Annotated in this window: 36 protein-coding genes and 1 riboswitch; of the genes, 15 read left to right on the top strand and 21 right to left on the bottom strand. The window is 68.4% G+C overall.

The window, feature by feature from the left end; all coding sequences use genetic code 11:
* Positions 1-436 precede the first annotated feature (436 nt).
* Positions 437-1,246 carry a YfaZ family protein gene (locus BMZ45_RS20365; protein WP_254776713.1) on the bottom strand — a complete coding sequence of 270 codons (810 nt, stop codon included), beginning with the start codon at positions 1,244-1,246 and terminating at the stop codon, positions 437-439.
* A gap of 287 nt (positions 1,247-1,533) precedes the next feature.
* On the bottom strand, positions 1,534-1,740 hold the full coding sequence (locus BMZ45_RS20360) for a DUF2061 domain-containing protein (RefSeq protein WP_091638350.1): 207 nt from the start codon (positions 1,738-1,740) through the stop codon (positions 1,534-1,536).
* Positions 1,741-2,073: 333 nt separating this feature from the next.
* Here BMZ45_RS20360 and BMZ45_RS20355 point away from each other — a divergent pair, with 333 nt between their 5' ends.
* The 9 genes from BMZ45_RS20355 to BMZ45_RS20315 all read left to right on the top strand — a co-directional run bounded on the left by BMZ45_RS20355 (position 2,074) and on the right by BMZ45_RS20315 (position 9,391).
* A complete protein-coding gene (locus tag BMZ45_RS20355; protein ID WP_254776712.1) occupies positions 2,074-2,442 on the top strand; it encodes a hypothetical protein in 369 nt (122 codons plus the stop codon).
* A 10-nt stretch (positions 2,443-2,452) separates the two neighbouring features.
* The gene (gene atpB / locus BMZ45_RS20350; RefSeq protein ID WP_091638338.1) at positions 2,453-3,277 is read left to right on the top strand and encodes a F0F1 ATP synthase subunit A; all 825 of its coding nucleotides are present in this window, start codon (positions 2,453-2,455) and stop codon (positions 3,275-3,277) included.
* Between the two features lie 79 nt (positions 3,278-3,356).
* Complete coding sequence (gene atpE, locus BMZ45_RS20345; protein WP_091638337.1) at positions 3,357-3,623, top strand: F0F1 ATP synthase subunit C; 267 nt, start codon at positions 3,357-3,359, stop codon at positions 3,621-3,623.
* 88 nt (positions 3,624-3,711) lie between these two features.
* Positions 3,712-4,182: a F0F1 ATP synthase subunit B gene (locus tag BMZ45_RS20340; protein WP_056180526.1), complete on the top strand. Its 471-nt coding sequence runs from the start codon at positions 3,712-3,714 to the stop codon at positions 4,180-4,182.
* A 43-nt stretch (positions 4,183-4,225) separates the two neighbouring features.
* Positions 4,226-4,753, top strand: coding sequence for a F0F1 ATP synthase subunit delta (locus BMZ45_RS20335; protein WP_056180522.1), 528 nt, complete (start codon positions 4,226-4,228; stop codon positions 4,751-4,753).
* Positions 4,754-4,816: 63 nt separating this feature from the next.
* Complete coding sequence (gene atpA, locus BMZ45_RS20330; protein ID WP_091638336.1) at positions 4,817-6,367, top strand: F0F1 ATP synthase subunit alpha; 1,551 nt, start codon at positions 4,817-4,819, stop codon at positions 6,365-6,367.
* Between the two features lie 103 nt (positions 6,368-6,470).
* Complete coding sequence (atpG, locus tag BMZ45_RS20325) at positions 6,471-7,334, top strand: F0F1 ATP synthase subunit gamma (RefSeq protein ID WP_091638335.1); 864 nt, start codon at positions 6,471-6,473, stop codon at positions 7,332-7,334.
* Positions 7,335-7,395: 61 nt separating this feature from the next.
* On the top strand, positions 7,396-8,799 hold the full coding sequence (gene atpD / locus BMZ45_RS20320; RefSeq protein ID WP_091638334.1) for a F0F1 ATP synthase subunit beta: 1,404 nt from the start codon (positions 7,396-7,398) through the stop codon (positions 8,797-8,799).
* Between the two features lie 166 nt (positions 8,800-8,965).
* Positions 8,966-9,391, top strand: a complete 426-nt coding sequence (locus tag BMZ45_RS20315) for a F0F1 ATP synthase subunit epsilon (protein WP_091638333.1) — start codon at positions 8,966-8,968, stop codon at positions 9,389-9,391.
* Between the two features lie 202 nt (positions 9,392-9,593).
* On the opposite strand, the gene BMZ45_RS20310 is transcribed toward BMZ45_RS20315, so the two are convergent.
* Positions 9,594-9,977 (bottom strand): GtrA family protein, encoded by a 384-nt coding sequence (locus BMZ45_RS20310; protein WP_056180506.1) that lies wholly within the window; start codon positions 9,975-9,977, stop codon positions 9,594-9,596.
* Positions 9,978-10,121: 144 nt separating this feature from the next.
* On the opposite strand from BMZ45_RS20310, the gene glmU reads away from it, so the two are divergent.
* Positions 10,122-11,495 (top strand): bifunctional UDP-N-acetylglucosamine diphosphorylase/glucosamine-1-phosphate N-acetyltransferase GlmU, encoded by a 1,374-nt coding sequence (gene glmU / locus BMZ45_RS20305; protein ID WP_091638332.1) that lies wholly within the window; start codon positions 10,122-10,124, stop codon positions 11,493-11,495.
* Positions 11,496-11,713: 218 nt separating this feature from the next.
* On the opposite strand, the gene BMZ45_RS20300 is transcribed toward glmU, so the two are convergent.
* From BMZ45_RS20300 to BMZ45_RS20265, 8 genes are all read right to left on the bottom strand, one after another.
* Positions 11,714-13,033, bottom strand: a complete 1,320-nt coding sequence (locus tag BMZ45_RS20300) for a sensor histidine kinase (RefSeq protein WP_343124214.1) — start codon at positions 13,031-13,033, stop codon at positions 11,714-11,716.
* A 10-nt stretch (positions 13,034-13,043) separates the two neighbouring features.
* Positions 13,044-14,399 carry a sigma-54-dependent transcriptional regulator gene (locus BMZ45_RS20295; RefSeq protein WP_091638331.1) on the bottom strand — a complete coding sequence of 452 codons (1,356 nt, stop codon included), beginning with the start codon at positions 14,397-14,399 and terminating at the stop codon, positions 13,044-13,046.
* A gap of 124 nt (positions 14,400-14,523) precedes the next feature.
* Entirely contained in the window at positions 14,524-16,353 is a 1,830-nt protein-coding gene (locus tag BMZ45_RS20290; RefSeq protein WP_091638330.1) for a DUF885 domain-containing protein, read from the bottom strand.
* A gap of 149 nt (positions 16,354-16,502) precedes the next feature.
* Positions 16,503-17,735: an ABC transporter permease gene (locus BMZ45_RS20285; protein WP_091638329.1), complete on the bottom strand. Its 1,233-nt coding sequence runs from the start codon at positions 17,733-17,735 to the stop codon at positions 16,503-16,505.
* Between the two features lie 8 nt (positions 17,736-17,743).
* Positions 17,744-19,057 carry an ABC transporter permease gene (locus BMZ45_RS20280; protein ID WP_091638347.1) on the bottom strand — a complete coding sequence of 438 codons (1,314 nt, stop codon included), beginning with the start codon at positions 19,055-19,057 and terminating at the stop codon, positions 17,744-17,746.
* Positions 19,058-19,082: 25 nt separating this feature from the next.
* Complete coding sequence (locus BMZ45_RS20275; protein ID WP_056180491.1) at positions 19,083-19,808, bottom strand: ABC transporter ATP-binding protein; 726 nt, start codon at positions 19,806-19,808, stop codon at positions 19,083-19,085.
* Positions 19,809-19,842: 34 nt separating this feature from the next.
* Positions 19,843-20,061, bottom strand: a complete 219-nt coding sequence (locus tag BMZ45_RS20270; protein ID WP_139215602.1) for a hypothetical protein — start codon at positions 20,059-20,061, stop codon at positions 19,843-19,845.
* A 2-nt stretch (positions 20,062-20,063) separates the two neighbouring features.
* A complete protein-coding gene (locus BMZ45_RS20265) occupies positions 20,064-21,350 on the bottom strand; it encodes an efflux RND transporter periplasmic adaptor subunit (protein WP_091638327.1) in 1,287 nt (428 codons plus the stop codon).
* A gap of 210 nt (positions 21,351-21,560) precedes the next feature.
* Between BMZ45_RS20265 and glmS the strand changes: the two genes are divergently transcribed.
* The 3 genes from glmS to BMZ45_RS20250 all read left to right on the top strand — a co-directional run bounded on the left by glmS (position 21,561) and on the right by BMZ45_RS20250 (position 25,216).
* A complete protein-coding gene (gene glmS, locus BMZ45_RS20260; protein WP_091638326.1) occupies positions 21,561-23,393 on the top strand; it encodes a glutamine--fructose-6-phosphate transaminase (isomerizing) in 1,833 nt (610 codons plus the stop codon).
* A gap of 234 nt (positions 23,394-23,627) precedes the next feature.
* The gene (locus BMZ45_RS20255) at positions 23,628-23,933 is read left to right on the top strand and encodes a helix-turn-helix transcriptional regulator (RefSeq protein ID WP_091638325.1); all 306 of its coding nucleotides are present in this window, start codon (positions 23,628-23,630) and stop codon (positions 23,931-23,933) included.
* Positions 23,930-25,216 (top strand): type II toxin-antitoxin system HipA family toxin, encoded by a 1,287-nt coding sequence (locus BMZ45_RS20250; RefSeq protein ID WP_091638324.1) that lies wholly within the window; start codon positions 23,930-23,932, stop codon positions 25,214-25,216. Before BMZ45_RS20255 ends, BMZ45_RS20250 begins: the two co-directional genes overlap by 4 nt.
* Positions 25,217-25,304: 88 nt before the next feature.
* Here BMZ45_RS20250 and BMZ45_RS20245 read toward each other — a convergent pair whose 3' ends face one another.
* The gene (locus BMZ45_RS20245) at positions 25,305-26,888 is read right to left on the bottom strand and encodes a Na+/H+ antiporter (RefSeq protein WP_091638323.1); all 1,584 of its coding nucleotides are present in this window, start codon (positions 26,886-26,888) and stop codon (positions 25,305-25,307) included.
* Between the two features lie 291 nt (positions 26,889-27,179).
* Between BMZ45_RS20245 and BMZ45_RS20240 the strand changes: the two genes are divergently transcribed.
* The gene (locus BMZ45_RS20240) at positions 27,180-28,670 is read left to right on the top strand and encodes a serine hydrolase domain-containing protein (protein ID WP_091638322.1); all 1,491 of its coding nucleotides are present in this window, start codon (positions 27,180-27,182) and stop codon (positions 28,668-28,670) included.
* Positions 28,671-28,675: 5 nt separating this feature from the next.
* On the opposite strand, the gene BMZ45_RS20235 is transcribed toward BMZ45_RS20240, so the two are convergent.
* From BMZ45_RS20235 to BMZ45_RS20220, 4 genes are all read right to left on the bottom strand, one after another.
* The gene (locus BMZ45_RS20235) at positions 28,676-30,226 is read right to left on the bottom strand and encodes a phospholipase D family protein (protein ID WP_091638321.1); all 1,551 of its coding nucleotides are present in this window, start codon (positions 30,224-30,226) and stop codon (positions 28,676-28,678) included.
* Between the two features lie 181 nt (positions 30,227-30,407).
* A complete protein-coding gene (locus BMZ45_RS20230; protein ID WP_091638320.1) occupies positions 30,408-30,896 on the bottom strand; it encodes an anthrone oxygenase family protein in 489 nt (162 codons plus the stop codon).
* 55 nt (positions 30,897-30,951) lie between these two features.
* Positions 30,952-31,839 (bottom strand): TolB family protein, encoded by an 888-nt coding sequence (locus tag BMZ45_RS20225; protein ID WP_254776711.1) that lies wholly within the window; start codon positions 31,837-31,839, stop codon positions 30,952-30,954.
* A gap of 98 nt (positions 31,840-31,937) precedes the next feature.
* The gene (locus BMZ45_RS20220) at positions 31,938-33,089 is read right to left on the bottom strand and encodes a hypothetical protein (protein WP_254776710.1); all 1,152 of its coding nucleotides are present in this window, start codon (positions 33,087-33,089) and stop codon (positions 31,938-31,940) included.
* 100 nt (positions 33,090-33,189) lie between these two features.
* Between BMZ45_RS20220 and BMZ45_RS20215 the strand changes: the two genes are divergently transcribed.
* Positions 33,190-34,128: a LysR substrate-binding domain-containing protein gene (locus tag BMZ45_RS20215; protein WP_091638318.1), complete on the top strand. Its 939-nt coding sequence runs from the start codon at positions 33,190-33,192 to the stop codon at positions 34,126-34,128.
* A 9-nt stretch (positions 34,129-34,137) separates the two neighbouring features.
* Here the strand turns inward: BMZ45_RS20215 and BMZ45_RS20210 are convergent, their stop codons facing one another.
* The 5 genes from BMZ45_RS20210 to btuB form a co-directional block, all read right to left on the bottom strand.
* Positions 34,138-34,521, bottom strand: coding sequence for a hypothetical protein (locus BMZ45_RS20210; protein WP_091638317.1), 384 nt, complete (start codon positions 34,519-34,521; stop codon positions 34,138-34,140).
* Positions 34,522-34,552: 31 nt separating this feature from the next.
* Entirely contained in the window at positions 34,553-34,999 is a 447-nt protein-coding gene (locus BMZ45_RS20205; RefSeq protein WP_091638316.1) for a DUF3592 domain-containing protein, read from the bottom strand.
* Entirely contained in the window at positions 34,996-35,199 is a 204-nt protein-coding gene (locus tag BMZ45_RS20200; RefSeq protein WP_091638315.1) for a hypothetical protein, read from the bottom strand. Before BMZ45_RS20200 ends, BMZ45_RS20205 begins: the two co-directional genes overlap by 4 nt.
* Before the next feature lie 184 nt (positions 35,200-35,383).
* The gene (locus tag BMZ45_RS20195; protein WP_091638314.1) at positions 35,384-38,383 is read right to left on the bottom strand and encodes a serine/threonine protein kinase; all 3,000 of its coding nucleotides are present in this window, start codon (positions 38,381-38,383) and stop codon (positions 35,384-35,386) included.
* Between the two features lie 293 nt (positions 38,384-38,676).
* Positions 38,677-40,521, bottom strand: a complete 1,845-nt coding sequence (gene btuB / locus BMZ45_RS20190; RefSeq protein WP_091638345.1) for a TonB-dependent vitamin B12 receptor — start codon at positions 40,519-40,521, stop codon at positions 38,677-38,679.
* A 124-nt stretch (positions 40,522-40,645) separates the two neighbouring features.
* Positions 40,646-40,878, bottom strand: a riboswitch (cobalamin riboswitch).
* Positions 40,879-40,977 lie beyond the last annotated feature (99 nt).

The following is a 40,977-nucleotide window of genomic DNA, read 5'->3' as shown; positions in this document are numbered from 1 at the left end:
TTCCGCCTGCTGCGCATGCGGGTCACTTGCCGTTGCTTCTAGCTCCCTCCTTTGAAAAAGGAGGGTTGGGGAGGATTTGCTTTTGCTGTTGCTTCGTCGGCTAGGTCCGAAGGTCAACAGCTTCCGCCTGCTGCGCATGCGGGTCACTTTCTCTTGCTAGCCCAAGAGAAAGTAACCAAAGAGAAGGGCTAGCGTGACCAAACCTCCCCTGCGGGTTCGGAGCTGGCGCGGGGATTTTTCGAATGGACATCCTTGTCCATTCGAAAAACGGCGCGCGTCCTGCGCGCCGCCCTTCGGGTCTACGGTTGGTCGTGTGAGTGCGGGGCTTTTGGGCTTCAATGCCGGGGCAACGGCAACGGCAACGGCAGCCGCAGCCGCAGCCGGAGCCGGAGCCGGAGCCGGAGCCGGAGCCGGAGCCGTTAGGCGGATTCGCCGATTAGAACGCGAACGTTACGCCGGCCATGGGGCCTTTGAAGCGCTGGTCCAGGCCGAGCACGCCGTCGCTGCCGCGCTGGTCCACGTCCAGCTTGAACCAGTCGTAGCCGACGAATACGCCGACGTTGGGCGTGAAGCGGTATTCGACCAGGGCGTTGGCGCGGCTGAGGTCGCCTTCGTAGTCGTCGAAATTGCCCCAGCTCGCGTCCAGGTACTGGCCCTGGGCGACGAAGCGCCAGTGTTCGTTCGGGGCCACGGTCAGGCGCGCGCCGACCACCGGCGCGTAGCCGTCGTCGCTGGAGCGCGATTCGTAGGTGTTGACGCCGGACTCGGCGTACAGCTTGCCTTCGAGCTTGGCGTACTCGACGCCCAGCTGCAGGCCGAGGCTGACGGTGTCGGTTTCGACCACCGCGTAATCGTAGACCACGCTGGCCAGTTCGAACTTGGCCTTCGCCTTGGCGAAGCTGCCGGCGGGAATGGTCACGTTGTCGAACGACAGGTCCTGGCCCAGCGTCGCGCGGCGGTCCTTGTCGTAGCCGAAATAGTTGAACAGCAGGCGGTTGCGTTCGCTGAAGCGGAACTGGCCTTCCAGGCGCGGCACCACTTCGTCGCCGCCGAAATCGAAGTCCTCGCTGAATTCGAACGGTTGGCCGGCGAACACGGTGCTGCCGCGCAGTTCGCTTTGCGCATCGACTTGCATCGCGCCCAGGCGCAGGGTGAAACGGTCGTCTTCGATGGCCTGCGCTGGCAGCGCGAATACGACGCCGGTCGCGGCCAGCGCGAGCGTCAGGGGCAGGGTCTTGGGGTTCACTAGTCGCACTCCGGATCGGGGGAAGGGCCGCGCGGCACAACAAAAGTGCACGGCGGCCTCATCAATGCCGGACTGCGGGTGCAACGGCCGTGAAAGCGCGCGTTTGAATCGCGCGATTCAAAGTGGCGAGATTCGAAAACGCGACTGATGTCACAAAAGGCGAAGCCCCGGCGGATAAGGCCGGGGCTTCGGGGAGCCCACCGCTGCTTTTGCCATTGACGAGGAGAGAGTGGCGGGGGGCGTTCCATAAGACTGACCGGGGTCGGGCGGAAAGGTTCCGCGCTCTTTCAGGTCGCCAGGGCGGCGGCCGCGGCTTCGGCCCGGCGGCGCTCGATCCGCTTCCAGACCTTCTCGTGCAGGTGAAAAGCCACGGTATTGCAGGCCGGTTCGACCAGGGCCAGGGCGCCGCCGACCCAAACGCTGCCGGTCATCAGGTAGCCGACCAGGAAGGCGACGGTGAAATGCACGCAGGCGAAGCTTACGGTCTTGCCCATGATGGCGGTCACTAAATGAGAATTATTCTCAATTGTGCACGCACGGATCGCGAAGTCAAATCGATAGACGCGTTCGCTTCGATAGTTGTGGGCTATTGAGTTTTCACCGCCGCACGTCCGTGTCGCGGACTTGACCTCCCAGGTAATTCAACGACCTACGCCGCGCACCCATAGTGTTGCGCATGGACCGAAGACGCATCGAAGCCGTCCTCACCGCGGGCACCGCCCCGCACGCGGCCGTGACGCCCGGCGGTTGCCCGAAACGCTTACGCGTTCTATACTTTTGCGGCTCTACCGGGCGCTTTGCGCCTACCCCAGACCGACGAGACCCGCGTGCACGATCCATTGTCCACGGGCCGCCGGCTGGCGTCGCGCGCGATTGCCTGGCAAGCCGGCGCGACGGCGCTGACCGCGCTGGCCTTCTTCCCCCTCGGTGCGCGCTACGCGCTAGCGGCGGCGGTTGGCGGAGGCGCGGTCTTTGCGGGTGCGGTGGTGGCGGCCTGGATGGCGCTAGGGGGCGGCGTGCAGCCTGCCGGGGCGGCCATAGGGCGCCTGCTGGCGGGGGTCATGTTGAAGTGGGTGGTGGTGTTCTTGATGCTCGGGCTGGGTCTGGCCGTGCTCCGGTTGCCGCCGCTGCCAATGCTGGTCGGAGTGCTCGCGGCGACGCTGGCCTTCGTGCTGGCCAATCTTTTGAAACGATAGGTGTCTTTTCGTGAGTGAACAGACCGGTTCGGGCGGCCTGAACGAATACATCAAGCACCACCTGACCCATAACACCACGGAGGTGTTCGGGGGGCAGTTCCATTTCGACTCGTGGATCGTCGCTCTGGTGTTGGGCTTGGTGTTCGTGACCTGGTTCGGCCTCGCAGCGCGCAAGGCCACCGCCGGCGTTCCCAGCAAGGGCCAGGCCTTCGTCGAGATGATCGTCGAGTTCATCGACGGCCAGGTGAAGGACACCTTCCACGGCGACCGCCGTTCGGTGACGCCGCTGGCGTTGACTATCTTCATGTGGGTCGTGTTCATGAACACGATGGACCTGCTGCCGCTGGATCTGTTCGGCTGGCTGGTCCACAGCACCGCCGGCGCCGAAGCCGCGCACCACACTTATTTCCGCGCCGTTCCCACCGCCGACCTCAACACCACGTTCGCGCTGTCGGCCTCGGTGTTCTTCATCCTGATCGGCCACGCGATCTCCGCCAAGGGCGGCCTGGGCTTCGGCAAGGAGCTGGTGACCGCGCCGTTCCACGCGCACGGCTTCATGCAGATCGTGCTGGTCCCGGTCAATCTGGCGATGAACATCATCGAATGGCTGGTCAAGCCGGTTTCGCTGGCGATGCGACTGTTCGGCAACATGTACGGCGGCGAGCTGGTGTTCATGCTCATCGCCGGCCTGCTCGGCAGCGTCTACACCTTCGTGCCGGGCGTGCTCGCCAATGCGGCCTGGGCGATCTTCCACATCCTGATCATCCTGCTGCAGGCCTTCATCTTCATGATCCTCACGGTCGTCTATATCGCCGGCGCCCGCGAGAGCCATTGATTCAAGTCGCGTTACCCAGCTGCACCCCCAATTCGTTTTCCCTTCACCGTTTAGCACTACCTCTACCAGGAGAAGCACCATGGAGTTCATCGCCAACGTTCAGGGTCTGACCGCGATCGCGATCGGCATCATCATCGGTCTCGGCGCGCTGGGCGCTTGCCTCGGCATCGCGCTCATGGGCTCGAAGTTCCTCGAATCCGCTGCCCGTCAGCCGGAGCTGGTGCCGATGCTGCAGGGCCGTATGTTCCTGCTCGCCGGCCTGATCGACGCCGCGTTCATCATCGGTCTCGCCGTGGCGCTGTTCTTCGCGTTCGCCAACCCGCTGATCAGCGTCCTCCAGGCCTGATCCGGGCCGGTTCGCGCCGCAACGCGCGAATCGGGCACACGGGCCGGCCACTCGGCCGGCTCCAGTACGACTACGTCGAGGACCCGTCATGAATCCCAACATGACTTTCTTCGGCCAGATGCTCTCCTTCGCGATCCTCGTCTGGTTCACGATGAAGTTCATTTGGCCGCCGCTGAACGCGGCCATCGAAGAACGCCAAAAGAAGATCGCCGAAGGCCTGGCCGCGGCGGAGCGTAGCCAGAAGGATCTCATCCAGGCGCAAGAGCGCGCGGATGCGGAACTTCGCGAGGCTCGCACCAAGGCCAACGAGATCATCGATCAGGCGCATCAGCGCGCCAATCAGATCATCGACCAGGCCAAGACCGATGCCGTCGTCGAAGCCACGCGCCAAAAGGCGCTGGCCGATGCCGAAATCGTCGCCGCCGCCACGCGTGCCCGCGAGGACCTGCGCAAGCAGGTGTCGACGCTGGCCGTCAGCGGTGCCGAGAAGCTGCTCAAGCGCGAGATCGACGCCAACGCCCACAAGGCGCTGCTCGACGATCTGGCCGCGCAGCTCTGAACGGCGCGCGACGCGAACGCACTGATCGGATAGCCCAAAGCTGATGAGCCAGAACCTCACACTCGCCCGCCCGTACGCCCGCGCCGCGTTCGCGTTGTCGCGCGACGGCGGTCGCTCCGCCGCCTGGTCGCAGGGCCTCGCCCTGGCCGCGCGCATCGCCGCCGACCCGCAGGTGCACGAGCTGCTCGCGCACCCGCGCCTGTCGTCGGCCGACGCCGTCGGCCTGATCGCGATCGATGGCGCCGACGAAGCCTATCTGCGCTTCCTCGGCCTGCTCGCCGACAACCGCCGGCTGAGCTTGCTGCCGGAGATCGCGGGCATGTTCGAGGAACTGCGCGCGGAAGCCGAACGCATCGTCAAGGCGCGCGTCACCGCCGCCAGCGAACTGCCGGCCGCCGAGCTCGAATCGATCAAGGCCGCGCTGACCAAGCGCTTCGGCCGCGAAGTCGAGATCGAGACCGCGGTCGACGCGTCGCTGATCGGCGGCGCGGTGATCGACGCGGGCGATGTGGTCATCGATGGCTCGCTCAAGGGCAAGCTCGCGCGCCTGCAGACCGCTCTCGCGGGCTGACCGGCGACCAGAACGAACTTAAATGCAAATCCGGCGGTATCGCCGGGCACAAGGGAACCACCCATGGCAAGCACGCAGCTCAACCCGTCCGAAATCAGCGAACTGATCAAGACCCGCATCGAGAAGGTCAAGCTGGCCGCCGAGGCGCGCAACGAAGGCACGGTCACCTCCGTGTCCGACGGCATCGTGCGCATCCACGGCCTGGCCGACGTGATGCAGGGCGAAATGATCGAGCTGCCGAACAACACCTACGCGCTGGCGCTGAACCTGGAGCGCGACTCGGTGGGCGCCGTGGTCCTGGGCGACTACGAGCACCTGCGCGAAGGCGACGTGGCCAAGACCACCGCACGCATCCTGGAAGTGCCGGTCGGCAACGAACTGCTCGGCCGCGTGGTCAACGCCCTGGGCGAGCCGATCGACGGCAAGGGCCCGATCGACGCCAAGCTGACCGCGCCGGTGGAGCGCGTCGCGCCGGGCGTGATCTGGCGTAAGTCGGTCGACCAGCCGGTGCAGACCGGTTACAAGACCGTCGACGCGATGATCCCGATCGGCCGCGGCCAGCGCGAGCTGATCATCGGCGACCGCCAGACCGGCAAGACCGCGATGGCGATCGACGCGATCATCAACCAGAAGGGCACCGGCATTAAGTGCGTGTACGTCGCGATCGGCCAGAAGGCCAGCTCGGTCGCCAACGTCGTGCGCAAGCTGGAAGAGAACGGCGCGCTCGCCCACACCATCGTGGTCGCCGCTACCGCTTCCGAGTCGGCCGCGATGCAGTACATCAGCGCCTACTCCGGCTGCACCATGGGCGAGTACTTCCTCGACCGCGGCGAAGACGCCCTGATCGTGTACGACGATCTGTCCAAGCAGGCCGTGGCCTACCGCCAGATCTCGCTGCTGCTGAAGCGTCCGCCGGGCCGCGAAGCCTACCCGGGCGACGTGTTCTACCTGCACTCCCGCCTGCTCGAGCGCGCCGCGCGCGTGTCCGAGGAGTACGTCGAGAAGTTCACCAACGGCGCGGTGAAGGGCAAGACCGGTTCGCTGACCGCGCTGCCGATCATCGAAACCCAGGCCGGCGACGTCTCGGCGTTCGTGCCGACCAACGTGATCTCGATCACCGACGGCCAGATCTTCCTGGAAACCGACCTGTTCAACGCCGGTATCCGTCCGGCCGTGAACGCCGGTATCTCGGTGTCCCGCGTCGGCGGCGCCGCCCAGACCAAGATCGTCAAGAAGCTGTCGGGCGGCATCCGTATCGCCCTGGCCCAGTACCGCGAGCTGGCTGCGTTCGCGCAGTTCGCCTCGGACCTGGACGAAGCCACCCGCAAGCAGCTCGAGCGCGGTCAGCGCGTCACCGAGCTGATGAAGCAGAAGCAGTACGCGCCGATGTCGATCGCGCTGCAGTCGCTGTCGATCTACGCGGTGGACAAGGGCTACATGGACGAAGTGCCGGTCGCCAAGATCGGTGCGTTCGAGGAAGCCCTGCACGCCCACTTCACTAACACCGCGGGCGAGCTGATCAGCAAGATCAACGCCACCGGTGCGTGGGACGACGAGATCGAAGGCGCCTTCAAGAAGGGCATCGAAGAGTTCAAGCAGACCGGGACCTGGTAAGCAGGCGACCGGGCCCGAGGGCCGGGTCGCCCCAGGCGATTCCGGCCGCGAGGACCGGCACACCCTTTCCTGATTCCACGAAGCGAACAAAGCGAGCGAAGAGATGGCAGGCGGACGCGAAATCAAGACGAAGATCAAGAGCGTGCAGAACACCCGCAAGGTGACGCGCGCGCTCGAGATGGTCTCGGCCTCCAAGATCCGCAAGGCGCAGGAGCGCATGAAGACCTCGCGTCCGTACGCGCGGGTGATGAAGCAGGTGATCGGTCATCTGGCTCAGGCCAATTCCGATTACCAGCATCCGTACATGATCGAGCGCAAGGAAACCAAGCGCGTCGGTTACATCATCGTCTCCTCCGACCGCGGCCTGGCCGGCGGCCTCAACAACAACCTGTTCCGCAAGCTGCTGGGCGAAATGCGCAAGTGGCAGGAGCAGGGCGTCGAGGTCGACGTGGTCACCATCGGCCAGAAGGCCTCGGTGTTCTTCCGCCGGATCAAGGTCAACATGCTGGCGTCGGTCACCCACCTGGGCGACAAGCCGCATCTGGAGCAGCTGGTCGGCGTGATCAAGGTGATGCTGGACGCGTACAGCGCCGGCAACATCGACCGCGTGTTCCTGACCTACAACGACTTCGTCAACACCATGACGCAGCGCGCGGCGTTCGATCAGCTGCTGCCGCTGCCGGAGCCGGAAACGCAGGTCGCCCATCACGACTGGGACTACATCTACGAACCCGATGCGAAGACCGTGCTGGAGCACGTGCTGACGCGCTACATCGAGTCGCTGGTGTACCAGGCGGTGCTGGAGAACGTCGCGTCCGAGCACGCCGCCCGCATGGTGGCGATGAAGGCGGCCAGCGACAACGCCGGCAAGCTGATCGACACCCTGAAGCTGGTCTACAACAAGGCCCGTCAGGCTGCGATCACGCAGGAAATCTCCGAAATCGTCGGCGGCGCCGCGGCGGTCTAAACCATTCACGCGGACGCCTGTCGCGGCCGCCAAGCAGCATTAAGTTACTGAGGAAAGAACCATGAGCCAGGGCAAGATCGTTCAGATCATCGGTGCGGTCGTCGACGTCGAGTTCGCGCGCGCGGAAGTGCCGAAGGTGTACGACGCGTTGAAGGTCGCCAACACCGACATCACGCTGGAAGTGCAGCAGCAGCTCGGCGACGGCATCGTGCGTACCATCGCACTGGGTTCGACCGACGGCCTCAAGCGCAACCTGATCGCGACCAACACCGGTAGCGCGATCTCGGTGCCGGTGGGCGCTGGCACCCTGGGCCGCATCATGGACGTGCTGGGCAACCCGATCGACGAAGCCGGCCCGGTGCAGGCGACCGATCATTGGGAAATCCACCGTTCGGCTCCGTCCTACGAGGACCAGTCCTCGGCCAACGACCTGCTCGAAACCGGCATCAAGGTCATCGACCTGATGTGCCCGTTCGCGAAGGGCGGCAAGGTCGGCCTGTTCGGCGGCGCCGGCGTCGGCAAGACCGTCAACATGATGGAACTCATCAACAACATCGCCAAGGCGCACAGCGGTCTGTCCGTGTTCGCCGGCGTGGGCGAGCGTACCCGCGAGGGCAACGACTTCTACCACGAGATGAAGGACTCCAACGTCCTCGACAAGGTGGCGATGGTGTACGGCCAGATGAACGAGCCGCCGGGCAACCGTCTGCGCGTGGCCCTGACCGGCCTGACCATGGCCGAGTACTTCCGCGACGAGAAGGACGCGTCCGGCAAGGGCAAGGACGTGCTGCTGTTCGTCGACAACATCTACCGCTACACCCTGGCCGGTACCGAAGTGTCGGCGCTGCTGGGCCGTATGCCGTCGGCGGTGGGTTACCAGCCGACCCTGGCCGAGGAAATGGGCGTCCTGCAGGAGCGCATCACCTCGACCAAGACCGGTTCGATCACCTCGATCCAGGCCGTGTACGTGCCCGCGGACGACCTGACCGACCCGTCGCCGGCGACCACCTTCGCCCACCTCGACGCGACCGTCGTGTTGAGCCGTAACATCGCTTCGCTGGGCATCTACCCGGCCGTGGACCCGCTGGACTCGACCTCGCGTCAGCTCGACCCGAACGTGATCGGCGCCGAGCACTACGACACCGCGCGCCGCGTCCAGTCGACCCTGCAGAAGTACAAGGAACTGAAGGACATCATCGCGATCCTGGGCATGGACGAGCTGTCGGAAGAAGACAAGCAGGCCGTGTCGCGCGCGCGCAAGATCGAGCGTTTCTTCTCGCAGCCGTTCCACGTGGCCGAAGTCTTCACCGGCGCGCCGGGCAAGTACGTTTCGCTGAAGGACACGATCCGCGGCTTCAAGGGCATCGTCGACGGCGAATACGACCACCTGCCGGAGCAGGCGTTCTACATGGTCGGCGCGATCGAAGAAGCGGTCGAGAAGGCCAAGAAGATGGGCGTGGGCTAAAAACCACGGCGGCCTCTCCCGTCCGACGGGAGAGGGGTAGGGCGAGGACGGTTTTGCGGTTGTCGATAGTGCGGTAACCAGGTTCGCGCTCGAAGCTCCGTGTGCCCTCACCCCTGCCCTCTCCCGCGTCGCGGGAGAGGGGGTTAACGAATAGAGGCGTTTCTTTATGGCATCCACCTTCCGTTGCGACATCGTCAGCGCCGAGGAAGAAATCTTCCACGGCGAAGCGACGCTGCTGGTCGCCACCGGCGAAATCGGCGAGCTCGGCATCGCGCCGCGCCACGCGCCGCTGATCACGCGCCTCAAGCCCGGCAAGGTCGTGGTGACCCTGCCCAACGGCGAGCACCTGGACTTCGCCGTGTCCGGCGGCATCCTGGAAGTGCAGCCGCAGGTCGTGACCGTGCTGGCCGACACCGCGATCCGCGCTCAGGACATCGACGAAGCCGCCGTGCGCGCCGCCAAGGAAGAGGCCGAGCGCATCCTGTCGAAGAAAGATCCGAAGATGAGCGCGGAAGAGGCACAGGCGCAGTTGGCGATGAGCGTTGCCCAGCTGAGCGCCCTGGAGCGTCTGCGCAAGAACATGAAGCACTGATCGCGCGCCACCGCGTCGCGAACGAAACGCCGGCCTCGCGCCGGCGTTTTTGTTTGGAGCATTCGATCAGCCCTGGGATAGGAGCGGCGTGAGCCGCGACCACGAAACCTCGGTCGCCGGAGAGTCCGCGCGTGCGAGGCAGGGTCGCGGCTTATGACCGAAGGCAATCCCTGTGGGACGCCGCTCCTGCCGCAAAGCCCGGTCAGCGGCGATAGATCCAGTACCGCGACAGCAGGAAGCCGATCGCGCCCAGCACCAGTTCCACCGCGGGCTTGGCCAGCCAGGTCCAGGTCAGGCCGACCGCGTCGTCGATCGCGCCCATGGCCCAGGTGCTGGCCAGGGTGGTCGCGATCCACATGCCCAGGAAACGGCCGAACTGACGGCGCCCGACGCGGGTGTCGTCGCCGGCGAAGGTGATGCGGCCGTTGAGCCAGAAGCCGAGCAGGGCGCCGCTGACGCGGCCGGCGATGTTGGCCGGCTCCACCGCCATGCCGGCGTGACTGAGCGCGACCATCACCCCCCAGTCCAGCAGCCATTGGATCAGGCCGATGATGAGGTAGTGGCGGCCCTGGCGACCCAGGCTCATCCGGCGCGGCTCCGCGGACGGCGGCGCGCCGAGGCGCGGGGGCGTGAATGGCGCGGGGTCGGATTCGGCACCGCCGCATCCTAGCAGGGCCGGCGCGGCTAGAATCACTGTTCACTGAACGCGTAAACGCCTCCCGGAGTCCGCATGGCCGCACCCCTGCATGTCGTCATCCTCGCCGCCGGCGAGGGCAAGCGCATGAAGTCCGATACCGCCAAGGTGCTGCAGAAGATCGGCGGACGGCCGATGCTCGCGCACGTGATCGCGACCGCGCGCGCGCTGGATTCGGCGGGCATCCACGTGGTCTACGGCCACGGCGGCGAGCAGGTGCGCACGGCGTTCGCCGATCAGCCGGACCTGCATTGGGCCGAACAATCGCAGCGCCTGGGCACCGGCCATGCCGTGCAGCAGGCGATGCCGGGCGTGCCGCAGGATGCGCGCGTGCTGGTGCTGTACGGCGACGTGCCGTTGACCACGCCGGCGACCCTGCAGCGTCTGTTGGACGCGCCGGGCCGGCTGGCGGTGCTGGTCGCCGACCTGATCGATCCCACCGGCTACGGCCGCATCGTGCGCGACGCCGAGGGCCGGGTCGGCCAGATCGTCGAGCACAAGGACGCCGACGAAGCGCAGCGCGAGATCCGCACCGTCAACACCGGCATCCTGGTCTGCGACGGCGAGCCCTTGCGGCGCTGGCTGCAGAACCTGGGCAACGACAACGCTCAGGGCGAGTACTACCTCACCGACGTCTTCGCCGCCGCCGCCGCCGAGTTCAGCGCCGCCGAAATGGTGCACGTGAGCGATCCGCTGGAAGTCGAGGGCGTGAACGATCCCTGGCAGCTGGCGCAGATGGAGCGCGCATTCCAGCGCCGCGCCGCGCGTACGCTGTGCGAACAGGGCGCGCGTCTGGCCGATCCGAACCGCTTCGACCAGCGCGGCGAGGTCAGCGTCGGTCGCGACGTCGAGATCGACGTGGACGTGATTCTGGAAGGTCGGGTCGAACTCGCCGACGGCGTGCGCATCGGCCCGTTCTGCCGCCTCAAGGACGTGACCCTGGGGCCGGGCACGGAAGTGCGCGCGCATTGCGATCTCGACGGCGTGGTGGTCGAGGGCGCGGCCCAGATCGGCCCGTACTCGCGCCTGCGTCCGGGCACCGTGCTCGCCGACGGCGTGCACGTGGGCAACTTCGTCGAGACCAAGAACGCGCGTCTGGGCGTGAGCAGCAAGGCCAATCATCTGGCCTATCTGGGCGACGCGAGCATCGGCAGCGGCGTGAACGTCGGCGCCGGCACCATCACCTGCAACTACGACGGCGTCAACAAATCGACCACCGTGATCGAGGACGGCGCCTTCATCGGTTCCAACTCGGCCTTGGTGGCGCCGGTGACCATCGGCGCGGGCGCGACCATCGGCGCCGGCTCGGTGATCGGCAAGAACGCGCCGGAAGGCAAGCTCACCGTCGCGCGCGCGCGCCAGGTCACGATCGATGGCTGGCAGCGGCCGGTGAAGAAGCCCAAGGCTTGAGGTAGGTAGTTGGAGGTTTCCCTCCAATCACTCGAAGTACTTCCCCCCTCCCCGAACAGTTCCCCCCTTTGAAAAAGGGGGGCTAGGGGGGATTTGCTGTTGCTGTTGCTGTTGCTGGTTCGTCCAAGGCAAAAGCAAATCCCCCCTGGCCCCCCTTTTTCAAAGGGGGGAATTCAAAAGCAAGGGGATGGGGGAAGGCGTAGGCGACGAAACTACGCTCAATCCGGAATCAGCATCGACACGCACAAGCCGCCGCCTTCGCGGTTGAGCAGGGCGATGCGGCCGCCGTGGGCTTCGGCGATTTCGCGCGCCAGGGCCAGGCCCAGGCCGGTGCCGTTGCGCTTGGTCGAGTAGAACGGCAGCAGCGCGTTCGCCAGCACCGCTTCGTTCATGCCGCTGCCGCGGTCGAGCACGTCGATGCGCCAGGCGTCGGGCGTGCGCCGCAGCACCAGACGCACCTCTTCGGGCTTGGAGCCGGACTCGTGCGCGTTCTTGAGCAGGTTGAGCAGGCTCTGCTCCATCTGCGCGGCGTCGAAATGGACGATGCCTTCCTGGCCGCGCGCGCGGCCGTCGTAGACGAAGTCGACCTGACTGCGCAGTTGGGCCAGGAAGCGCGACCACTCCACCGCTTCCAGACGCGGCGCCGGCAGCTTGGCGAAGCGCGCGTAGTCGCGGATGAAGCCCTCCAGATGACGCGCGCGCTCCTCGATCGTGGTCAGCGCGGTCGGCAGCTTGTCGTACTGACCGCGGCGCACCAGCTCGGCGCCGGAGTGGGCGAGCGAGGCGATCGGCGCCAGCGAGTTGTTGAGCTCGTGGCTGATCACCCGGATCACCTTCTTCCAGGTCTGCACTTCCTGGCGCCGCAGCTCGGCGGTGAGCTGGCGCAGCAGCACCAGCTCGTGGTGGCGGCCGTTGAGGCGGAACATGCGCCGGGCGAGATGGTAGATATCTTCGTTGTCCTCGTCGCCGACGGTGAACATGCCGTCGCCGCCGCGATCGAAGGCCTCGCGCACGGGCTCGGGCGCGCGCGTGAGCAGGTCCTCGAAGGACTGGCCCTCGAGCCGGCGGCCCTCGCCCAGCATCTTGCGCGCGGCCAGATTGGCGTGGACCACGCGCCGGCTCGGATCGACCAGCAGCATCGCCACCGGGGTGTTCTGGACCATGGTGTCCAGCAGCAGCTCGCGTTGCACCAACGACAGCCGCTGTTCGCGCAGAGCCTCGCCGAGGCGGTTGTGGCTGGCGACCAATTCGCCGAGCTCGCCGCGGCCCGCCCACGACAGGCCGAAGCTGTAATCGCCGTCGCGGTAGCTGGCGACGCTGCCGGCCAGGGCGCGGAACAACGAGTTCATCGGCGCGAACGCGCGCCGCACGTGGTAGATCAACAGCGGCAGCAGCAGCGCCACCGCCAACGCCGGCGCCATCCAGCGCTGCGGCAGCAGGGTGTCCAGCCAGCTGGTCAAGGCGGTGCCTACGATCAGGTAAGCCAGCGCGATCGCGCTGAAGCTCAGGCTCAGGGGCAGACGGCGCAACCAGCGCATCGCGATCTCCTCAGTCCCGTTTTATGCCGAGTCGGTCGAGCCGGCGGTACAAGGCCTGGCGCGACAAACCCAGTTCGCTGGCGGCCTGCGCGAGCACGCCGCCCGCGCGTTCCAGCGCGGCCTCGATGCTGGCGCGATCGGGTTCGTCGCCGCCGGAGGCCGCGACGCTGGCGCTGGCCGCCGGCAGGCCGAGGTCGGCGACCCCGATATCCTCGCCGCGCGCCAGCAGCACCGCGCGCTGCAGGGTGTTGCGCAGTTCGCGCACGTTGCCCGGCCAGGCGTGCGCGACCAGAGCGTGCTCGGCGTCCTCGCTCAGGCGCTTGCGGCCGTCGGGCGCGAGTTCGCGCAGGAACTTGCGCGCCAGCGGCAGCACGTCGTCCGAGCGCTCGCCCAGCGGCGGCAGGTGGATCTCGATGGTGTTGAGGCGGTAGTACAGGTCTTCGCGGAAGCGGCCGTCGCGGATCATCGCCGGCAGATCGGCGTTGGTCGCGCTGATCACGCGCACCTTGACCTGGCGTTCGCGGTTGGAGCCCAGGCGTTCGAAGCGGCCGGTCTCGAGCACGCGCAGCAGCTTCATCTGGCCGGCCAGCGGCAGGTTGCCGATCTCGTCCAGGAACAGGGTGCCGCCATCGGCCGCTTCGAACTTGCCTTCGCGCGCCTTGCTGGCGCCGGTGTAGGCGCCGGCGTCGGCGCCGAACAATTCGGCCTCGATCAGCTCCGAGGGCAGGGCGCCGCAGTTGAGCGTCACGAACGGGCCGGACTTGACCGAGGAATTGGCCTGCACGATCTCGGCGATCTTTTCCTTGCCGGCGCCGTTGGGGCCGGTGATCAGCACCGGCACGTCGGCGCGCGCGACATGTCCGGCCAACTCGACCACGCGCGCCAGCGCCTCGGACGCGAACACCAGGCCGCGCAGGTCGTAGCGCGATTCGAGTTCGCGCTGCACGCGCTTGCGCTGGTCGTGCAGGCGCGCGACTTCGCGCGTGCTCGCCGACAGTTCCAGCAGGTTCTCGACGCTGGCCAACAGCTTCTGATCGTCCCAGGGCTTGGCCAGGTAGTCGGCGGCGCCGGCCTTGGCCAGGTCGACCGCGATGTCCAGATGCGTCCAGGCGGTGAGCAGGATGATCGGCAGGTCGGGGTGGCGCGCGCGGATGGCGCGGAACAGGGCCACGCCTTCCTCGCCCGAGGTGGTGTCGGCACTGAAGTTCATGTCCTGGATCACCAGGCCGATCTGCTCGCGTTCCAGCGCCTGCAGGCCGTCCTCCGGCGATTGCGCGGTGAGCACGCGGATCTCGCGCAGGCCGAACAGCAGGTCCAGCGCGGTGCCGACCGCGGGGTTGTCGTCGATCACCAGGACGGTGCGCATAAGGCTCCGGAACGTTGAGGGTGCGGCGACGTGCGCGACGTCGCCACGGGTCCGGCGGAAGTATAGCCAGCGCCGCCGCGCGGCAGCGGCGCGCGTGCGCCGATACCGCGCGACGGCGCGAGGGTCACGGCGCGCCCGTGGCCGCGCCGCTGGCGCGGGTGCGGGCGATCCAGCCGTCGACGCGCTGCTCCAGCGTGTCCAGTGGCAGGGCGCCGCCGCCCAGGACCTGGTCGTGGAAGGCGCGGATGTCGAAGCGATCGCCCAGCGCGGTCTGCGCGCGCTCGCGCAGCTCGACGATCTTCAGCTCGCCGATCTTGTAGGCCAGCGCCTGGCCGGGATTGGCGATGTAGCGATCGACCTCGGCCTGGATGCTGACCTCGTCCGAATCCGAATGCTCGCGGTACCAACTCACCATCTGATCGCGCGTCCAACGCTTGTGGTGCACGCCGGTGTCCAGTACCAGGCGGTTGGCGCGCACCAGTTCCTGGGCCAGGCGGCCGAAGTCGCTGTACGGATCCTGGTAGAAGCCCAGTTCCTTGCCCAGGCGTTCGGAGTACAGGCCCCAGCCTTCGATGTAGGCGGTCTCTCCGATCAGGCGGCGGAACGGCGGCAGCTCGGGCAGGGCGCGGGTGATCGAGTTCTGCAGGTGATGACCGGGAATGCCTTCGTGATAGGCGATCGCCTCGATCGGCAGCAGCAGGCGCTCGGTCGGCGAGCCGGTATTGATCATGATCATGCCCGGGCGCGAGCCGTCTGGCGTGCCGGGCATGTAGCCGGCCGCGGACGCGGACTTTTCGCGGTAGGGTTCGATCGCGCGCACTTCGACGCCGGTCTTGGGCAGCATGCCGAACAGTTCCGGCAGGCGCGGCTCCATCTGGGTCACGTACTTGCGATACAGCTCCAGGATCTGCTCGCGCGATTGCGCATGCTGCTTGGGATCCTGACGCACCGCGACGCGCATCGCCTTGAGGTCGGCGTAACCGAGCTTGCGCGCGATCTCGGTCTGGGTCCGCTCGATGCGCGCCACTTCCGACAGGCCCAACTGATGGATCTGCTCGGCGCTCATCGAGGTCGAGGCCTGCTGGCGGATCTGGTAGGCGTACAACGCCTCGCCGTTGGGCAGCGACCACAGGCCCAGGGTTTCGCCGCCCTGCGGCGCGTATTCCTTGGCGACGAATTCGGACAGCTTGCGATAGGCCGGACGTACCTGCTCGTCGACCGCGGCGAGCACGGCCTTGCGGATGCGCTCGCGCTCGGCGGCCGGCACGCTGTCGGGGAACTTCTGCAGCGGCTGGGCGAACACGTTGTCGGCGCCGGCGGGATTGGCGATGCCGTCGCACTGCCCCACCACCTTTTCCAGCAGATAACGCGGCGGTATCAGCCCGTCCTTGGCGCCCTGGCGCGCGCGCTCGGTGACCTGGTCCAGCAGCTTGGGCATGCTGCGCAGGCGCGCGATGTATTCGTCGTACTGCTTGACGTCGTTGAACGGGAATGCGCTGGCGATGATGGGCAGCAGCAGGTGGATGCCGTTCATCTGGTCCAGCGGCACCTCGTGCAGCTTGAGGCGGTAGAACTCGCGATCGCTTTCCAGGCGCCGGATCATCAGCTCCAGATTGAGGCGGTCGGCGTCGGCCAGCCCGTTGGGATCGATCGCGCGGAAGCGCTTGAGCAAGGCTTCGAGATCGCGGGTCTGCTTGGCGACGGCGGCCAGCGAGAAATCGCTCCAGCCGGAGTTGTAGCGATAGTCGCCGAAGAAGCTGGCCTGCTCCGGCGCTTCGCGCAGGAAGGTCTGCCATTGCTCGTCAATCAGGGCGTTGAGCGCGCGAGTGCGTGCGGCGACGTCGGTGCTGGCGGCGCTGGACGTCGGCGCGGCCGCGGGAGCGGCGTGTACGCCGCCGATGGCCAGGCTCAGGGCGATCGCGAGGGCATGCAGGGCGGTGGTGCGTGGGGACATGAGTTCGGGCTCCGTACCGGATGTTGAGACGACCCGGTCCGGGCCCGTCCAGCGCGGAGGCTGGACGGGCTTGCGGACCGACTCGGAGAGACTAGAGGGCGCGCCGCGCGCGCGCCCGGAACTGCGCCACGCGTTCGCAATCGAACGCGTCAGATCGAGCGGGTCGCCACCGCCGGCGGTACGGCGGCGGCGCGACGCGCCGGACCGAACACCGCGATCTGACCCAGCGCCCACAACGCGACCGCACCCAGCGGCAGGTAGATCGCCGGCAGTCGTGGCAGTTCGTAGGTGCTCATCAGCACCATGTTGATGCCGTAGGCCAGCGCCATGCCGATCATGATGCCGAGCGTGGCGAGCAGGAAGTTTTCGGTCTGGAAGTAGCGCAGCACCTGGCCGCGGGTCGCGCCCAGCGCACGGCGCACGCCGATCTGCTTGGTCCGCTGCTGCACCCAGAAGCTGGCCAGGCCGACGATGCCCAACGCGGTCACTACCAGCAGCGCGATGCACACCGCGACCAGCAGCCAGGCCATCGAACGGTCCTGCTGATAGAACTCGTGGCGCATCGTTTCCATGGTCTTGGTCTGGTCTTCCAGGATGATGCGGGTCGGGCCGCTCTTCTCCAGCGCCGCGACCGCCGCCTTCAGGGTCTCGTCGCGGCGGCTGGGATCCACGCGCAGCAGATAGTTGCCGCCCACCTCGTAGGTCACCCGGATCGGGAAGATCATCGAGTACTCGTACTCGCCGGCGCCGCCGCGGTTGTTCGGACGCGCCAGGTGATCGACCACGCCGACCACGCGAATCGGCTTCGGACCCCAGCTGTAGAACACCTTGCCGACCGCGTTCTCGCCCGGGAACAGCTTCTCGGCCACGACCTTGGTGATGATCGCCGCCGGCACGCCGGCGTCGGCGGGCAGTTTGTCGAAGTCTTCGTAGTTGATGTATTCGTCGTTGGTGAAGCGACGGCCGGCGATCAGGTTCAGGCCCAGGGTATCGAGCAGCTGCTCGTCGCCGAAGTAGGTGGTCGCGCTCAGGTTCGGGAACGGCTGATCCTGCTTCACGCTCACGCCGCTGTTCCAGGACGAGTTGCCGAACGTGACCTGGTTGCTCACGGTGGCGGCCTTGACCCCCGGCAGCCCGCGCAACGCGGCCAGATCGGCCTGGGTGACGGCGCGCGCGTCCTCGTTGTTGTTGATGCCGGTCAGCTGCACCCGCACGATTTCGTTCTCGGCCAGGCCGCTGGTGCGGTTCATCAGTTCCAGGCGGTTGCTGATCAGGAACACCGCGTTGCAGATGATGGCGCAGCTCAAGGCGATCTCGAACACGATCAGCGCGGCGGCGGTCTTGTGGCGACGCAGGGTCGTCAGGATGGGGCGGATGTCCATGGTGGGCCTCACTGGCTCTTGAGCTGGATGGCGGGGGTCACCTGGCAGGCATGCCAGGCCGGCAACAGGCCGGCCAGCACGCTGGCGACGACCGCGATCACGAAGGTGGCGACCAGCATGGTCGGATCCAGATGGGCGAGTTCGGCGTAACTGGCCGGTTGCTGGCGCACCGCCCACAGGCCCAGCATCGCCAGACCCAGGCCGATCACGCCGCCGACCAGGCCGACGGTGCCGGCTTCGACCAGACATTGGGCGAAAATCGCGCGGCGCGAGGCGCCGAGCGCGCGGCGCACGCCGATCTCGTTGGCGCGGCGCAGGAACTTGGCTAGCAGCAGGCCGACGGTGTTGAGCAGGCACACCAGCAGGAAGCCGAACGCCAGCCAGGTCTGCAGGCGCACGTCGGAGGGCACGACCTTGTTGTGGTCCAGCCAGTCCATCACGTTGTACAGGCGCACGTTGGTCGGGCGCTCGAAGCGGCCGGCGCGGCGCTGTTCGTCGGAGTAGTTGCCCAGGTAGGCCAGGTAGTCCTTGGCCTTGTCGGCCGAGTCCAGCTCCACCCAGTACTGCAGCCAGGCGCAGGGGGCGTTGAGCGCGTGCGAGCCTTCGGGGTCGTCGTTGCGGCTCTCGCCCCAGCAGTTCATGTCGCCGTTGTTGCCCATGCGCAGGGCCAGCGAGGTCGAGAACGGGATGAACACCTGCTCGCCGCGGCCGAACTTCTCGTTGCTCAGGTCGTAGAAGCGCGGCGTCGGGCGCCAGCTGTCGATCACGCCGACCACGCGGAACTCCGACTCGTTGATCCGGATCGGCTTGCCGACGCTGGGGCCGGCGCCGTACAGCTTCTCGCTGAGCTCCTTGCTGATCACCGCCACGCGCGCGCGGCTCTCGTCGTCGCTGGCCTTCCAGCCGCCGCCCTGCAGGAAGGGCACGTCGAACATCGCGAACATATCGGCGGAGGTGAAGCGCGCGTCGGACATGAAGGGCGTCAGGCCCTGGCGCTCGGGTTCGATATTGGCCGAACCGGCGGTCATCACGGCCTGGCGCTGGGCGCGCTTGGCGCGCAGCAGGGCTTCGGAGTCGAAGCGGGTCATCTGGAACGAGGGATCCTCGCCCGGGGTGTAGCCGTCCTTGGTGCGCGGGTCCATCTGCACGTAGAACAGGCGATCGCTCTTGCTCGGAATGGGATCGCCGGAGAGCACGTAGAACACGGTCAGCGTGGTCATGCTCGCGCCGATGCCGAGCGCGATGGCGAGCACCATCAGCGCGGTCAGCATCTTGTTGCGGCGGAAGCTGCGGAACGCCAGGTCGAGGTAGTAGCCGAACATGGAGTTGGCGGTCATCGCGGCGTCCTCAGGCGGTGGTGGCGGCGGCGTCGTCGCTGGCCAGCGAGCGCACCAGGCTGGGCACGGCCGCGAAGTCGGTGGCCATGCCGTCGACGATGTGCACGTTGCGCTGCGCGCGCGCGGCCAGTTCCGGATCGTGTGTGACCATGACGATGGTGGTGCCCTGGCCGTTGATCTCCTCCAGCAGTTCCATCACGCCGCGCGCCATCTGCGAGTCGAGGTTGCCGGTGGGTTCGTCGGCCAGCAGCAGGCGCGGGCTGCCGGCCAGCGCGCGCGCGATCGCGGCGCGCTGCTGCTGGCCGCCCGACAGCTCGGCCGGGTAATGCTTCATGCGCGAGCCCAGGCCGACCCGGCTGAGCGCGTCTTCGATGCGCTGGCGGCGCTCGGCGCCGGGCATGCCGCGGTAGCGCAGCGGCACGTCGACGTTGTCGAACAGGTTGAGGTCGGGGATCAGGTTGAAGCCCTGGAAGATGAAGCCGATCTTGCGGTTGCGCAGGCGCGAACGCGCATCGTCGGACATGCCGCTCACGTCCTCGCCGTCGAGCCGGAACTCGCCGCCGGTGAAGGTTTCCAGCAGGCCGGCGATGTTGAGGAAGGTGGTCTTGCCCGAGCCCGACGGGCCGGTGACCGCGACGAACTCGCCTTCGCGCACATGCAGGTCCAGCGAGCGCAGCGCGTGGGTTTCGACGAGTTCGGTGCGGTAAACCTTGGTGACCTGGCGCATGTCGAGCATGACGGTATGTCCTGAGTGAAAAGGTGGAGAGGGATCAGCGGATGCGGAACGAGGTCGGCGCGGCGTTGCGCAGGTAGCCGTTGCGGCGCCAGGCCTGGGCCGGCGCTTCGACGTTGGCGCTGGGCTGGGCCTGGGCGCGCGCGGCGTCGAAGTCGAACAGCTCGCTCAGGCGCAGCGGCATGGCGCCGGCCAGGTCGTCGGACGTCCAATGCAGGTCGAAGGGGAACACGGGGGTGCGGTTGGAAGCTTTCATGATCATTCTCCTGAGAGGCGGATGCTTTCTGCGTTATCGAACTGGTCACTACCGGATACCACCACGCGCTCGCCCGGTTGCACGCCCGAGACGATTTCGACCGCGCTGAGGCTGCTGGCGCCGGCCTGGATCGGGCGGCGCACCGCGTGGCTGCCGTCGACCACGTAGGCGAAGCGGCCGCCGGACTGTTCGAGGAAGGGGCCGCGCTCGACCATCAGCACGTTGCGGCGGGTATCGAGCACGATGCGGGCGGACAGGCGCTGGTTCTGGCGCAGGCCCGGGGGTTGCTTGCCGGTGAAGCGCAGGCGGCTGGTGACTTCGCCGTTCACCACTTCCGGCGACACCGCCGAGACCTGCGCGGCGTAGGGTTCGCCGGCACCGCTGGTGATCTGCGCCGGCATGCCGATGCCCAGGTCGCGGGCGAAACTTTCCGGCACCTTGATCTCGACTTCGAACACGGCCAGGTCGACCACGCTCAGCACCGGCGCGTTGGCGGCGACGTTGGCGCGCTGCGCGATCTGGACCTGGCCGACCTGGCCGTCGAACGGCGCGCGCAGGGTCAGCGCGTCGACCTGACGCTGGGTCTCGATCACGATCGCGCGCTGGCGGTCGGCGAGCAGGCGCTTGTTGCGCGTGTCCAGGCCGGCGCCCTGGCCCTGCAGGCCGGCGTCTTCGCGCGCATGCGCCAGGCCGATGTCGGCCTTCTTGAGTTCGTCCTGCGCACGCGCGACGTCGACCTGCGCCACCGCGCCGCCTTCGAAGCCGCGCTGCTGGCGTTCCAGATCGCGGATCGCCGCGGTGCGTTCGATCTGCGCCTGGTCGTAGGCCTTGCGCGCGTTCGAACGCGCCAGTTGGGCGTCGAGCTCGGAGCGGCCGGCTTCGGCTTCCAGGCTGGCCAGGGTCGCCTGTTCCTGCGCCAGTTTGCTGCGCAGCTCGGGGCTGTCGATCTCGGCCAGGGCCTGGTCTTGCTTGACCACGTCGCCGGCGACCACCTTCAGCGTGACCGTGCCCGCGGCGATCGCGTACAGGGTCGGGCTGTTGGCGGCGATCACGCGACCGTCGGCGGAGATGTCGCGCACCAGGTCGCCGCGCTTGACCTCGGAGATGCGCACTCGCGAGGCATCGACCGAACGGCCGCCGGCGCTCCAGCCCGACAGCAGCCAGGCCGCGATGGCGATCGTGCCGACGCCGGCGGCGCCGGCCAGCAGCCAGGGGCGACGGCGCTTGCTCGCGCTGGAGGAGGTGGCAGCGACGGGGCGGTCCTGGGCGGCGGTATCGCGGATGCTCATGCGGCGTTCGGCTCGGCGGGTGGGCGTAGGGGCTTTGCTGTTAAGCAATGCACGAGTCGTGCCAATCGCAAGTTGTTGATTTGACTGGCGGACGCGCGGTGTCCGGGTGTCCGTCCGGACGGACACCGCGTCCGCCGGACAGACCGGACATGCCGGTTGCGCCGCCGCGCGCCGTTAAACTAGGCGGACACCAGCAGGAGCATTCGCAGCATGTGTGGAATCGTCGGCGCGATCGCGGATCGCGATGTGGTACCGGTCCTGATCGAAGGTCTCAAGCGGCTGGAATACCGCGGTTACGATTCCGCCGGCATCGCGGTGGTCGATGGCGCCGAGGTGCGCCGCGTGCGCCGCACCGGACGCGTCGCCGAAATGGAGGGCGCCGCTCAGTCCGAGGGCTTCCACGCCACGCTCGGCATCGGCCACACCCGTTGGGCCACCCACGGCGGCGTCACCGAGGCCAATGCGCATCCGCACATCAGCTTCGGCGAGCTGGCGGTGGTGCATAACGGCATCATCGAGAACCACGAAGAACAGCGCGAGCGTCTGCGCGCGGCGGGCTACGTGTTCGAGTCGCAGACCGACACCGAAGTCATCGCCCATCTCATCCATCATCACCAGTCGCAGGGCAAGGACCTGCTGCTCGCGGTGCAGGGCGCGGTGCGCGAACTGATCGGCGCCTACGCGATCGCCGTGGTCAGCAAGCGCGAGCCCGGCCGCCTGGTCGCCGCGCGCATGGGCTGTCCGCTGCTGGTCGGCCTGGGCGAGGGCGAGAACTTCGTCGCCAGCGACGTCTCGGCGATCATCCAGGCCACGCGCAAGGTGATCTTCCTCGAGGAAGGCGATACCGCCGACGTGCGTCGCGACGGCGTCGACGTGTACGACGAGCACGGCAAGCCGGCCGCGCGCGACGTCCATCTGTCGGACGTGTCGCTGGCCTCGCTGGAGCTGGGCCCGTACCGCCACTTCATGCAGAAGGAGATCCACGAGCAGCCGCGCGCGATCGCCGACACCATCGAAGCGGTGATGAACGACGGCGCGTTCCTGCCGGCGCTGTTCGGCCGCGACGCCGAAGCGGTGCTGCGCGATATCGAGGGCGTGCAGATCCTGGCCTGCGGTACCAGCTACTACGCCGGCCTGACCGCGCGTTACTGGATCGAGGCCATCGCCGGCCTGCCCTGTCAGGTCGAGGTGGCCAGCGAATACCGTTACCGCAAGGCGGTCGCCAACCCGAAGCAGCTGATCGTGACGATCTCGCAGTCGGGCGAAACCCTGGACACGATGGAGGCCCTGAAGTACGCCAAGTCGCTGGGCCACGAGCGCACGCTGTCGATCTGCAACGTGCCCGAGAGCGCGATTCCGCGCGCCAGCAAACTGGTCTACTACACCCGCGCCGGCGCCGAGATCGGCGTGGCCTCGACCAAGGCCTTCACCACCCAGTTGGTGGCGCTGTTCATCCTGACCGCAACCGTGGCCAAGCTGCAGGGCCGTCTGGACGCCGCCCAGGAAGCCGAGTTCATCGACGCGCTGCGCTACCTGCCCGGCAGCGTGCAGCACGCCCTGAATCTGGAGCCGCAGATCACCGCCTGGGCCGACCGCTTCGCACCCAAGCAGCACGCGCTGTTCCTGGGCCGCGGCGTGCACTACCCGATCGCGCTGGAAGGCGCGCTCAAGCTCAAGGAAATCTCCTACATCCACGCCGAGGCCTACCCGGCCGGCGAGCTCAAGCACGGTCCGCTGGCGCTGGTCGACGCGGCCATGCCGGTGGTGGTGATCGCGCCCAAGGACGGCCTGCTGGAGAAGGTGAAGTCGAACATGCAGGAAGTGCGCGCGCGCGGCGGCGAGCTGTTCGTGTTCACCGACGAGGACAGCCAGTTCGGCCCCTCCGAAGGCGTGCACGTGATTCGCGCCCCGCGCAACGTCGGCGTGCTGTCGCCGGTGGTGCACGCGATCCCGGTGCAACTGCTGGCTTATCACGCCGCGCTGGCGCGCGGCACCGACGTCGACAAGCCGCGCAATCTGGCCAAGTCGGTGACGGTGGAGTGAGTCGCGCCGCTCGGGCGCGCGCGTCACAGCGCGCCTGAGCCCTGGTGAGCAGGCGGCGCCACGGCGCCGGTTCGGCCTGCTAACGATCTGCGTTTAATTGGCGCTTATACGCCTATTAATTGATTTCTTTGAATTAATAAGCAAAATTCAGCTAGTTAGTCGATAGATAATTAACTAGCGGATTTCCGCCTTGTGCTAGGCTTTCAGCCGTTCATTGGCGGAAAGGCGCTAGTTATGTCTGCCTCATTCAAGACCCCGCCCGAACTCCTGGTGGAGCTGGGCGCACGCATCAGCCGGCTGCGCATCGCCAAGGAGCTCACCCAGGCCGAGCTGGCCAGCCGCGCCGGCGTGTCGCCGCGGGCGCTGGGCGATCTCGAGCGTGGCAAGGGCTCGTCGCTGGTCACCTACGTCAGCGTGCTGAAAGCATTGGATGCCCTGTCCTCGCTGGACGCGCTGGCGCCGGCGCCGACGATCAGCCCCATGGCCCTGCTGCGTACCCGCCAGGCGCAGCCGCGGCGAGCGCCGAGGCGGCGCGGATGAACGCCGCACCGCTGATCGTCGTGGAGGTGCGCATCTGGGGCAAGCGCGTCGGCGCGGTCGCCGCGGATCCGACCTATGCGTCGTATGTCTTCGAGTACGACCAGGCCTGGGCGCGGCGCGGCATCCAGCTGGCGCCCCTGACGATGCCCACCTCCGGCGCCGGCACCTACACCTTCCCCAGTCTGGACCGCGAGGCCTACAAGGGCTTGCCGGGCATGCTCGCCGATGCTTTGCCCGACGACTTCGGCAACCAGCTGATCGACGCGTGGATGGCCAGTCATGGCGTCGGCCCGCAGGACGTGACCACCCTGGACCGGCTCGCCTACATGGGCAAGCGCGGCATGGGCGCGATCGAGTTCCGGCCGGCGCGCGGTTCGGCCAGGGAATCGAAGAAGCCGCTGGCGATGAAGAACCTGGTGGAGGAGGCGCGTCGCGCCATCCATGCGGATCTGAGCGACGACCAGGCCGCGCAAGCGGCGCTGGCCAACATCATCCGGGTGGGCACGTCGGCCGGCGGCGCTCGCGCCAAGGCCGTCATCGCCTGGAATCCGCAAACCAACGAAATCCGCAGCGGCCAGTTCGACGTGGATCCGGGTTGGGAGCACTGGCTGCTGAAGTTCGATGGCGTCGGCAAGGATCTGGAGCTGGGGTCCAGCCAGGACTACGGACGAATCGAGTACGCCTACCACCTCATGGCGACGCAAGCCGGCATCGTGATGAGCCCTTGCCGACTTCTGGAGGAGAACGGCCGGCGGCATTTCATGACCAGGCGCTTCGACCGAGAGGGCAACCGCAAGCTGCACGTGCAGACGCTGTGCGCCTTGCAACACCTCAACTACAAGCAGCGCGGCACGCATGCCTACGAGCAGCTGTTCATCGCAGCCACGCAGCTCGGGCTGGCCCCTGAGGCGCTGACCCAGCTGTTCGCGAGGATGGCGTTCAACGTGGCGGCCAAGAACCACGACGACCATACGAAGAATCACGCCTTCATGCTGCGGGAAGGCGGGGTCTGGGAAGCGACTCCGGCCTACGACGTGACGTTCGCCTACAACCCGCGTGGCGAGTGGACCCAGCAACACCTGATGAGCATCAACGGCAAATTCGACGCCATCACCAAAGACGACCTGTTGAATGTGGCGGCCCGCTTCTCGATCCCGGGTGCGGAGGCCGCGATCGCCCGCGTGTGCGAGGCCGTGCGCGCCTGGCCCGGCTTCGCGGCGGAGGCGGGGCTGCAGGACGCAGAAATCGCCCGGATCGGGAGTCTCCACGCCACGCAGCTGTGATCGCTGCGCGCACCGCCGGCGACTCCGATGTCGTCGGCGCAAGCTGCGCGGCGCCCTGATCAGGCATGACGGCGGCGCGCGGGCGCTCTCAGGCCTTCGCCGACAGTGCGCTCAGTTCTTCCAGGTCCAGATCCCGTTCGAGCTCGCGCAGCGTCGCGTCGTCGATCTCGCCGGCGCGATGCAGGCGGATCAGTTCGCGGCGGCCGCTGGCGACGGCTTCCAGCACGACGTCGAAGTGGGCGTGCAGCAGCGGCAGATAGTGTTCGGTGCGGGCGGCGTAGTCGACGATGGCCACGGACTTGCGCTCGTACTGCGCCAGCAGCTTGGGATGGATGAGTTCGCCGGCGCCGTCGTAGGCCAGGGCGCGTACGGTCGCGAACTGCGCCTGCGCCATCGCGGCTTCGGCCTGGCTCATGGTCATGCGCGGTTTCTCGGTCTCGGGCTCGCTCAGGCGCGCCCATGCGATCACGCGGCCCAGGGTCATGCCCTGCAACAGCACGGTGCCTAGGATGACCGCGAACGAGGTCACCAGGATGAAGTCGCGGCCGGGAAAGCCTTGCGGCACGCTCAGGGCCAGGGCCAGGGTGACCACGCCGCGCACGCCGGCCCAGCTCAGCACGGTCGAGCCGCGCGCGCCGATAGGCTGATAGCGCTTTAGGCCCAGCGCGTTGCACAGCTTGATGACCAGATCGGAACCGAACACCCAGACGAAGCGCGCGACCGTGAGCGCGGCGAGCACCGCCAGGATGTGCCACCCCATCGTCGCGGCGACCACGCCGAAACCGCCGCCGCGTTCGACCACGCCGCGCAGCGACAGCCCGATCAGGATGAAGACCGAGGCTTCCATCAGGAACACCATGACGGTCCAGAACGAGGTGCCGCGCATGCGGGTCGAGGCCGACAGGATGATGCTGGAGTTCCAGCTCGCGATCAGCCCGGCGGTTACCGTGGCGATGACGCCGGACACGTGCAGCATTTCGCCTAGCAGGTAGGCGATCCAGCCCAGCAGCGCGGTGGCCGCGATGATCAGGTATTCGTCGCCGAGGCGGCGCACCAGCTTGACCCAGAGCAGGCCGACCACGGCGCCGGCCGCCACGCCGCCCAAGGCGAGCAGGAAGAAGCTTCCGACCGCCTCGCCCGCGCTGAAGGCGCCGGTGACGCCGGCGGCGATCGCGAAGCGGAACAGCACCAGGCCGCTGGCGTCGTTGAGCAGGCTTTCGCCTTCCAGCAGGATCTGCAGGCGTCGCGGCAGCTTCACCCGCTGCAGCACCGAGCGCGCGGATACGGCATCGGGCGGCGACACGATCGCTCCCAGCGCCGCGCACGCGGCCCAGGGCAGCGAGGGGATCAGCCAGTGGGTCACCACGGCCACGACCACGCAGGTGAACAACACCGCGCCCACCGCCATCGAGCCTATGCCGATCAGGTGGCGGCGCAACCGGGTCAGGGCGATGGACCAGGCGCCGTCCATCAGCAGCGGCGGCAGGAAGATCACCAGCACCAGCTCGGGATCGACGCTGATGGCGGGCAGGCCGGGCAGGAAGGCCAGCGCCGCGCCGCCGGCGAGCAGACCCACCGAAGGCGGCAGGCCCAGCTTATCGGCCACGTAGTGCAACGCGATGATCGCCAGAAACATCACGATCACCAGCTCGAACAAATGGGTGGAATCCATGCGGCTCTCCTGCGACCGGGGCCTGCTGCGCCCGGCTCCCTATTTCCGGGCAGACGCGGCGGAAACGCAATCGCCGCGCGTTGCCGCCGGCTCGGCGGCCCGGGCGATCGATACCGCCGCTGCGCGGACCGGTCCGAACCCTCCCGTGCCCGGCGACGCATGGTCGCGCACCGTGGCGACTATGGAACACGAGGCCGGCGGGTGCCTGGCCCGCTCGCCATGGCCGCGGTTCCAACCAAATCGCGCGGCCGCGCATCCGATCCCGGTACCCCTTGCCGTGGCCGATTCCCGATGACGCATTCCCGCTGGCTGTCCTGCGCCGCGCTCGCCCTGTGGTGCCTGTGCGCACAGGCGCGAACGCCGCCGATACCGGCGGACGATGCGGCTGCGGCCGCGCTGCAGGCACGCATCGCCCGGGTCGAGCAGGGCCTGACGACCCGGGTGGTGGTGAAGGGCACGCCGGGCCAGCGGCACAGCCTGCGCGAGCGCATGGCCTTCCACCGCGTGCCCGCGGTCAGCATCGCCGTGGTCGATGCGGGGCGGGTGGAGTGGGCGCGCGCCTACGGCGTGGCCGATGCCGTCAGCCAGCGGCCGGCGGATACCGACACCCTGTTCCAGGCCGCTTCGATCAGCAAGTCGCTCAGCGCCATCGGCGCGCTGCGTCTGGTCGAGCAGGGCCGACTGGCATTGGACGGCGACGCGAATCGCCAGCTCGCGTCCTGGCAGATTCCGCAGAACGACTACACGCGCGAGCGGGCAGTGAGTCTGCGCATGCTGCTCAACCACAGCGCCGGCACCAACCTGCACGGCTACGACGGCTATGCGCCGGGACAGGCGCTGCCGAGCCTGCTGCAGGTGCTGGACGGCGCGGCGCCGGCGAACTCGGCGCCGGTCCGGGTCGAGCTCGCGCCCGCCAGCGTCTGGCGCTACTCGGGCGGCGGCTACAGCATCGTCCAGTTGATGATGAGCGAGGCCAGCGGCCAGCCGTTCGATCGCTACATGCAGGAGGCGGTGCTGGATCCGTTGGGCATGAGCCACAGCAGCTTCGCGGCGCCCCTGCCGGACGCCTGGCGCACGCGCGCGGCCAGCGCCCACGACGACAGCGGCAAGCCCGTCGCGGGCGGATGGCATGTCTACCCGGAGTCGGCGGCGGCCGGCCTGTGGACCACGCCCAGCGATCTGGCGCGCGTGCTGATCGAGGTGCAGCGCGCCGAGGCGGGCCAGTCCGCGGGGCTGCTGTCGCGCGACATGGCCGCGACCATGCTCACGCGCGGCCTGGGCGAGTACGGCCTGGGCTTCTTCGTCGAAAACCTGGGCGACCGCAGCAGCTTCGGTCATAGCGGCGGCAGCGCCGGCTTTCGCGCGCAGCTGTATGGCTACACGCGCTCGGGCCAGGGCGTGGTGGTGATGACCAACAGCGACAACGGTGCCGCCTTGATCGACGAGATCCTGTGCAGCATCGCGGCCGAGTACGGCTGGCCCGAGTTCCAGGTGATCGAAAAGACCGCGATCGCGGGCGATGCCGAAGCGAACCGGCTGTTGGCGGGCGAGTACCGACTGCTGGACCGGCCGGCCCAGGTCGTCGCCGACGGCGGGCGCCTGTACTTCCAAAGCGACTTGTTCGGGGCCCAGCGCATGGAGCTGTTCGCGCAAGCCAAGGATGCGTTCTTCATGACCGCACAGGACATGTCGCTGCGCTTCGAGCGCGGCCGCGACGGCACCGTCAGCGGATTCGAGCTGTTGCGCGGCGCCGCGCGCTACCCGGCCACTCGAACCCGTTAGCGCCGTTACAACTGCGATTCGATCGGCAGCCAGCCCAGCACGCGCGCGGTGGCGCGGCGCATGAGGCCGGCGTCGGGTTCGCGGTCGAGCCGGCGCGGCGGGCGGCTGGTTTCGTCCAGCCAGCACAGCCGGCCGTCGTCCAGGGTTACCCGATAGCTCAGCGCCGGCGCGGCCAGGCGTTCGTACTCGCGGCGCAAGGACGCGGCCAGCGTCGCGTCCTCGAACAGCACGCCCATTTCGGTGTTGAGCTCGGCCGAGCGCGGGTCGAGGTTGAAGGACCCGACGAAGCCGCGCGCGCCGTCGACCACGAAGGCCTTGGTATGCAGGCTGGCGCCGCTGCTGCCGAACAGACTGGCCGCGGCGCTGGGGCCGCTGCGACGGATTTCGTACAGGCGCACGCCGCCCGCGAGCAGGCGCTCGCGGTAGCGCGCGTAGCCGCTGTGCACGGCCGGGACATCGTTCGCGGCCAGGGAATTGGTCACCACGCCGACCTGGGCGCCCTTGCCGACCAGGCCGATCAGGCCGTCGCTGCCCTCGTCGCCGGGCACGAAGTAGGGCGAGATCAGCAAGGCTTCGTGCTCGGTGGTGGCGAGCTTGGCGATCAGCTGGGTCACCAGCCAGTCGTCGCCGCCGTCGCCGCGTTTCTGCGCTGGATCGGACAGCACGCGCACGCCGTCGCTCCAGTGCATGCCGGTGTCCCAGGGCAGGTTCTGGTCTAGCGAATCGGAGACGCGTTGCAGGTAGCGCTTGGCCTCGGCGCTTTCGGCCTCGTCGTCGATCTGGGCGATGTAGGCCTTCAGCTCAGCCGGCCTCTTGTCGCCGAGCGCGGCGATCGGCACCACCGCCGGGCTGTTCCAATAGCGATCGAAGATGGCACTGGCGTCGGCGACCGCCGGGCCGGCCAGCAGCAGGTCGAGGTCGCGGAAATTCACTTCCTGGTGGGCGTCGAAATACTCGTCGCCGACATTGCGGCCGCCGACCACGGCGACGCGGCCGTCGGCGATCCAGGCCTTGTTGTGCATGCGGTGGTTGATGCTGAAGACGCGCTGCACCATTTCCAGCAGGCGCCACAGCCCTTCGCGGTTGCGGAATGGGTTGTAGAGACGGATCTCGATATTGGGATGGGCATCGAGCACCATCAGCGCCGGGTCCAGGCCCTCGGCGTTGATATCGTCCAGCAGCAGGCGCACGCGCACGCCGCGCTCGGCGGCCGCGTAGACCTCGCGGCCGAGCAGGCCGCCGACCAGGTCGTCGTGCCACATGTAGTACTGCAGATCCAGGCTGCGGCCGCTGGCGCGCGCGCTGGTCGCGCGCGCAGCGAAGGCCTCCAACCCGCCGGGAATCATCAGCACGCCGGTCTTGCCCGGATGCGCGGCCAGGCGCGGCGCGAGCTCGCGGTCGATGGTGGTCTGCGCCGCGCGCAAGGGCAGCTGCGTGCCGGGCGCGCCGGTCGCGGGCGGAGTCAGATGGTCGGCCAGCAGCACGCCGCTGACGACCAGCGCCAACAAGGCCAACAGCCCCCACGCGAACCAACGCCAGGTTATGCGGATGCGCATCGACGCTCCTTAGCGATGGCGAGAGTATGCGGTGGGATGTGCCTGCGACCAAGCGCGCTGCATCCGCATGTTCCGCCGGAGCTTCGTCGCGCGGCCGGCGCGGATCGAGGCCATGAAAAGCCTGAGATGGGCGAGCTCGTCGACGACCGGTATGTCGCCGGGAAACGCTGAGATCCGCGCGCTAAGCCGCGCGCTGCACCAGCGCCAGCACGAACATCGCGCTGGCCAGCGTGCAGGCCAGCGTGCGCAGGTGATTCCAGCGCGTCCAGTCGCGCAGATAGCGTTGCCAGACCGGCGGCGCGGCCTCGCCGGCCTGATCGACTGCGGCCAGGGCATTGTTGAGCGGCACGTTGAACACGACCGTGCAGACGAACATGCCCAACACGTGGGCGGCGCCGCCGATCAGCATGGCCAGGGCGCCGGGCGTGTTCGCGTGCACGAGCGCGATGCCGGCTAAGGCCAGGCCGGCCAGCGTGGTGAGCCAGAACACCGGCATGAACAGCGAGCGCAGGATCACGCGGTTGATCGCGTTCATCGCGGCGATGCCGGCGCTGGGCGCGATGCTGCCCAGCGCGGTCATGATGAACACCGAGAAGGCGAAGAACAGGCCGCCGAGCAGGCCGCAGCCGATCGCGCCGATCCAGAGCAGGACGCTGATGACGGTGTCCATCGCGGCGACGGCTCCTGGGCTGGTGGCGAGCGACGGCGGTCGCGCCGGCGTCGAACTAGGGTCTGGCGTCGGCGTGCTTGCCGGCCGCATCGCCGGCCGACGGTAACAGGCGATAGCGAACCAGGTACAGCTCCATGCTCTGCGCGCCGTCGCGTTGGGCCGAGTAGAGCAGTCGATCGCGCTGGGACCAGTCGAGCATCGGTCCGTAGCTATCGGTCTGGCGGCTGTTCACGCTCGGCGGCAGCAACTGGCCCGCATCGTAGCCCCCGCCACGCGGCCTCGCCAGATAGAGGTCGACCCGATCGGTGCGGAAGTCCTGCGCGCGCGAGTAGACGATGCTGCGGTCGTCGGCGAGGTAGCTGGCGTCGAAGTCGTTGGCGCCGGTGTTGATGCCGCCGCTCAGGCGCCGCGCCGCGGCGAAGCCGGCGCCGCGCCGTTGCGCGAGGTAGAGATCGAGTTGGCCGGCGCCGCCGGGCCGGTCGCTGGAAAACAGCAGGCGCTGGCCGTCGGCCGACAGCATGGGGGCGTACTCCTTGCCGGCGCTGTTCACCGCCGCGCCCAGGTGCTCGGGTTCGCCGAAGCCGGTGCCGGTGACCGCGACCCGCCACAAATCGTCCGCGCCCAGGCCGCCGGGGCGGTCCGAACAGAAATAGACGCTGCGGCCATCGGCGGAGAACGCGGGATCGAAATCGCGGCCCGGCGAGTTGAACGGCACCGGCGTCGCCTCGCTCCAGCCCCGTTCGTCGCGTCGCGAGACCCAGATGTCGTAGCCGCCCGCGCCGCCGGGCCGGTCGCGGCTGAACCACAGCGCGGTGCGGCCGTCGGGGCTGAGGGTGAGGCGAATGTCCGCGTATTTCGTCGAGGCGATGCCGGGCGCGAACACGGTGGGCGCATCGAGGATCTCGATGGCCGGCTGCGGGGCTGCGTCGGAGGCTGCAGGCACTGTCGCACTGCTGGTTCCGGCAGCCAGCAACAGTCCGAAAACCAGGGCCCGATGAAAGGTGTCCTTCGCTGCGATGTCCCCACCCATCGATCGCGCTCCTAGGCCTTGCGTACGAAATCGCTGATCCAATTGGTTTCCCAACTGGCGCCTCCATCGTTGGAACACGCCTGCTCCCAACGCGCCGAGCGCGCCGTGATGCGCGACCACAACACGCGGGTACGGATCGGCTTGCCGTCTAGGCTGTCGTCGCCGATGAAAGTGCCCAGGCCCTGCGCGTCGAAGCCGCCGCGCACGGGCGCCGCGATCGACGTCGGGGTGCGGCCGTCCAGCCACCAGCTCAGCCACTGCTTGGTTTTGGCGTCGTAGGAACGCAGGCCCACGCCGCGCACCGTGCCGGTCGGAAACTCGAAGACGTTGTCGCCGACATTGCCGTAGCCGCCCAGTACCGGCCAATTGCGCAGGGTGCCGCCGAACTCGTCCCAGTTCTGGCTGCCGACCAGGCGCTGGCGCAGGCGGCGATGGCTGACCTGCCAATCGCCGACCAGGAAATCGAAATCGCGCGGCGCATCCGCGAGCCTGTCCAGCGCCGAGGGCCGCGCGGCGGTGCGGGTGAAATAGTTGCGCCAGTTCGTCTCCCAGCTGGCGCCGTCGTCGGGCGAGAACGCCTGGTCCCACCACGGTTGTTCGCCGTGGATGTCGTGCCAGCGGAAACGCATCACGATCGGCTTGCCGCGCAGCGTGTCGCGGCCGACGAACTCGCCGCCGTCGCCGTCGAAGCCGCCGCGTACCGGCGGATCGATGTGGGTCGGGTTGCGCGCGTCCAGCCACCAGATCGACCACTGGCCCGAGCTGCGGTCGTAGGCGCGGATGCCGAGGCCGCGATAGGGATCGCCGGGCAGCTCGACGATGTTGTCGTCGATGGTGCCCAGACCGTCCAGGGTCGCCCAGCACGCGCTCTTGCCGGCGAAGTCCTGCCAGTCCTGGCTGCCCGTCAATCGTTCCTTGAGGCGGCGATGGCGCACGTCCCAATTGCCCAGCAGCCAGGCCCAGTCCTTCGCGTGCGCGCCGGGCGCGGCGACGGAGCCGGCCGGCGCTTTCGCGAAGCTCCAGGCGGGCAGGGCGAGGGCCGCGGCGCCGGCCAGGGCCGTGCGGGTCACGAAGCCGCGCCGGCCGGGCGAGGGCGGCGTTTCGGCGGCGTCCGCATCGGCCCGGGACGATGCGGACGCGGGGCAGGTGGGGGAGGAGGTCATGCGCAGTCCCTGTGGCGATGGCGGAGGTGGCGGCGCTCAGGATGAGGGCCGACGCCGCGGTTGACGACGCGAATTGCGGGCCCCAGGCTAAGTCACACTTATGGTCCAGTCGCCGCGATTCCCCTCCCTGTCCGCGATCCGGGCCTTCGAATCGGCGGCCCGCCTGGGAAGTTTCGCCAAGGCCGCGCAGGAGCTGGACACCTCCGCGGCCTCGGTCAGCTACCACGTGCGCCGGCTCGAGGAGCAGATCGGCGTGGCCCTGTTCCGGCGCCACCCGCACCGGGTCGAGCTGACCGAGTCGGGCGAGCTGGTCGCGCGCGAAGCCATCGCCGCCTTCGCCGCCCTGCGCGCGAGTTTCGTGCGCGCGGTCGACATCGACGAATCGCGGCTGTCGCTGACCACCTTGCCCACGCTGGGCACGAGTTGGCTCACGCCCAAGCTCGGGCGTTTCCGCGCCCGCCATCCGCAGATCGCATTGGAACTGGATCTGTCGGTCGAGGCCCAGGACCTGGGCGTGGGCCGCTACGACCTCGCCATCCGCAACGGTCACGGCGTGTGGCCCGGGATGCAGGCGATGGAGCTGTTTCCGGCGATCTTCATGCCCTTGTGCGCGCCGGCCCTGCGCGCGGCCGCGGCCGAACTCGGCGATCCGCGACGGCCCTTGAGCGTGCCCTTGCTGGGACGGCCGGACTGGTGGGCGCTGTGGTATCGCGCCCAGGGCCACGCCGACGCCGCGCCGCCGGGCGGCTTCGGTACCCATCTGTCGGCCGAGCACCTGGACGTGGCCGCCGCGGTCGCCGGCCACGGCATCGCGATCGGCTCGCCGATCCTGTTCCGCGGCGAACTCGAATCCGGACGCCTGGTGCCCGCGCACGATTTCGTCGCCGGCGACGGACGCGCGTTCTGGCTCACCTACCCGAGCGCGCGCCAGCGCAGCGGCAAGATCGCCAAGTTCCGCGAGTGGCTGAGCGAGGAAGTCGCGCGCGACCGCGAGGCGGCCCAGGCCTATTTGCGGCGGGCGGTGATCGTCGCGGCTTGAGGGCCGGGCCTAGCCGGCGAAGTGGAACCGCACCAAGGCCAGGCACAGCGCGAACAGGTAGGCGTAGGAGAAGCGCTCGATGCTCACCTGCACGTGCCCGCGCTTGACCCGCCAAACGCCCAACGCGGCCATCGCGAACCCGGCCAGTATCGGCGTCGCGATCAGGTTGACCACGCGCCAGGTTTCGTCCCGCACCAGCAGTTCCGGCAGCAGCCACAGGCTGACGCCACCGGCCAGCGCGCCCAGGCAGGCGTAAGCGATCGCGGTGAACCAGGGGTTGGGAGGCGACGACTCGCGCTTGCGGCGGAACGGTTCCAGGCCCAGGTCCACCAGCAGTTCCAGCACCCCTTGCAGGACCACTTCGCCGATCAGTTGGAACAGGAATTCGAGCACGATCGACTCCGAGACGGGATACAGGCGGCGATCAGGCGACCAGGTAGTACAGCGGCCACAGCGACAGCAGCACCGCCAGGAGCAGGTGCACCAGATTGGCGGTGGAGCTGCCGGGCACCAGCACCGCGCGCTGCGGGCGTTGCGGGTCGTAACTGACCTCGACTTCGCGGCCCTGGACGATGCCGTCTAGCAGTTCGGCGGCATCGGAAAAACCCAGGTAACGCGTGGGCCGATAGCTCAGTCGGGTCGAGGTGTAGTAATGCCGGCCGACCTGATAGCGGTAGCGCACATGCGCCGAATGGGTGACGTCGCCATCCTCGTCCGGCTGGGTTTCGTCGAGATAGGCGCTCAGCACCCGGCCGCGCGTACGCGGCCAGCCGGCCGAGGCCTTCGCCAGCAGCAGCGCGCGCGCCTGCCACGCGACCAGGCCCAGTACGATCAGCAGCAGCAAGGCCGGCCCCAGGTCGGATCCGCTCATCGCGACGGCGTCCGCGCGCGCAGGCCGTACGCCAATGCGAGCAGGCCGAGCGCCTGCAACAGCGCCAACCGCGGCGCGATGGGCAACTGCAGGAATACGAACCGGCCCTTGGGATCGCCGTCGCCGCCGAAAGCGAAACCGAGACAGATCGCGATGAGGGCGAGATAGAGTGCGGCCAGGGCCAATCCGGTCTTGCTCATGCGCGATCTGTACGGAGATTGGGCGGATCATCTGGCCGCAGCCATTCGTCGTCAATACCGGTTGGACGCGAGCGACGCCGCGTGCAACGTGGCCATGCATAAACCGCAACCTGGGGTGGCCGCGTTTGCCGGCGATCGCGAAGCAATGCGCGTGGAGACCGTGCTGGCTATTGCCGAACGCGGCCTAAGGTTCCGTGGCCTTGGCTCGCGGCGGCCCGCCCGCGCAGGCGCTCGCGCGTCGGTTCGCGGCATCTCTGTCCGCCTTCGGTATCCACGAGGCTTTTGTCAGATCCAGCTGCTGTCCTGGGCCGCGCAAACTGTCGCGATAGCCCTGCACCGCTCGCGTCAATTTGTCGTCTCGGCCGAGAACGCGTTCGTCCAGTCGCAGCGCGCGATCCAGATGCATTTCGGCATCCGTTTTCCGGCAGCTTTCGTAAGCGTACAGCGCGCGCATCAAGAGCGCCTTGGTCAATATCTGGACGCGCGCATGCACCTGGTTGGTGCGCTCCACGACGGTGCTGTCCATGAATGCGCGATTGGCGTCGATGCGCTGCGCGAAGCGACGATCGGCCTCTTCGCGTTGGCCGCGTGCGTACAGCAACTGGTCGCCCAGCTGACTCAATTCTTCGGTTTGCGGATTGTCGGGGCCGCCGTAGTGGCGCTCGGCCTCGCGCAGACCCTCGTCGATCTGGTGCTGGGCCTGCGCCAGTAGCGCGGTGTCGCCGCTGGCCAGGATGGCGAGGACCATATGACCGCGTTCGCTGGGCGCGGCGATGCCGGATCGACTCTTCTCCTCGATCGCTTGCCGCAGCAGTTCGATGCCTTCGTAAAGACTGTTCGATTTCCCGTCCGCGCCGAACAGGCCCACCAGCGCGCCCCCCAGAATGCCCTTGAGCGCGATGGTCTGCTCGGCGCGCGGGCCGGCGGTGCGCTCCAGCGTGGCCAGGGCCTCACGCAGCAAGCGCACGTTGTCTTGCTTGTCGCGTGCGATCGCCCAGGACGAGCTGCCCATGGCGGTGGCGTAGTTCGGGCTATCGCGTCCGTAACTGGCCTCGATCTGCGCCAACGCGGCCTTGGCCTCCGCTTTCGGGAAGCGTGGATACTGGATCCAGGCCAGACGCAGAGTCGCCTGTGCGGTCTTGGGGTGGTTCGGACCCAGGTTGCGCCGGCGGTTGGCGACCAACTCCTGCGCGCGCGCCAGCACTTCGGACTTCTTGCTGCGGCCCAGTATCACCACCAGCGCGTCCAAGGCGTCGTCGGCGAGCACCGGGTTGCGCGGCCGTGCCAAGGCCTCGGCGCGGCGGGCGTCGGCCTCCGCGGCATCGAAACGCAGCAGGCGATTGAGGAAGTGCGCGCGCACGAGCAGCAGTTCGGCGCGTACTTCCTCGCGATCGCCAGGCAGGCGTTGCGCGCGCTCCATCAGCTCGTCCATGGTGCGGACCGCGCCGAAGGTGTCCGCCTGGCCCCATTGCGCCTTCGCCAGTTCGGCGCCGAAGCTTAGCCGCATCGACTGCGCGTTCGCGTCGTCGCTGTCGCCGATCCTTTCCAACTGCGCTCGGGTCAATTTCTCGGCCTCGGCGTAGCGGCCACGGCTGTTGAGCATCGCCAGTCGCGTGGCCGCGATGGAGCCCTCGTCGTCGCGCGCGTCGCCCAGCGTCGCTTGGGCCTGGTCGGCCAGGCGTTGGGCGTGGCGATAGTCGCCGAGCACGGCATAGCTGCGCGCCAAGGTCGCAAGGCTGCGCGCGTGCAGCAGCGGATGCTCGTCCAAGGGCAGCCCACGCAGCTCGCGCTCGGTCTTGTCCAGCAAGGCCTTCGACGAGAACGGCGCACTGCCCAGCCCCGACAGTGTGGCCATGCCCAGGGTGGAGGCGAACAGGCGACTCACGGCGGCGGTGGCCTGGGTTTCGCGCACCGCGATGCGGTGTTGGCGCAGCGCCAGACCGGCGCCCAGGATGCCGGCGACCGCCACGGCCACCGCCACGCCGACGGCCAGGCGGTGGCGGCGCGCGAACTTGCGGGCCCGGTACAGCGGATCGTCGCCGCGTATCGCCAAGGGCCGGTGCTCGCGCCAACGCTGCAGTTCATCGGCGTACTCGTTGATGCTGGCGTAGCGGTCCTGCGGGCGCAGGGCCACGGCCTTGCGGACCAGCGCCGACAGGTCGCCGGCGAGCACGCGTTTGAGCGCGGCCACGTTCGCGAGTCCGCGCTGTTCGGCGACGGCGGGCGCGGCATCGTCGAGCAATCGATCCATCGGCAACGCCTCGCCGGGCGTCGCGTCCTCCACGAACTCGCGCAGCGCATGCAGCGGCGTCGGCCATTGCCCGCACAGCAGGCGGTAGCTGAGCACACCCAGTGCGTACAGATCCGTGGCCGGTGCGTTGGCGCCGCGTTCGCGCGCCTCCGGCGCGGCGTACTCGTGCGTGAGCGCGAGCTGCTCGCGGTCCGCACCCGCGCGCGCGACGAAGGTGGAGGCGATGCCGAAGTCGACCAGTTGCACGCGCCCGTCGGCGCTGACCAACAGATTGGAGGGCTTGATGTCGCGGTGCAGTACGCCCTGGGCATGGGCATAGGCCAGGGCCGAGCAGGCCTGGATCAGCAGGTCCACGCGTTCCGGCACGCTGGCGCGCTGGCGGTCGCACCAGGTGTCGATGGCCACGCCTTCGACGTAGCGCATCGCGAACCAGGGATGGCCGGTGTCGTCCACGCCGCCGTCGATCAGCGCGGCGATGCCCGGGTGGTCCAACCGCGCCAGCACATTGCGTTCGTCGCGGAAGGCATCGATCAGCGCCGGCGTCGCCAGCTCGTGGAGGATGCACTTGAGCGCGACGCGCTGCCGGTACTGGCCGTCGTCGCGCTGGGCTTCGTACACGCGGCCCATGCCGCCGCGTGCGATCAGGCGATCGATGCGCCAAGGGCCCAGGTGCGTGCCGATGCGCGGGTCCGGCCCGGTCCCGGGTCCGTCGTGCAGGTCCTCGCGCGCGCGCCGGTTCGCGATCAGCTCCGCCGGCGAGCGCTCCCACACGTCGCTTTCGGCCTTCGCGTCGGAGTCCAGCAGGGCCTGCAGCGCGCGATACAGTTCGGGGTCGCGCGTGGACAGCTCCGCGAGCGCGCGCTCGCGCTGGGCGGGCGACATCTCGACATAGTCGTCGAACAAGTCCAGGGCGCGTGCGCTGGCGTCGCTCATGTCGCTGTCTGCCGCTGCGGTGAGTGTTTCGGGGGGCGTCGGTAGGGCGATGTGCGGTATTCGCCGCGGCTATCGTACGCCCTTCGGTCGGGGATCCTATTGGACCTGCGTAAGGGGTGGTTCCGCGCCCGATCCGGCCCCGGCCGGGCCCGGCGCAGCCGGCACTCTATTGGTGGAGCCGTGAGGGCCGCCTCGGCCGATGGGCCCCGCCCGAGCGGCGAACCCGGCCGCCGCGCGATGCGACCGCAAAAAAAAGCCCGGCGCGAGCCGGGCTTTTCAGACGCGAGTCCGGCTCAACGCGCCGGTGCGTAACGCAAGGTCAGGAACCACTCGCGACCGGGCTGGTTGTAGAACGAGATGGTCTCGTAGTCGCGGTCGAAGACGTTGGCCACGCGCGCCTGCAGCGACCAGGACGGGGTGAAGGCGTACTCGGCGCGCAGGTCCAGGGTGCCGTAGCCGCCGACGCGACGGGTGTTGGCGACGTCGTCGTAGCGCGCGCTGGAGCCGACCGCGGTGACGCCGAAGCGGAAGTCGCCGAAGGCGCGGTCGATGTCGACGCGCGCGCTGCGCTTGGCGCGGCGCGGCAGGTCGTTGCCGGCGAAGAAGCCGACCCGGTTCTCGCTGTCGAGGAAGCTGGCGCTGGCGGCCACGGTCCAGTCGGCGAAGTGGGTATCGACGCCGATCTCGGCGCCGCGCACGCGTGCGCGCTCGATGTTGTTGGGCAGGAAGATCGAGGCGTCGTAGGCGATCAGGTCGTCGACCTGGGTGCTGAAGCCGTCGATGCGCGCGTTGAAGCGCTCGCCGCGGTAGGCCAGGCCGAGCTCCCAGGTCTTGGACTCTTCCGGACGCAGCGCCGGGTTGCCGAAGAACGGGTAGTACAGCTCGTTGAAGGTCGGGGCCTTGAAGGCGGTGCCGTAGCCCGCGGTCAGGCGCCAGTGGTCGGCGAAGCCCAGGCCCCAGGCGATGCTGCCGGTGGTGTGGCCGCCGAACTGGTCGTTGTCGTCGCGGCGCAGGCTGGCCTCGATCGACTGGGCGCCGAAGCGGCCCTGGTACTGGACGAAGCCGGCGCGGTTGTCGCGTTCGTTCTCGTCGTAGGCGGTGTCGCTGTCGGCATGGTCGCGCAGCCAGTCGAAGCCGACGCTCAGCAGCTGGCCTTCGCCGACCCCGTAGTCGGTCTGCACGGTGAAACTGTCGCGGTTGGTGACGAAGTAGCCGTTGCGCGCGTTGCCGAGGAAGTTGTCGGATTCGTCGCGGTTGCGGCCGGCGCTGACCTGCAGGCGCAGGTTCTCGGAAGGGCGCCAGGTGCCCTTGGCGCCGACCACCTGCTGCACGATCTCGGAGTAATTGACGAAGCTGCCGTCGTACTCGTTCTCGCCTTCGGCGCGCAGGACATGGCCTTCGAAGCTCAGAGTGTCGGTGGCGTCGAAGCCGCCGCGCAGCGACAGCGAGCGGTTGCGGTAACCGTCGCGATCGGGCTCTTCGGTGAAGCAGCCGGCGAACAGGGTGCTGGAGCCGTCGCAGGCGTTGATGCCGTCGGTGCGCTGGTAGGCGGCGTCGGCGCCGAACCAGCCGCGGCCGATACGGCCGCCGATGCCGGCGCTGGCTTCGCGGCCGCCGTGGCTGCCGACGGTGACGCTGGCGCGCGGGGCGACGGCGTCGCGGTCGCGGCGGGTGAAGATCTGGATCACGCCGCCGATCGCATCGGCGCCGTACAGGCTGGAACGCGGGCCGCGCACGATCTCGACGCGGTCGATCAGCGCCACCGGCAGGTCCTGGAACGAGGCCAGGCCGGAGGTCGCCGAGCCGATGCGGATGCCGTCGACCAGGACCAGCACGTGGTCGGTCTCGCTGCCGCGCAGCGACAGCGTGGTCAGCTTGCCCAGGCCGCCCTGGTTGCCGATCGAGATGCCGGCGCGGCCGCGCAGCAGGTCGGGCAGCGAGCGCGCCTGGCTGCGCGCGATGTCGTCGTGGGTGATCACCTCGACCGGCGACAGCGCGTCGTTGGCGCTGATCGCGGTGCGGGTGGCGGTGACGACGACATCGTCCAGATCGGTGGCGTCGTCGTTCGGCTGCGCCTGGGCGAGAGCGGGCAGGGCGAGGGCGGCGGCGATGGCCAGGGACAACTTGGGAACACGCATGAGCAAACTCCAGAGGCGCGGCGGTGGTGCCGCGCCGTCGATCGAGGGAGTCGCGAGGAGAGAGGGGCCGCGAATGCGGGCGCTGGACGCGCCGACGGTCGCCGCCGCGACGCCCTCCGCATCGCAACCAGTCGCGCGTCGGGGCCGGTCTCCGGACTCGCGAGCCGGGACCGGGGTCCCGTGCGCGGCGCCTTCCCGTGCTGAGCACAGTGGCGGTTGCCGCGGTCGACTCGCTTACCGTTGCGGGGGCAGTGCCGGGCTGGCCCGATCGCGCTGCAGCAGCGCTGGGGTGTCACCGGCTTCCCGTTTCAACCCTGACGGCGGATGCCGGGGGTCACCTCGAAGCGCGCGCAGTCTACGCGATCGGGGGCGTTGGGGCCAAAAGGAGCGGAGGTTTGAGGGGGCCGTGGCCGTTAGCCCCTCTCCCGCTCGCGGGAGAGGGGTTGGGGTGAGGGC

The organism is Lysobacter sp. cf310, from assembly GCF_900114355.1.
Taxonomy (GTDB): Bacteria; Pseudomonadota; Gammaproteobacteria; order Xanthomonadales; family Xanthomonadaceae; genus Lysobacter.
Note: the sequence above shows the minus strand (reverse complement) of the source record. Positions and strands in the feature narration are given on the sequence as shown.

What these genes read in the sequence shown, in the direction of transcription:
- BMZ45_RS20360 (WP_091638350.1), bottom strand. Translation starts at nt 1,740, where the DNA reads ATGGGCAAGACCGTAAGCTTCGCCTGCGTGCATTTCACCGTCGCCTTC.
- atpE (WP_091638337.1), top strand. Translation starts at nt 3,357, where the DNA reads ATGGAGTTCATCGCCAACGTTCAGGGTCTGACCGCGATCGCGATCGGC.
- BMZ45_RS20340 (WP_056180526.1), top strand. Translation starts at nt 3,712, where the DNA reads ATGAATCCCAACATGACTTTCTTCGGCCAGATGCTCTCCTTCGCGATC.
- BMZ45_RS20335 (WP_056180522.1), top strand. Translation starts at nt 4,226, where the DNA reads ATGAGCCAGAACCTCACACTCGCCCGCCCGTACGCCCGCGCCGCGTTC.
- atpA (WP_091638336.1), top strand. Translation starts at nt 4,817, where the DNA reads ATGGCAAGCACGCAGCTCAACCCGTCCGAAATCAGCGAACTGATCAAG.
- atpG (WP_091638335.1), top strand. Translation starts at nt 6,471, where the DNA reads ATGGCAGGCGGACGCGAAATCAAGACGAAGATCAAGAGCGTGCAGAAC.
- atpD (WP_091638334.1), top strand. Translation starts at nt 7,396, where the DNA reads ATGAGCCAGGGCAAGATCGTTCAGATCATCGGTGCGGTCGTCGACGTC.
- BMZ45_RS20315 (WP_091638333.1), top strand. Translation starts at nt 8,966, where the DNA reads ATGGCATCCACCTTCCGTTGCGACATCGTCAGCGCCGAGGAAGAAATC.
- BMZ45_RS20310 (WP_056180506.1), bottom strand. Translation starts at nt 9,977, where the DNA reads ATGAGCCTGGGTCGCCAGGGCCGCCACTACCTCATCATCGGCCTGATC.
- glmU (WP_091638332.1), top strand. Translation starts at nt 10,122, where the DNA reads ATGGCCGCACCCCTGCATGTCGTCATCCTCGCCGCCGGCGAGGGCAAG.
- BMZ45_RS20300 (WP_343124214.1), bottom strand. Translation starts at nt 13,033, where the DNA reads ATGCGCTGGTTGCGCCGTCTGCCCCTGAGCCTGAGCTTCAGCGCGATC.
- BMZ45_RS20295 (WP_091638331.1), bottom strand. Translation starts at nt 14,399, where the DNA reads ATGCGCACCGTCCTGGTGATCGACGACAACCCCGCGGTCGGCACCGCG.
- BMZ45_RS20290 (WP_091638330.1), bottom strand. Translation starts at nt 16,353, where the DNA reads ATGTCCCCACGCACCACCGCCCTGCATGCCCTCGCGATCGCCCTGAGC.
- BMZ45_RS20285 (WP_091638329.1), bottom strand. Translation starts at nt 17,735, where the DNA reads ATGGACATCCGCCCCATCCTGACGACCCTGCGTCGCCACAAGACCGCC.
- BMZ45_RS20280 (WP_091638347.1), bottom strand. Translation starts at nt 19,057, where the DNA reads ATGTTCGGCTACTACCTCGACCTGGCGTTCCGCAGCTTCCGCCGCAAC.
- BMZ45_RS20275 (WP_056180491.1), bottom strand. Translation starts at nt 19,808, where the DNA reads ATGCTCGACATGCGCCAGGTCACCAAGGTTTACCGCACCGAACTCGTC.
- BMZ45_RS20270 (WP_139215602.1), bottom strand. Translation starts at nt 20,061, where the DNA reads ATGAAAGCTTCCAACCGCACCCCCGTGTTCCCCTTCGACCTGCATTGG.
- BMZ45_RS20265 (WP_091638327.1), bottom strand. Translation starts at nt 21,350, where the DNA reads ATGAGCATCCGCGATACCGCCGCCCAGGACCGCCCCGTCGCTGCCACC.
- glmS (WP_091638326.1), top strand. Translation starts at nt 21,561, where the DNA reads ATGTGTGGAATCGTCGGCGCGATCGCGGATCGCGATGTGGTACCGGTC.
- BMZ45_RS20255 (WP_091638325.1), top strand. Translation starts at nt 23,628, where the DNA reads ATGTCTGCCTCATTCAAGACCCCGCCCGAACTCCTGGTGGAGCTGGGC.
- BMZ45_RS20250 (WP_091638324.1), top strand. Translation starts at nt 23,930, where the DNA reads ATGAACGCCGCACCGCTGATCGTCGTGGAGGTGCGCATCTGGGGCAAG.
- BMZ45_RS20245 (WP_091638323.1), bottom strand. Translation starts at nt 26,888, where the DNA reads ATGGATTCCACCCATTTGTTCGAGCTGGTGATCGTGATGTTTCTGGCG.
- BMZ45_RS20240 (WP_091638322.1), top strand. Translation starts at nt 27,180, where the DNA reads ATGACGCATTCCCGCTGGCTGTCCTGCGCCGCGCTCGCCCTGTGGTGC.
- BMZ45_RS20235 (WP_091638321.1), bottom strand. Translation starts at nt 30,226, where the DNA reads ATGCGCATCCGCATAACCTGGCGTTGGTTCGCGTGGGGGCTGTTGGCC.
- BMZ45_RS20230 (WP_091638320.1), bottom strand. Translation starts at nt 30,896, where the DNA reads ATGGACACCGTCATCAGCGTCCTGCTCTGGATCGGCGCGATCGGCTGC.
- BMZ45_RS20220 (WP_254776710.1), bottom strand. Translation starts at nt 33,089, where the DNA reads ATGACCTCCTCCCCCACCTGCCCCGCGTCCGCATCGTCCCGGGCCGAT.
- BMZ45_RS20215 (WP_091638318.1), top strand. Translation starts at nt 33,190, where the DNA reads ATGGTCCAGTCGCCGCGATTCCCCTCCCTGTCCGCGATCCGGGCCTTC.
- BMZ45_RS20205 (WP_091638316.1), bottom strand. Translation starts at nt 34,999, where the DNA reads ATGAGCGGATCCGACCTGGGGCCGGCCTTGCTGCTGCTGATCGTACTG.
- BMZ45_RS20200 (WP_091638315.1), bottom strand. Translation starts at nt 35,199, where the DNA reads ATGAGCAAGACCGGATTGGCCCTGGCCGCACTCTATCTCGCCCTCATC.
- BMZ45_RS20195 (WP_091638314.1), bottom strand. Translation starts at nt 38,383, where the DNA reads ATGAGCGACGCCAGCGCACGCGCCCTGGACTTGTTCGACGACTATGTC.
- btuB (WP_091638345.1), bottom strand. Translation starts at nt 40,521, where the DNA reads ATGCGTGTTCCCAAGTTGTCCCTGGCCATCGCCGCCGCCCTCGCCCTG.